This window comes from Pseudomonas sp. (assembly GCF_050739775.1).
GTDB lineage: Bacteria > Pseudomonadota > Gammaproteobacteria > Pseudomonadales > Pseudomonadaceae > Aquipseudomonas.
In genome coordinates, this window is the sequence record NZ_JBOICA010000027.1 from 1 (window position 1) to 55,302 (window position 55,302).

Genomic DNA, 55,302 nt, shown 5'->3' on the forward strand with positions numbered 1-55,302 from the left:
GCCCGGAAACTGGGGTATCAGCTTGTGGCAGCCTAAGAGACTTAAGAATCAGTGGCTTATATTTTGTTTGATGAGAGCGAGCTTGCCCCGCGACAGGGTCGCAGCGCCGAAAGCCATTGACCACGATATACAACAACGGCCCCACCGAAACGAACACCGCGGTCAGCACAAAATACGGCAGCACAGCTCCCAGCGTTCGGCCTCGGCTACGTGCATCCCGGTACATCCACACACACGCCAACACCGCCAACAGGTACAGGTCGATGACGACCTGGGCGGTGTCCGGTCTGGACATCAACTCCAGGCCAAACTGAATCAGCGTCTGCTCGGCATGGAGCATGGTGAAGGCGGTATAGCCGACAAACCCGAGCAATGCGACAAAGGCCAGGTAAGGCTTTTTCATCAGGTGTCGTCCTTTGACAATGAGGGCCTTCAGGCTAGCCACCCCGTCCCTGAACCTCAATGACCTGTGAGGTCATAGACATTCGCGCCCAGGCCATGCACAGTCACGCCATGTCCACATTCCTCAATATCCCGCCCCTCACGCTCGGCTTGCAATTGCGTAAACTGCGCCAGCAGGCGGGCCTCAGCCAGCTCGACCTGGCCTTGCATTGCGGTATTTCCCAGCGCCACCTGAGCTGCCTGGAAACCGGTCGGGCACGGCCCAGCCCGACCATGCTCGATACCTTGCTCGCGGCCATGGACACGCCCCTGGCATCACGCAACGCGCTGTTCCTCGCCGCAGGATTCGCCCCCGATATGCCGCCTTGCCGCTGGCCGATCCGGACCTGGAGGTGGTGCACCAGGCGATCATGCATATCCTCAGGGCCAACGATCCGGCCCCGGCAATTGTCCTCGACAGTAACTGGAGCGTGATCGCGGCCAACGCTGGCACCGCCGCCCTGCTGCAACTGGTGGGCTTGCCCGCTGAGGCCATCAGCGCCGAACTCAACCTGCTCACCACCCTGCTCGCTCCTGGCGGCCTGGGTGACCGACTGCTCAATGCCGAACAGATCCGCCGAGTAGCCTGGCAACGCGCTTCGCGCGAAGCACTGGACAACACGAACCTCGCCCGGTTGCTGGCGAGCCTGCCGGTACCGCACGGGCAACACATCGAGGCCGAGCAGACACTACCGCCGGTACTGATGACCCGCCTCGATTCAAACGCCGGCGAATTGTGCTTTCTGTCGACTTTCACCACCTTCGGCATGCCCCAGGACATCACCGTCGCCTCCCTGCGCATCGAGCACCTGATTCCGGCTGATGCCGCCACCTGGGCGGTGATGAAGGCCGCTTGCGCAGCCAGCTAATCGCTCTGTAGCGGCCAGTGCGCCAATGGCCAGTAACGCCCTTTGCGCGATTCGAACAAGGTGAAGTGCCGCGCTCGCAGAATAAAATCCGCCGCCACCAGCGCTTCCGGCACCGGCCCCTGATAGTGGCGGAGCAACGTCAGGTGCGGGCGGTACTCGCGCGGCGCCTCGGCAAAGCCGAGCGGCAACAGCGCCTGTTGCAGAGCGTAGACCAGTTGCCGCAAGGCCACCGGCGTCTGGCTAGGCGTCAACACCAGCGCCCTGGCATGTCGCCAGACTTCCAGGCGGTCGAGTTCCACCGTCAGCGGCACACCGGGCATTTTCACCCCCGCAGCGGCCGCCAGGATGGCTGGTAACTGTGCCGTGCTCACCGATCCAAGAAACATCAGAGTCAGATGGAAATGCGCCGACGGCACCGGTCGGCCATTGCCCATACCGAGTTCACTACGCCATTGGGCGATAGCCCGGCGCTGCGTCGACGTGCAGTCGACGGCAAAGAAAAGCCGTTTGAAGGGCTCGCCCGTTTCGCGAATGCCTTGCTCCACGCCTGCCCCCTTCGCTGTCGTCGTTTCGCCCAGTCTAACGTCCCGTACCGGAAGCCGTCAGCCTCCTGAATAGGGATATATCCGGTTTTTACTGGGACAAGCCCGCCCCCACGCAAACCTTTGCATCTGGGACTAATGTCGCACGCCGATCCAGTAACATTGCGTACAAACCTCGGTCGTGATTGTTTATGCTTGCAAGTTCATGCCATGGCGCATCGCCACATCGAGCAGTATCCGCCCATGAAAGTATTCCTTGTTCTGCTGTTTGTTTTTTCGATTGCCTACGTCCATTTTCGCGGCCGAGTCAGGCACAAAATCACCCGCCAGCTGGGTGACCACTCGAGCTTCCTGGCCCCGGCGAACGTATTCCTCTACCTGTTCTCCAAGCTCCCGGCCAAACCCTACCTGCCGGTCGAAAGCTTCCCCGAACTCAAGCCGCTGCAAGACAACTGGCAGGAAATCCGCGCCGAAGCCCAGCAGTTGCTGCATGTCGGTGAGATCAAAAGTTCGCAAAATCACGACGACGTCGGTTTCAACTCCTTCTTCAAGAGCGGCTGGAAGCGCTTCTATTTGAAGTGGTACGGCGAAAGTCACCCCTCGGCGATGAAACTCTGCCCGCGCACCACCGAACTGCTGCAAGGCATCGGCACCGTCAAAGCGGCCATGTTCGCCACCTTGCCGCCAGGCTCGAAACTGGTACGCCACCGCGACCCGTATGCCGGTTCCTACCGCTACCACCTGGGCCTGGACACGCCGAACGACGACGCCTGCTACATCTGCGTGGACGGCGAAAACTACGCCTGGCGTGATGGCGAAGGGGTGATATTCGACGAAACCTACATCCACTACGCCTCCAACCAGACCGAGCACAACCGCATCATTCTGTTCTGCGACGTCGAGCGCCCGCTCAAATACCGCTGGGCCACCGCCTTCAACCGCTGGTTCAGCCGTAGCGTCATGGCAGCAGCGGCTGCGCCGAACGATGCCAGTGACAAGACCGGCGGCATCAACCGCCTGTTCACCCGTATCTACAAAATCCGCGAACGCGGCAAGGCGCTGAAGAAACGCAACCGCACCCGTTATTACCTGGAGAAATGGGCGGTAGTGGCGGCGTTGGTGTTGGTGTTCATCTATATCTGATGTTTATCGCAGGAATGCCGGTATGCACAAACAGTTGCATGCTGGCACTAACGCTCTCAGACTCGCAGCTCACGTTGCCAGGAACCGCCATGATCCACATCCGCCCCATGACCACCGCTGACTTCGAACACTTCTGGCCAACCTTTCAGGCCATTGTCAGTGCCCGCGAAACCTATGCCTTCGACCCGGCCATGAGCCAGGAACAGGCACGTCAGCTGTGGCTGGAATCACCACTGCACACCCTGGTGGCCGAGGAAGATGGGCAACTGCTCGGTTCCTACTACCTCAAGGCCAATGCTGCCGGTCCTGGCAATCATGTGAGCAATTGCGGCTACATGGTCAGCGAGGCCGCACGTGGACGTGGCGTTGCCCGGCTGATGTGCGAACACTCGCAACGACTGGCCCGCGAGCAGGGGTTTCTGGCCATGCAGTTCAACTCGGTGGTTGCGAGTAACGAAGCGGCGGTGGCCTTGTGGCACAAGCTTGGCTTTGAAGTTGTCGGGCGTTTGCCACGGGCCTATCGGCATGCACGCCTGGGGCTGGTCGACTGTCTGGTGATGTACAAGTGGTTGGAAGTACCACAGCAACCCATGCTGATCGGGCGCAAGAACATTGAGGCGGTGGTGTCACGCAAACGCGGGCGTTGACCCGCGATGCTTTTAGCCCCAACCGCGCAACTCATTGACTGCAAAGACTTTCAATGTTCAGATGCGCGCCAGTTTCAGGTGTCCTGCGCCGTCGTGCGCAGGGTGAAACGGGAAGCCGGTGCGTCACTTAAAGTGATTAGTCCGGCGCTGCCCCCGCAACGGTAAGCGAGCGAAGCCTTCGAAACACCACTGTGCTGCGGCATGGGAAGGTGAAGGCCTTCATGACCCTCGCAAGCCCGGAGACCGGCCTGAAGCTTCGTTTGGCAACCCCGCGGTGGGCGGGCGCAGGCCGGTTTGCATGCGCCTGCGCGCGCAATTCCTCCATGCGTTGTTCCCTCCGGGATTCATTCCTTCCAGTAGATTGTGGAACGACATGTCCCGTTACTCCAAGCTTCATACCCTGGCGCTCAATGCCCTGGCCCCCTGCCTGGCATTTTCCTTGCCGGCCTTCGCCGCTGAAACCGGCACCACGGCCCTGGCCTTGCCCTCGACGGCCATCACCAGCAGCAGCGATAACCAACCGATCAGCCTGGCCACCCCACTGCCGGCCGGTTCGCGCTTGAACCTCAGCGCCATGGACACCCCGGCCAGCACCAGCAGCATCAGTGCCGAGGTCATCGAAAGGCGCAACAACCGCACAGTGCAAGATGCCGTCAGCCGTTCGCCGGGCATCACTTCTGTGGCGACCCCAGGCAATGGCAACACCGCCCTGTCGGCCCGTGGCTTTGAAGGGCACGGTTCGCTGATGACCCTGTTCGATGGCTCGCGGATGTACACCGGTGCCGGCACCCAGACCTTTCCGGTCGACCCCTGGATGGTCGAACGCATCGACATCATCCGTGGCCCGGCCTCAGTACTCTATGGTGAGGGCGCCACCGGCGCGGTGATCAACGTGATCCCGAAGAAACCCTTCGCCGGCGAGGTCCGCAACCAGCTGCGCCTGGGCTACGGCTCCTATGACCATCAGCAACTGGGCCTGGACAGTGGCGGCTCGCTGAGCGAGCGCCTGAGCTACCGGATGACCCTCAACCGTCAGCAAAGCAACGGTTGGGTGGATCGCGGCGACTCGAAGAACCTGGCCATGAGCGCCGCCCTGCGTTTCGACGCCAGCGACGACCTGAGTTTTACCCTGGCCCACGAGCGTGGTGACGCCGAGCCGATGAACTACTTCGGCACACCGCTGATTGATGGTCACTACCGCGACAGCCTGCGCAAGAAGAACTACAACGTGCGCGATGACGTGCAGCGCTACCATGACGAGTGGACCCGCCTGAACAGTGACTGGACCCTCAGTGATTCGATCAGCGCCAGCAACCAGCTCTACTACATCAAGAGCCGTCGGCACTGGCGCAACGCCGAGGACTACACCTGGAGCAGCGGTCAGGGACAACTGCAGCGCGGCAGTTACCTGGAAATCAAACACGACCAGGAACAGCTCGGCGATCGCCAGAGCTTTACCTTCGATCACACGCTGTTCGGCCTGGCCAGCAAGACTGTGGTGGGTGCCGAGTACAACCGCATTCGTTTCAGCATCGACAGCAACTCGCCGTACAACGACATCGGTGGCGACTTCATCGACCCCTGGAATCCGGCACCCGGCGACTTCCATAGCCAGGACCCAACCCGCGCGCAATCCCACAGCATTACCCGCACCTTCGCCCTGTTCGCCGAAAACCGCACCCAGCTGTCCGAGCGCTGGTCGCTGGTGACGGGTATTCGCCGCGACCAGAACCATATCGACCGCGACAACCTGGTCACCAACAGCCGCACTGACCGTAGTCTCAACGGGGGTAACTGGCGTGCAGGCCTGGTCTTTGCCGTGACCGATGAACTGTCGCTGTATGGTCAGTATTCCACCAGCGAAGATGGCGTCAGTGACCTGATCACCCTCAGCCCAAGCCAGCAGAACTTCGACCTGACCGAAGCCAGGCAGACCGAGTTCGGCCTCAAGCAACTGTTCTGGGACGGCCGTGGCGAATGGACCCTGGCGGCTTATCACATCGTCAAGAAGAAGTTGCTGGTCGACGACCCGATCACCCACCAGAAACAGCAGGCCGGGCAGCAGACCGCCGATGGCCTGGAAGCGACCCTGGAACTGGCCCTGGCCAACCAGTGGCATGTTTCGGCCAACGCCTCGGTGGTGCGCGCCAAGTACGACGACTTCGAGCAGACGGTAGGCGGCCAGTCGGTCTCGCGCGCCGGTAACCGCCCAAGCAACGTACCGCGCCGCACCGCCAACCTATGGGTGAGCAAAGGCCTGGGCCACGGCGTGGATGCCGGTATGGGCCTGCGCTATGTCGATGAGCGTTATGCCAACACCGCCAATACCCAGACCGTACCAGGCTTTACCGTGGTCGATGCCAACCTCGGTTGGCAGGTGTTGCCGGATGTGCGCCTGGGCCTGCAGCTGAACAACCTGCTGGACCGCCGCTATGCTGCGAGCGCACAGAGTGGCGAGCAATGGTTGATGGGTGAGCCGCGCTCATACTTTGCGACCGTGGATTACAGTTTCTAAGCTGTGGGAGCGGGTCAAGCCCGCTCCACACAGGTTTACTGGAACCTCAGAGGATCAGTTCCAGGGACGGTCGCCGTTCTCGTCCTTGATACGGGTCGGCAGGCCCATCACGTCCAGCGCCTTGAGGAACGGTTCAGCCGGCAGTTCCTCGACGTTGACCATGCGCTGCACATCCCACTCGCCACGGGCAACCAGCAAGGCTGCTGCCACAGGCGGTACGCCTGCGGTGTAGGAAATGCCCTGGCTGTCGGTCTCGGCGTAAGCCTCTTCATGGTCGGCCACGTTGTAGATGAAGACCTCACGTGGCTGGCCATCCTTGCTGCCCTTGACCAGGTCACCAATGCAGGTCTTGCCGGTGTAGCCTGGCGCCAGCGAGGATGGATCAGGCAGCACGGCCTTGACCACTTTCAGCGGCACAACTTCCAGGCCTTCAGCAGTCTTGACCGGCTGCTCGCTGAGCAGGCCAAGGTTCTTGAGCACGGTGAAGACATTGATGTAGTGCTCACCAAAGCTCATCCAGAAACGCACGTTCGGCACGTCGAGGTTCTTCGACAGCGAGTGCACTTCGTCGTGGCCGGTCAGGTACAGGTTCTGCGAACCTACCACCGGCAGGTCGTCGGTACGCTTGACTTCGAACATGGTGTTGCTGGTCCACTGGCTGTTCTGCCAGCTCCACACCTGCCCGGTGAACTCGCGGAAGTTGATTTCCGGGTCGAAGTTGGTGGCGAAGTACTTGCCGTGTGAACCGGCATTGACGTCGAGAATATCGATTGAATCAATGCGGTCGAAATACTGTTGTTGCGCCAGTGCCGCATAGGCATTGACCACACCTGGGTCGAAGCCTACGCCGAGAATGGCGGTAATGTTCTTCTGCTGGCATTCCTCGAGGTGTTTCCACTCGTAGTTGCCGTACCAGGGCGGGGTTTCGCAGATCTTGCCCGGTTCTTCGTGGATGGCGGTGTCCAGGTAGGCCACGCCGGTATCGATGCAGGCACGCAGCACCGACATATTGAGGAAGGCGGAACCGACGTTGATGACGATCTGCGATTCGGTTTCGCGGATCAGCGCCTTGGTCGCTTCGACATCCAGGGCGTTGAGCGCGAACGCCTTGATTTCAGCGGGCTGTTTGAGGCTGCCCTTGGCCTTGACGCTGTCGATGATGGCCTGGCATTTGGAGATGTTGCGCGACGCGATAGCAATACGACCGAGTTCGTCGTTGTGCTGCGCGCACTTGTGGGCCACCACCTTGGCGACACCTCCTGCACCAATGATAAGAACGTTCTTCTTCAATTTATCTATCTCTCCTTTACTGCCAGCTCAAGACAGGCTGGACAAGTAGTCTTCGAAACCAAACTCGCGAACCACCTCGACACTACCGTCAAGTTGTTTCACTACGATGGACGGCATTTTCAGGCCGTTGAACCAGTTTTTCTTGACCATGGTGTAACCCGCTGCGTCAACAAACGACAGCCGATCGCCAATGGCCAGCGGACGATCAAATTGATACTCGCCGAAGATGTCGCCGGCCAGGCAGGACTTGCCGCACACCATGTAGGTGTGTTCGCCTGCGCTTGGCGCCAGCTTGGCGTTGAGGCGGTAGATCAGCAGGTCGAGCATGTGCGCTTCGATGGAGCTGTCGACCACGGCCAGGTGCTTGCCGTTGTACAGGGTGTCGAGTACGGTCACTTCCAGCGAGGCGCTCTGGGTGATCGCCGCTTCGCCCGGTTCCAGGTAGACCTGTACGCCGTATTTCTCGGAGAAGGCCTTCAGGCGCGCGCAGAAAGCGTCCAGCGCGTAGTCCTCACCGGTGAAGTGGATACCGCCACCCAGGCTCACCCACTTGACCTGGTGCAGCAGGTGGCCGAAGCGCTCCTCGATGGTGCACAGCATCTGGTCGAACAGGCCGAAGTCGTCGTTCTCGCAGTTATTGTGGAACATGAAGCCGGAGATCTGCTCGATGACCTCCTCGACTTTCACCGGATCCCACTCGCCCAGGCGGCTGAACGGACGCGCCGGGTCGGCCAGGAGGTAGTCGGAGCTGCTCACTTGCGGATTGACGCGCAGGCCGCGCACAGTGCCTTCGGTCTGTTCGGCGAAGCGTTGCAGCTGGCCGATGGAGTTGAAGATGATCTTGTCGCAGTTCTCGATCATCTCGCCGATCTCGTCGTCGGCCCAGGCCACACTGTAGGCGTGAGCCTCGCCAGCGAACTTCTGACGCCCCAGCTTGAGTTCGTAGAGCGACGACGAGGTGGTGCCGTCCATGTACTGCTGCATCAGGTCGAACACCGACCAGGTGGCAAAGCACTTGAGTGCCAGCAGGGCCTTGGCCCCGGAGTTTTCACGCACGTAGGCGATCTTCTCCATGTTGCGCAGCAGCTTGGTTTTGTCGATGAGGTAGTACGGCGTTTTGATCATTTCGAGGCCCCCGGCCAGGCCGGCCAAAAAAAGGACACGCATTGTGCCTTCCCTCGGTACTTATCGAAAGGGAGAAAAGCGCTTTTCCTTCAGTCAGTGGTCAGTTTGCCTCCAGGGCGCCTGCGATGTCAGCTGAATGCGTTGATAAACCAGGTAATCAACGGCAAGGCGACAATGTCGATCAGCACCGCCCCACACAGCGGCACGATGATAAAGGCCTTGTACGAAAACACTTTATAGTGGTCACAGATAGCACCCATGTTGGCCACCGCATTGGGCGTGGCGCCCAGGCCATGGCCCATGTAGCCGGCGCAGAGCACGGCAGCATCGTAGTTGCCGCCGAACAGGCGGAACAGCATGAAGACGCACAGCAGCACCATGATCACTACTTGCACCACCAGGATAACCAGTAGTGGCAGGCCCAGTTGTTCCAGCTCCCAGAACTTGAGACTCATCATCGCCATGGTCAGGAACATCCCCAGACTGATGTCGCCCAGGGTACTGACGGCGTTGTCCGGTATCTCGATAACCCGCGCGCGGTCGTTGAGGTTGCGCAGGATGATGGCGACGAACATCGCGCCGACGTACACCGGCAGGACGATGCCCAGGTGCTCTTTCAAGGCGTTGCCAATCCAGAAACCCAGTACCATGATCACCAGCATGCAAGTAAGCAGCCGCAGCAGCACGGCGGCATCCAGGGGTACGCTCGGGGCTTCGTTGGCTTTTTCCAGGGCTTGCAGGGTGTCGACCTGGTCGGCCTTGACCACCAGTTTTTTACGGTCGATCAGGTAGCGCGCCACCGGGCTGCCAAGCAAACCGCCAGCGACCATGCCGAAGGTCGCCGAGGCCAGTGCCGCCGTGGTAGCACCGCTGGTGCCGAGGCTCTCGGCAATCGGTCCGAAGGCCGCCGCGGCACCAAAGCCGCCTTCCAGCGACACCGCACCGGCCATGATCCCCAGCAACGGGTCGATGCCCAGCGCTTTGGCCATGCCGACACCCACCAGGTTCTGCAACAAGGCCAGGCCCCAGCAGGCGCCGAGGTAGACGAACAGGATCTTGCCGCCCTGACGCAGCAAGCCGAGGCTGCCGCCCAGACCGACCGTGGTGAAGAACGCCACCATCAACGGAGTTTGCATCGCGGTGTCGAGCTTGATGTCCAGCCATTGCTGGTTACGCAGCAGCCACACCGCCAGGGCAAAGCCAAAGCCGCCGATCACTGGGGCCGGTACACAGAGTTGGCGCAGCCAGTAGCTGTGCTTTTTCAGTTGTGCCCCAATCGCCAGCAGCACAAGGGCCAGGGCGACGGTGGTCAGTGCATCGAGTTGCAGGGTCAGCATGGGTTAGCACTCTTGTTTTTATACTTGGATTAATGGGGTGAAGGGCTCAGTCGACCAGGCTGGCCAGCAGCCGTGCGCCTATGCGCGCGGTGCGCTGGTCCTGGTCGAGGCCCGGGTTGAGCTCGGCGATGTCGGCCATGCGCAGCTTGCCGCTGGCCTTGGCCTGGCGGACCAGGTGCTCGACCACCATCAGGTCGACGCCATGGGCCGACGGCGCACTCACGCCGGGGGCCTGGCTGGCGGGCAGCACGTCGAGGCAGACGGTCATGTACAAGTGATCGATGCCGCTCAAAAACTCATCGACAAAGCCCTCGATGGCCGGGACATTCCACGGTTGCATCTGCCGGTCCAGGCGATAGCGCACGTTCAGGCGCTGGGCCTGGTCGAACAGCGCTTGGGTGTTGTTCAGCTCGCTCACGCCCAGGCAGCAGTAGTCGAAGGCCAGGCCGGCCTGCTGGCAGTATTCGGCGATCTGCCGGAACGGCGTGCCGGAGCTGCTTTGCGCGGCGTGGCGCAGGTCGAAATGGGCATCGAAGTTGAGGATGCCGATACGCGGGCGCGCCTCGCGCTGACGCAGGTGTTCGGCCAGGCCAAGGAAGCTGGCGTAGGCGATTTCGTGGCCGCCTCCCAAACCCAGGGGCAGATGGCCCTGGTCGAGCAGTTGGCTGACACGCTCGGCGTAGGCCTGCTGCGCGCCTTCCAGGTCAGTGCCGACGCAGGCGATGTCGCCGCTGTCGTAAAGTGCACGCTGGCCACGCCAGGCCAGGTTGGCCAGGGCCTTGCGCAAGGCCGGTGGCCCCTGGCGGGCGCCGCTGCGGCCCTGGTTGCGGGTGACGCCTTCATCGCACGCCAGGCCCACCAGCGCGGTGCCAGGCGCTTGCTCGTTGTCGTAGGGCTGCACCCATTGGTGCCAGCGCAGTGCCGACGCTCCTTCGTCAGCGTCGATTCGGCCTTGCCACAGGGGCATGGCGATAGTTGCAGTCATGCGGGTACTCCAGGTGGATTCAGTCCAGCCGCGCGCCTACGCGCAGGGCGACCTCTCGGGTCCAGCGGGTCAGGCGTTCGCTGTTCTGCTGCGCGCGAAAGGCCGGAGCCATCAGGCTGATTGCGCCATGCAGGCGGTTGCGGCTGTCGAGCACCGGGGCGCTGACGCCCCAGATGCCGTCGTCGATTTCACCCAGGCTGACGGCATAGCCCTGGGCGCGAATGGGGATGAAGCTCTGGTGATAGTCCTCGACGCCTTCAGCGTCGACGCCATGCTCGTGCAGGATGGCTTCGCTGCGTTCTGGCGCCATATGCGCCAGCAGCACCCGCGCCGAAGCACCGACCAGCAGCGGCTGGGCCAGGCCCTTCTGGTAGCAGCAACGCAGCGGCTGCGGGCTGTCGATCAGCTCGATGCAAATGGCCTGGCCATTGCTGGGCACCATCAGCGCAACGCTTTCGCGGCTCAACTCGGCCAGGCGTTTGAGCTCAGGCAAGGCCTGTGACACCAGCAGCGCTTCGCGGTCGAATTTGTTTGCCAGCTGCAGGCAGGCAGGCCCAGGCAGGTAGCGACCATGGCCATTGTCTTCAGCCAGGCCCCAACGCAGCAGGGTCTTCAGGTGCCGGTAGGTGCTGCTCAGGGGCTGTTCCAGTTGCAGGCTCAGTTCCTTGGCCGACACGGCTTCATTGGCCTGGCCAAGGGCGACGAGGATCTGCAGCAAGCGATCGGTGGGCGTGGTGTAGTTCATGTGTGCTCCTTGCGAACATGGAGCACAGGGTTTTCTCGAAGGGTGAAACAGGATTCCCACTAAGTGGGAAATATCGCAGTGAAAAGCGATGAGAGGTGTGTAAACGGCAGGCAGGATCAGGCCGACAATGACTTGCCGCAGCGCCCATAGACCACCACTTCTCCAGCGGTGGCAATCACCAGGCTCAAGCCGGTATAGGAAAAGCCGAACGCCCTCACCTCCAGTTCCACCCCCAGCTTGTGGAACAGGGCTGGTCGGTTGTAGCGCGCACCGTGCAGCCACGAACCCGGTTCAACCAGCAGCAGATGCTGTGCGGGCCACGCCAGGGTGATGTCCTCGACCATCCAGCCATCGGCGGTGGCCACCGGCAGGCCGCCGCCATTGATGCCGGCCATGCGGATCACCCGCTCGTGCAACGGGCCGATGCCGCGGGTTTGCAGATGACGGTCGCTGCCCAGGTTGTCGGTGCGGTCGCGGGCGACTTTTGCCCCGGTCTGGCAGTCGATCACACTGCGCCCGGAACTTGAGGCGACCAGCAGCAGCTCACTGTCATGGTCAAAGCCGATTTCCAGCAGACCGGCGATGGTCGATTGCGTCTTGAGTTGCCACGGTTCAGGGGCCGGAGCGACCTGAAGCTGTTCGATCACCCGGCGCAGCGGGTCAAGATGGGATGAGGGCATGTCACGACTCAGCTGTGTGGGTCTGGCATTAGAGTCCGGAGTTTTTACATTAAGCCTTACCGAAATGATTCATGGATCCTACAACGACCAAGCGCTAGCCAGTTACCCCAAGATGGTCTGGCGCCGGAAGTTGCATCAGCGGTGTATTCGCATCCCGCAGGATGTCAGGCATGATCAACGCCGCGCGCCTTATGAATCAATGCCCTGCGGAGCCGAAATTGCCCAGCCCTCGCCACTTCAGCCAAAAATCCAGTACAACAAACATGCTGAACCTCAAGCACCCGCAGGCGCCCTCCTCACCCGCCTACCGCGTCGGCTTCCTGCTGCTGGAGAACTTCTCCATGGCCAGCTTCACCGTGGCCATGGATGTGCTGGTTACCGCCAATCTGCTGCAGCACAACCTGTTCGTCATCACACCGCTGTCATTGGGCGCAGAACGGGTGATCAGCGACCTGGGTCTGGAAATCTATGCCGCAGGCCTTGAGCGGGCCAGCCTGAATGATCTGGATATGCTGGTGGTCTGCGGAGGGCTGCGCACGCCGCTCAAGTACCCGCAACTGGACCGCCTGCTGGCCGAGGCAGCAAGCCATGGCCTGGCGCTGGGCGGGCTGTGGAACGGTGCCTATTTTCTCGGCCGTGCCGGGGTGCTGGCGGACTACAGCTGTACCATTCACCCCGAGCAACGGGCGAGTCTGGCCGAGCGCAGTGCGCAAAGTACGATCACGCCGGCAAGTTTTGTCCTCGACCGCGACCGCTTGACCGCGGCCAGCCCCAATGGCGCGCTGGAGATGATGCTGGCGCTGCTCAAATTGCAACAAGGCGAAGCGCTGGCGGCCGGGGTCGAGGAGATCCTGGCGTTCTCCGGCGCACGCTTTCGCCGGGTCGACAGCAGCTCGAAAAAGTCCATGAGCGCGCCGCTGCGCACCATTGTCGAGTTGATGGAGAACAACCTGGAAGAAACCCTGAGCCTGGATCAACTCGCCAGTTACAGCGGTCGCTCGCGACGCCAGATCGACCGTTTGTTCCAGGCGCAACTGGGTACCTCCCCGAGTCGCTATTACATGGAGCTGCGCATTACCAAAAGCCGACGCCTGCTGCAGTATTCCGACCTGCCGTTGATGGATGTGGCGATTGCCTGTGGCTTTGTCTCGGTCTCGCATTTCAGCAAATGCTACAGCGCCTACTTCGGCTACCCGCCTTCACGTGAACAACGGCTGGGCGAGTAACCACGGCGACTGCTGTTCAGGCTCAAGCCGCCTTCCACCACCAGCACCAGCACCGCCAGCCAGATGGCGATGTAAGTGGGCCATTGCGCCGGGGCGATGGTTTCCCCCAGCAGGATCGCAGCCAGCACCAGCAGGATCGGTTCGACGTAGATCAGCAGGCCGAACAACGTCAGGTTCAAGCGTGGCCCCGACAGCGCTTGCAAGGCCAAGGCAGACGCACTGATCGCCCCTAGCCCGGCGACCAGCCACGGCAAGCTTGAACCACTGCCCGCGACGCCCAGCACTATCCCGCCCTTAAGTACGAAAAACAGGCTGACCGGCAGGCTCAGGCTCATGTCGAACCACAAGCCGCCCATGTTGTTGCTGTCGCTGACCCGGCGCAGCCAGAAGTACAGCGGATACCCCAGCCCCACCACCAGCACCGGCCAGGTGATGGCCTTGGCAATGGCGATCTGATTGATGATGCCCAGCGCCGCCAGCGCACAGGCCAGCAATTGCAGGCGACTGATGTTGTCGTTGAAGGCCAGACGGCCGAGGATCACCATGGTCAGCGGCATGAGGAAATAGCCCAGCGACACATCAAGGCCATAACCGTTGATCGGAGCCCACATGAACAGCCACAACTGCACGCCGAGCAAGGCCGCCGACAACAGGCGCAAAGCCCAGAACAGGCGCTCGCGAAACAGCCGCTGAAACAGCCGGCGCACCTCGTGCCAGTGACCAGTGGCGAGCACCATCAGGGTCAGGCAAGGTACGGTCAGGAGAATCCGCCAGCCGTAAATTTCTTCGCCGCCCAGGGGTTCGAGCAGATGAGTATAGGCGTACATCAGCGCAAACAGTACCGACGCCAGTACGTTGAGCAGCACGCCCAGGGAGGCGTTGAGGGTAGCGGGCCGGTGCATTGCAGTGTCCTTCACGGAGTGTTCGGTCGGTGATAATTTATTGCGTAGCGCCTGATAAGTGCCCTCGTTTTTCACCCTCAAGATGAGAAAATTTTGCACATGAAGCCTGCGCTGGATGATTTCGACCTTGCCCTGCTCAACAACTTGCAACAGGACAACAGCCTGCCTCTGCGAGAATTGGCCGAGCAGGTGCACCTGTCCACAGCATCGGTGCAACGGCGCATCCAGCGGTTGAAGAGCGCCGGTTTTATCCAGGCTAACGCGGCGGTGGTCGATCCGGAAAAAGTCGGCCAGGTGATCACCTTGATGGTCGAGGTGCATGCCGACCGCACCCAGTCGGCAGACCTTGAGCTGATGAAACAGGCCTTCTCCGGGCCCGAGATCCAGCAGTGCTACTACGTCACCGGTGATGCCGATTTCATGCTGGTGCTGACGGTGGCGAGCATGAGCGCGTTCCAGGCCCTCGCCCAACGATTGTTCCATGACAACCCGAACGTGAAGTGGTTTCGGACTATTGTGGTGCTGGAGCGGGTGAAGTCGACCCTGCATGTGCCGATTAACAAGACTGCCCGCTGAATTGAACGCTGCCCGGCGATAAGGTCACTGATCAAATAAAACAAAAAGATATAAAAATAACAAAACAATCTAACAAAACGGAATAAACAAATTGAAACGCTCACTCGGGCTCCTTATATTTTCGGACACCACCTGTCCTTGAGCCCCTGGAGTCCGCCCATGCCGCAACAGCCCCATTCCCCCCTGCGCCGCCTGTTGACCGGCGGCCTGCTTGCCGCCTTCGCCGCGCTGCTGCTACCTGGCCAGAGCGCGGTGGCCGAGCCCGCCAAGACCCTGCGCATCGGCTATCAGAAATTCAACAGCATCAACATCCTCAAAGGCAGCGGCGCCCTGGAAAAAGCCCTGGCGCCACAAGACGTGACTGTCAGCTGGTACGAGTTCGCTGCCGGCCCGCAACTGCTCGAAGCGCTGAGCACCGGCGCCATCGACCTGGGCCATGCCGCCGATGCGCCTTCAGTATTCGCCCAGGCCGCCGGCAAGCCGGTAGTCTACCTGGCCGCCGAACAGCCCTACCCGCGCGGTATCGGCCTGGTGGTGCGCGAACAGGACAAAATCGCCAACGTCCAGGCCCTCAAGGGCCAGCGCGTGGCCACTGGTCGCGGCTGGAACGCCCAGTACCTGCTAGCCGTGGCCCTGCAGGATGCTGGCCTGAGCTACAAGGACATCACCCCGGCCTACGTCAACAACGCCGCCGACGCGGTGGCGGCGCTGCAATCGGGCAGCGTACAGGCCGTGACCCTGTGGGACCCGTTCCTGGCCGCCGCGGAACAACAACCGGGGCTGAAAAACCTGCGTGACGGCAGCGGCCTGTCCAACAACCGCACCTTCTACCTGTCGTCTGCCGCCTTTGCCGATAACAACCGCGCGTTGCTCAAGACCTTCTTCAGTGAACTGGCCAAGGTCAGCGACTGGGCCAACCACAAGCCCGATGAGGTTGCCGCCCTGCTCGCCCCGCAACTGGGCATCGGCGCCGATGTGTTGCAGGTGGCCAGTGAACGGCGCAACTACAATGCCGTGCCGATCGACGGCAAAATCACCGCCGAACAACAGAAACTGGCCGACACCTTCCAGGGCCTGGGCCTGATTCCCAAGGCGTTGCGGGTGGCCGATGCGGTGTACCCGGTCTCCGTTCTGCCCTAAGCCGATTGGCCAGTAATGCCGATACGCAGATCAGCCCTGTCGGCATTCAGCAATCAAATACCGGGTATTTCAACATTTAATTTGTGGATAGGACGATCTTGTCTATATCGTGTCAATGCATCCCCACGCAGCGCCGGCCGGCGCTGCCAGGCACGGGGACACAACAACAAGTCGAGACTGTCCATGTCGAAATCTTCTTACTACGCCCCTCACGGTGGGCACCCGGCTCAGACCGAGCTGCTGACAGACCGTGCCATGTTCACCGAAGCCTATGCCGTGATCCCCAAGGGCGTGATGCGTGACATCGTCACCAGCCACCTGCCGTTCTGGGACAAAATGCGCATGTGGGTCATCGCCCGTCCGCTGACCGGTTTCTCGGAAACTTTCTCGCAGTACATCGTGGAACTGGCGCCAGAAGGCGGCAGCGAGCGTCCTGAGCTGGACAAGAATGCCGAAGCGGTACTGTTCGTCGTCGAAGGCGAAGTTGACATCACCCTGCAAGGCAAGCCCTACACCCTGAAGGAAGGCGGCTACGCCTTCATTCCACCGGCGGCCGACTGGAGCCTGCGCAACAACAGCGGCAAGAACGTCACCTTCCACTGGATCCGCAAGCACTACCAGGTGGTTGAAGGCCTGGCCCTGCCGGAAGCTTTCGTCACCAACGAGAAGGACATCGCGCCGATCCCGATGCCAGGCACCGACGGCGCCTGGGTCACCACCCGCTTCGTCGACATGGCCGACATGCGCCACGACATGCACGTCAACATCGTGACCTTCCAGCCAGGCGGCGTCATTCCGTTCGCTGAAACCCACGTCATGGAACACGGCCTGTACGTCCTCGAAGGTAAAGCGGTGTACCGCCTGAACCAGGACTGGGTCGAGGTCGAGGCCGGTGACTTCATGTGGCTGCGCGCCTTCTGCCCGCAAGCCTGCTACTCCGGCGGACCAGGCCCGTTCCGCTACCTGCTGTACAAGGATGTGAACCGCCATATGAACCTGGTGCTCAACCCGCAGCGTTAAGCCCAGGCTTGCTGCATAGAAAAGCCCGCCGTCACTGGCGGGCTTTCTCGTTGTGCTGGCGCTGGCCTATGCTGCTCAGACCTGCCACCCGACCGCCTTGGAGCCTGCCCCATGAACCCCAGATCCTTCTGCGGCGCACTCCTGGCCTTACTGATGTGCAGCCTTGCCCACGCCGACGCCTGGCAACTGGCCAGGAACGAAGACGGCATTCAGGTGTATCTGGATAAAGTGGCGGGCTCAAAATACCAGCGCTTTCGTGGGGTGACCCTGATCAAGGCCAGCGTGCGCACCCTGAGTGACCTGCAAGAGAACCTGCGGGTGGCGTGCAAATGGCTATACGGGTGCGCGAGCATGCGCCTGCTGGACGTCGAAGGCGACAACACCTGGGTCTACCTGACCACCGACCTGCCCTGGCCGGCCAGCCCCCGCGACATGGTGATCCGGGTGCACACCGAGCGCACCGAGGACGGCGGCCTGATCCGCCGCCTCAGCGCCGTTGCCGGCAAGGTCAAACGCCAACCGGGATTGATCCGCGTCAGGCAGCTCAAGGGCCTGTGGACCCTGGTTCCCAAAGGCGAGCAACTCACCGAAGTGACCTACCAGTTGCAGGCCGAACCGGCTGGAGACATTCCCTCGTGGCTGGCCAACCAGTTCGTCATCGATGCGCCGATGGTGTCGCTGCGTACCTTGCGGGCGGTGGCTGAACGCCAAGGGGTGCGGGCGACGCCAGAGACACCCGCTGAATAACTACACCTCATGGGCCTCAAGCAAACTCGCCAACACCCCCGCCAACTCCTTGACCATCGGATCGGCGGTCGGCCGATGGACGATGACGATCTCATAGCTGTCGATCACCGGCAGGCCGTTCTGCTCACCCAGCACGGCATGCTCGCAGGTCGCTGCACGCGGCGGCAGCAGACTGATGCCCATGCCATCGGCCACCGCGGCCTGGATGCCACTGAGGCTTGAGCTGGTGAAGCTTATCCGCCAGCGCCGGCCCATGCTTTCGATGGCGTTGATCATGTCGTCGCGGTACAGGCCCCGTGGTGGAAAGGTCACCAGTGGGATCGGGTCGAGGTCGATCGAGGGCGTGCCGGCGCTGTCGATCCACTGCAACTCTTCCGGCCAGCAGGCCACCCCTTCGCGGCTATTGCGCCGCTGCTTGAGCAGTACCAGGTCGAGTTCACCGTTGTCGTAGCTCTGGCTCAGGTCACGGCACAGGCCGCTGGTGACCTCCAGCTTGACCTGCTGGTACTTGCGGTTGAAGGCCGACAAGGCGTTGGTGGTGCGCCCGCCGACAAAATCTTCCGGCACCCCCAGGCGCACGGTCACACCCACGGTGGCCCCGGCCAGGGCCTCTAGCATCTGGTCATTCAGGGCCAGCATGTGCCGGGCGTAGCCGAGCAGGGTCTGGCCTGCATCCGTGGGCAGTACATCGCGATTGCCACGCACCAGCAGGCGGTGGCCGACCATGTCTTCCAGGCGCCGCACCTTCTGGCTCACGGTCGACTGGGTGGAGTGCAGGCGCGCGGCAGCGGTAGTGAAGCTGCCGCAGTCGGCCACCACGACAATGGCCCGAAGCAGGTCCAGGTCGAACAGAGACCTATTCGGTTTTACACTGATGTCCATGTAAATATTTAACTTCTAAATAGGAAGCTTGATTTCTATCATGCCCCCATTCACAGGACAACACACGGAGACAAGCGAATGCGCCTGGAACACTTCAATGTCTTTTTCGCATTCCTATTGGCCATGATGACCTCGATCACTGCCAGCGCCGAAGGCGGCGTGCTGGAAAGCCAACTGCGCGAAGCCGCCGGCAACGGCAACGCCGAGCGCGTACGTAGCCTGCTCGACCAGGGCGCCAACCGCGAAGCCCGCGACAAGCTGGGCCGCACGCCCCTGCTGCTGGCCACCCATCGCAACCAGGTCGACGCCGCGCGGGTGCTGATCGAGGCCGGTGCCGACGTCAACGCCAAGGACAACATCGACGACAGCCCTTACCTGTATGCCGGCGCGCGTGGCTTCAACCAGATCCTGCGCCTGACCCTGACCCACGGCGCCGATCTCAAGAGCACCAACCGCTATGGCGGGACGGCACTGATCCCGGCTGCCGAGCGGGGGCATGTCGACAATGTGCGCACCTTGATTGCGGCCGGTGTCGATGTGGATCACCTCAATCGCCTGCACTGGACCGCCTTGATGGAAGCCATCGTGCTCAGCGACGGCGGGCCGCAACACGTGGAGATCGTCGACTTGCTGGTGAAGGCCGGGGCCGATGTGAACATTGCCGACAAGGACGGCGTGACGCCGTTGGCCCATGCGCGCCAGCGCGGTTACACGGCGATGGAGAAAATCCTCGTGGCCGCTGGCGCCCGGGCCGAATAAGCCTGGTCCAGGCGCATCGGAATTTTACTCGATGGCTTCGAACGGCAAGCCCACGTAGTTCTCGGCGATGTTGACCAGGCCGGCGTGAGAAGTGAAAAAATACTCACGATCGGCCTGCTGCATCTTGTCATCCCAGGCGTCCTGGTGCTCACCGAAATCGTGCAGCAGGTGGGTCATGAACCAGCTGAAACGTTCGCCTTTCCAGACCCGCCGCAAGGCCAGCTGCGAGTAAGTGTCGAGCAGGTCAGTGCGACCTTCGCGGTAAACCTTGACCAGGATCCGATACAAATAGCAAACATCCGAGGCCGCCAGGTTCAGGCCTTTGGCGCCGGTGGGCGGGACGATGTGCGCGGCGTCGCCGACCAGGAACAGCTTGCCGTACTGCATCGGCTCGACCACATAGCTGCGCAGCGGGGCGATACTCTTTTCCAGCGCAGGCCCCGTAACCAGACGTTCGCCGATGTCCGCGGGCAGACGCGCCTTGAGCTCGGCCCAGAAGCGCTCGTCGGACCAATCATCGAGGTGATCGCTCAGCGGCACCTGCAGGTAGTAGCGACTGCGGGTCAACGAGCGCTGGCTGCACAAAACGAAGCCGCGGTCGTGATGGGCATAGATCAGTTCTGGATTGACCGGCGGCGTGTCGGACAACAGGCCAAGCCAGCCAAAGGGATAGACGCGTTCATAGTGGGTCAGCAGCGCTTCGGGGATGCTCTTGCGCGCCACTCCGTGGAAGCCATCGCAACCGGCGATGTAATCGCAATCGATGCGATGGGTCTGGCCATCTTTCTCGTAGGTGACGAAAGGCTGCTCGCCTTTCATCTCGTGCGGCTGGACATTGCCGGCAGCATAGATGATGGGGGCTCCGCTGACCGCGCGTGCGTGCATCAGGTCGCGGGTGACTTCGGTCTGGCCATAGACCATCACCGTCTTGCCGCCGGTCAACGCCTTGAGGTCGAGGCGAATACGCTTGCCGCCCACCAACAGTTCGACGCCATCGTGCACCAGACCCTCGGCATCCATGCGCTCGGACACGCCGGCTTCGCGCAGCAGATCGACGGTGCCTTGTTCGAGCACCCCGGCCCGGATGCGACCGAGCACATACTCTGGGGTCTGACGTTCGACAATCACGGTGTCGATACCGGCCTTGTGCAGCAGTTGGCCCAGCAGAAGGCCCGAGGGGCCGGCGCCAATAATGGCTACCTGAGTTTTCATTATTCTTGTCTCGCTTAAGGGCTATTTTTGTTATGAGCCCCTGCATTTTTACTGACAAATACCGGATAAAAAGGTGATATTCCCCCGACAAATTGCACTTTTACAAATACAGTTCGATTATCGAACAGGCCCATAATGACAAGATCCAGCCTCCCCAGAATCCCCGTGTTCAAGCTGTATGGCGAAAGCCAGGCCTGGCCGACACCCGACCTGTTGCACTGCGAATCCATCCCCAAACGCAGCAGCCTGCACCACTGGGAAATCAAGGCGCATCGGCATGCCGACCTGTTCCAGCTGTTGTACGTGTGTCGTGGCCGGGCAGAGATCGAGCTCGAAGGCCGGCGCAGCTCGGTGCGCGAAGCGGCGATTCAGGTGATACCGCCGATGACCGTACACGGCTTTCAGTTTTCCGCAGACATCGATGGCTACGTGTTGACCCTCGGCGCGCCACTGGTGGCGCAACTGGAAGCGCAACTGGGCGCGCCACTCACCGTGTTGGCCTCGGCGGGCTGTTATCGGCTGGGCGCTGACCGACGCGCCTTGCACACGCTGATCCGTGTGTTGCATCAGGAATACGAAGGCAGCGCCCCGGCACGCGAACTGCTGCTGCATTCACTGGTCACTTCGCTGATGGTCTGGATCAGCCGCCGTAGCCAGCAAAACACGCTGTCGAGCAACCGCGACGAGCGCAACCAGCAGCTGCTCGCACGCTTTATCAAACTGGTCGAACAGCATTACCGCGAACACCTGTCGGTCGAGCTGTTCGCTCATCGCCTGGGCGTCTCCAGCGTGCACCTGAATAGCCTCTGCCGCGAACTCGCCGGGCAGACCGCGCTGCAGATCATCCACCAACGCTTGCTGCTCGAAGCCCGGCGCAACCTGATCTACACCAACATGAGCATCAGCCAGCTGTCCGATAGTTTAGGATTCAGTGACCCAACCTACTTTTCGCGTTTCTTCCGCCGCCTGTGCGGACAAACGCCCAACGCTTTTCGTCAGGCAGGTGTGGCGGGCAGCTATTGATTCGCCGCGAAGGAGCGGGCTTGTCCCGCGATGAGGCCATCACCCCCGTTTCACCGCCTGCAAGGTGTAACTCAACGGCAACCGCCAACGGTCCTTGTCCAGCGACCACTCACCTGCCCCGCTCTTGCTCATCTGCCCCGGCAAGGCCTCCCAGGGAATGCTGTCGTGCTCCACCAGTGCGGTGATCTGCAAGCCATGCCCCAGCAAGGCGCTGATGACCTCGCCCAAGCCATGGTTCCATTCATGGGTAATCGTCTGAGTGAGCGCGGTGACCGTTTCGACATAGGTCTGGTCACTGTCCCAGACCGTCGGGACTTCGCGTTCGAAATAAGGGTACTCGATCACCAGCCGATCCTGATGATCTTCGTTCACCGCCAGTAGCATCGGGTGGCCCTCGCGCAGGAACAAGCGACCTCCAGGCTTGAGCAACGCCGCTACCGTACGCGCCCAAAGTTCGATGCTCGGTAACCAGATCAAAGCGCCGATGCCGGTGTAGACCAGGTCGAAACTCCCGGGTGTCAGCACCTTGTCAGCGGCATAGACATCCGACTCAACATAGTTGATTACCTCGCCACAGCGTTCGGCCAGGGACCGGGCCTGGGCCAGCGACTGTGAGGAAAAATCCAGCCCGCTCATCTGCGCCCCCAGCCGTGCCAGCGACAGGGTGTCAGTACCGATATGGCACTGCAGATGCACTGCGCGCAAGCCACGAATGTCACCCAGGCGCGGCAGGTCGAAACGTACAACTTCGGACAGGTGCTGCGGATCGGCAATGAACCGCTCCACCTCATAGTCGGTGGACGCCGCATGCAGTGACGCCCGTTCATCCCAGCTGCGGCGGTTGAGTTCCAGCGAGTCGCTCATCATCAGCCTTCCTTTGGCAAACACTAGAGCGCTCGACTATAGCCCGCTCAAAGCGCCAGACTCAAACTGACCATCAGATTGCGCGGCTCACCCGGCAGGTTCCACACCGCGTTGTAGCCGCGCTCGTAGTACTTGCGATCGAACAGGTTGTTCAGGTTCAGACCGACCGTGGCGTGTTCGCTGACCTTGTAATGGGCCAACAGGTCGAGCGTGCTGTAGCCCGGCAGGCGAAAATTGCTGCCGGCCTGGCCGGAGCGATCACCGACATAGTTGGCCGCCGCTCCGATATCCGATCCCTGCAGCAAGCCCTGCTGAAACTCATACACCGCCATCAGGCTGCCGCTGTGTCGGGGTATACCCAACAGGTCGCTGCCCTCGGGCAGGCTGGCGTCGCCCTTGGTCACTTCGGCATCGATGTAGGCGTAGGCACCGATCAGGCGCACGGCGTCGCTCAGCTGCCCACTGAACTGCAAGTCGACACCCTGGCTACGCGCCTTGCCGGCCGCAACGCTGTCGCCGAAGGCATCGGTGGTGATGACGTTTTCCTTGTCGATCCGGAACAGCGCCAGGGTCGCCCCCAGACGACTGTCGAACAGGTCGAACTTGAGCCCGGTTTCATAGCCCAGGCCTTTCTCCGGCTTGTACACCTGGCCCTGGGTGCCGATGCTATTGGGCTTGAACGAGGTCGAGGCGTTGGCGAACACGCCGACCTCAGGGGTGAGCTGATACAGCAACCCCACGCGCGGCGTGGCCACGTCTTTTTCCTGGGTGTTGCTGACCTGGCTGGTGCGGTTCTGGGCGCTCTGCTCGATGTGCTCCAGGCGCACCCCGATCAGGCCACGCAGGCGTTCGCTAAAGGTGATCTGGTCTTGTAGATTGAGTGCATAGCTCTGCGTGCGCTCGAAGAAGTCATTGGGTTTGACCAGCGCGGGCTTCGGCTTGCCATACACCGGGTTGTAGATGTCCAGGCCATATTCCAGTGAAGTGGCGCTCTGCGGATACTTCTGGCTGTTGCGGTAGTTCTCGTACTCCAGGCCGATCAGGCTCTGGTGCTGCCAGCCGGCGAAATCAAACTGGCCATGCAGTTCAGCCTGGGTGATGCTGTCGTTCCACTCGAAATCACGCTCGCGGTAGAAACGGCTGAGGGTGGTGCCGACCAGGCGCTGGGGCTCGGAGCTGTTGCCCTTGAGCCGGCCCTGGGTGTAGTGGTTGGCCAGGCGCAGCTTCCAGCTGTCGTTCAGGTCATGCTCCAGGGCCAGGTCCAGGGTCTGGTTGTCGTTGCGGATGCGCCCATCGTTGGGCTCACCAAAGAAGGCCGAACGGCTGATCGAGCCCAGTTCGCTGTTCACCGCCGGCACCCCACGGTCAAACACCGACTCGGTGCGCGAGAACTCGCTGTCGATCGACACCAGCGTGTCTGGGCTCAGTTGCCAGCTCAGCGACGGACTGACGATACGCCGCTCGCTGCCAACGTAATCGCGAAAACTGCCGTTGTCCTCCACGGCCATATTGACCCGCGACAGCACGCGCCCGTCTTCGCTCAGTGGCGTGTTCACATCCAGGCTGCTGCGGTAACGGTCCCAACTGCCGGCGCTGGCCTTGAAATGGCTGAAGGCCTCGGCCTGGGGACGCTTGGTGACGATGTTCACCAGGCCACCCGGATCACCACGTCCGTACAGGCTGGCCGCCGGCCCCTTGAGCACTTCGATGCGTTCGATGCTCGAGGTGTCCGGGGCGCTGTAGCTGCCGCGGTTGACGGCAAAGCCGTTCTTGTACAGCTCGCCGGTGGTGAAGCCGCGCACGCTGTAATTGAGGAAGGTCAGGCCACCGAAGTTATTCTGCCGGCTCACCCCGCCGGCGAAATCCAGGGCACGGTCGATGCGGGTACTGTTGAGGTCCTCGAGCACCTGGCTCGGCACCACGGCGATGCTCTGGGGGGTGTCACGGATGTCGGTGTCGGTCTTGGTCGCCGTGCTTGAGCGGTTGGCGCGATAGCCCTGCACGGGACCTGTGGCGGATTCTTCGAAGTGACGTTCGCTGACGGTCAGGGTATCGAGCAACACCGGCTCCGCAGCCGCAGCCGGCAGCGCGAACAATGAGGCAGACAGGCCGAGGGATAACCTTCCTAGGGGATAGTTCATGCGGGCTCCCTAATTAATATGTAATAACATAACAATTAATGGCGCCATTTGAAATTGAAGAATACGGCTGATCGCGGAGCTTGCCCCGTGATCAATCGCAAAAACGCTCACACCTCAGGCATGCACCCAACGCCGATGCAACCCACGAGCCAGGGCATCAAGCATAAAACCCAGCACCCCGATCAACAGCACCATGGCCATCAACTCCGAGTATGCCAACCGGTCCCGGGTATCGAGGATGAAGTACCCCAACCCGGCGCTGACGCCGAGCATCTCGCACGGCACCAGCACGATCCACAGAATGCCAATGGCCAAGCGCACACCGGTCAGCACATGGCCGATCACGCCGGGAATGATCACCTTGCACAGGGTCTCCCAACGGCTAGCGCTGAGGCTGCGGCTCAGTTGCAGCCAGCGTGGGTCGAGCTGACGCACACCGGCAGCAGTGTTGAGCAGGATCGGCCACAACGCGGCAAAGGCCAGGAGGAAGTAGATCGGCTGGTCGCCCACGCCCATCAGCATCACCACCACCGGCATCCACGACAGCGGCGAGATCATGCGCAGGAACTGGAACGCCGGCGTGGTCGCCGATTCAAGGTGGCGATAGCTGCCCACCAGCAACCCCAGCGGCACGCCGATCAACAACGCCAGCAGCAAGCCGATCAGGATGCGCTTGAGGCTGACCCACACATGCTCATAGACCTCGCCCTGCTCCAGCAGCTCGATCAGACTGGCCAAGGTCGCCTGCGGCGAGAAACGCGCCGACAGACCATCAGCCTCGCCGAACAGGTGCACGCCCAGCCACCACAGCAACAACAACCCGAGCAAGCCGGCAGCCCCCAGGGTGCCATGCAGTACATGCTTACCCATCAGACCGCGAACTCCTCGCTACGCTCAAAGCTGTCCGGCAAGCCGAAGGCCTTGAGCCCACCGACTGCCTCGATGCTGTTACGCACAAAACGCTCGTCAACCAGATCACGGGCCGTCTGTTGCGGGTCGAGGCCGGCGAGGAAGCCCTTGTCGCCTTCTATCAGGGTGTTCTGCAAGCGACGCACCAATTCCTCGGTGTAGCTGGGGAACGGATACGGCTGGAAGTCGATGCGCTTCTCGTCCCACTGCCCATGCTGGATCGCGCCGCTGGCGATGTAGACCGCACGGTCATCGGCAGAGGGTGCCAACACCTGGCTCAGCACCTGTGGGGTATGCGGGGTGTAGCGGTTAGGGCCGGCCTTGGACAGCAAGGCGGCGGCTTCGGCGCGGTGATCACGGGTCCACAGCTGGGCCTTGACGATGGCATTGACCACCTTCTGCGACCAGTCCGGGCGGTTGTTAAGGTCGTGCTCGTGCATGAACACCACGCAGCAGGCGTGGTTGCGCCAGATGTCACCGGTAAAGCGCTGCACGCGGCCGACCTTGAGGTCTTCGGCCAGGGCATTGAACGGCTCGGCGACGATGTAGCCGGCAATGCGTTTGCTGGCCAGGGCCGGCGGCATGTCCGACGGTGGCAGCACTACCAGATTGACCTCATTGGCGGCCAACTGCGCGGTGGTCGGCTTCGACACCGGCGTCAGGCCATGGTCGCGGAACAGCTGCTGCACCACCACGTTGTGAATCGAATACCAGAACGGAATCGCCACGCTCTGCCCGCCCAGCTGCTTGACCTCGGTGATGCCCGGGGCCACGGTCAGGCCCGAACCACCGACATGGTTCCAGGCCACTACCTTGGCCGGCACCTTGCTGCCATAACGCGCCCAGACGGTCATCGGCGAGAGCAGATGAATAACGTTGACCTGGCCGGAGATGAACGCCTCGATCACTTGCGCCCAACTGCGCAGCAGTACCGGCCGTTCGGCCTTGATGCCTTCGGCTTCGAACAGGCCATTGTTATGGGCTACCAGCAACGGTGTGGCGTCGGTGATCGGCAAGTAGCCGATGCGCACCGGTGCATCCGGATTGCTGGCAGCACGCGCCTGCAAACTGCTCAGCAGCGGCAGGGCGCCACCCGCTGTCAGCAAGGCACTGAGCTTGATGAAGTCACGACGAGTGTGAGTGAAGTCGTCCAGGCACATGGGCAGTCTCCGACGGCAGCGGCAAAGGTTCAGGAGTAGGTTCAGGAGTGCGGCTGGCCCGCCGAAGGGTTTTGAGGATGTTGATACGCAGCGTGCCCAGTTCCTCGACCCGCTGCTCGCGGGGTTGCGCCAGGTCAATGTGCCATTGGCCGAGGGTGCGCGCCGGGTGGTTGCCCAGTAGCAACACGCGATCGGACAACAGCAGGGCTTCGTCGATATCGTGGGTGATCAGGATCGCCGCCGTGTTGTGCTGGGCGATCAGTTGCAACAACAGTTGCTGCATGTCGGCGCGGGTTACTTCGTCCAGAGCGCCGAAAGGTTCATCGAGCAACAGCACCTGTGGCTGACGTGCCAGGCAGCGGGCCAGCGCGGTACGCTGGGCCATGCCACCGGAGAGCTGCGCCGGGTACTGCTCGCGGGCGTGTTGCAGGCCGACCGCCTCGATGGCGTGGTCGATCCGCGCGCGGCGCTCGCTGGCCGCAATCCTGGGCTGACGGGCGAAATCCAGGCCGAAGGCGACGTTCTTTTCCAGGCTCAGCCAGGGCAACAGGCTGGGGTCCTGGAACGCCACCGCCAGGCGCGGATGCGGCCCCTGCAGCGATTCACCGAGCAAGCTGACGCTACCACTGCGTGCCTGCTGCAAGCCGGCCAGGACCCGCAACAGGCTCGACTTGCCGATACCGCTGGGGCCGAGAATGGTGATCACCTCCCCCGGTGCCAGTTGCAGGTCGAAGTCTTCCAGCACACTCTGCCAACCTTGTTCACGCGGGTAACCGAGGCTGATCCCGCGGGCTTCGAGCAACACCTGGGTCATGCTGCCGACGCCTGCCGCTGCAGCTCGGCGCGCAACTGCACCAGGCTTGGGGTAACGATCGGCACGAATGCCGACTCGCGCCAGCGCCGGGCGAAGCCTGCGCCATAAGCACTCAGGTAGGCCTTGCCGCCGCTGGCCTGCAGTTCCAGTTGCACGGCATCGGCAGCCGTCTCGGCCAAGGTGATGCGCAACTTGAACAAGGCCGCCGGCTGGGTCAGGAAGCGGCCATCGAGCAGGCCATTTTTCAACTCGGCGACGGTGTTTTCCAGGCGCTCGCCTAACACACTCAAGGCCTCGCCGAGGAACGAACGCACGCCTTGCAGGTGGCTTTCCACTTCACTCAACGAGCGCCGCGCCAGGCCGATGGCCATACCGCATTGCAGACCGAGGAACGAAGGGCGAACCGCGGGCAGGAACTGCTTGGCGTTCTCGTGCAGCAGCCAGTCACGACTGATTGCTACCTGCTCGAAATTCAAGGCTGCGGTGTTGCTCGATTGCAACCCCATCAGTTGCAGATCGTCCGAGCGGCTGAGCCCGGCAACGTTGTCAGGGATCGCCAGTACAAACGGTGAAGCGCCCTCCTCTTCAATCGCTGCTGCTACGACAAAACCGCCCTTGCGCAGGTTGGTGACCCAGTGCAGGCGCCCGTCGAGGGCCCAGCCCTGCGCATCCGCGAGACCTTTGACTTGCAGTGCTTCGATGCCAGACAGGTACTTCATGGCGTTGGACAGCCCGGTAGCACCGGCCAGCTCACCACTGAGCAGGTTCGGCAAAAGGCGCTCGCGCAGGGCGGCATTCGGACTGTGCAGCAGGTATTCGATAAAGGCGCGCTGGCCCCAGAATACGAAGGCTGCGGCCAGGGAATGGCTAGCGACATTGGCAACGGTTTCCACCGCGTCGGCGACCGTGCCGCCGCTGCCACCCTGGGTTTGGTCGATACCGACGCGCAGCACCTGCGCCACCGCCAACTGCCCCAACACTGCCTGCGGGTCACAGTGCCCCAGATCGAGGGCTTCGGCCTCGGCATCCAGCCACGTGGCCAATGCGGGATCGAGCATGTCGTTTACTCCTTTAAAAAAAGCGCCAGCCGGCACCGGCGCCAAGGGATCGTTATGCCGAAGGCTGCCAGCGGTACTTGCTCAGCTCGTCATTGAGCGGCGTCTGGGCGAACACATTAGCAAAGTTGCACAGGGTGGCGAGACTCACCCCGAGAATCACTTCCAGGGCATGACCTTCGCCATAGCCGGCTTCACGGAAGGCGTTGTAGCCAGCATCGCTGACATTGCCGCGGGTGGCGATGATTTCACGGGTGAAGGCGGCCAGGGCTTCAAGCTTTTCCTGCGGCAGTTCGCCGCGGGCACGCAGGGCATCGACCACCTCTTGCGCCAGCTTGGCTTTGTTCAGGGCCACCGCGGTGTGGCCGGCCACGCAGAAGTCGCAGCCGTGGTTGGTGGCAGCCACCAGTTGCACCACTTCGCGCTCGGCCAGGTTCAGTTCGGCCTTGCCGTTGAGGGCCGAAACGGTGACGTAGGTTTCCAGCGCAGCCGGAGCGTTGGCCAGAACGCCGAGCAGGTTGGGAACGAAGCCCGAGTTCTTCTGGGCGTTTTCCAGGAAAGGGCGAGCGGCTTCAGGGGCGCTTTGCAGCGTGTGGAGTGTAACGCGCGACATGGAGTGGACTCCTGCATACTAGGGTGTCGCACAAGTCTGTTGGTTATAAGAATTACCTTCCATATTCTATAGTCGTTATTACTTGCTCCTGAGTCTTTCCCTTAGATGATTTCCTCCAGCCCCCTTGTCGATTGGTTATTAGAAAGCCTTGAGCTAGACGCCAGCCTGTTCCATGTCGGGCGTTACTGCGGTGGCTGGCACGCCAGCACCCAGGGCCTGGCGCGGGCCAGTTTTCACCTGGTGGTCCAGGGTCATTGCTGGCTGCATATTGCCGGCCAACCCCAGGCCATTGCCCTGGAAGCAGGTGATGCGGTGTTCCTGCTGCGCGATCTTGAATACCGGCTGTCTGGCACCGCCGACTGCGAACTGGCCCGCCAGCAGCCGCGCATGACCATGTTGCCGCTCGACAGCGAGGCCAGTGACGGCGTCGGCTTGGTGTGCGGGTTCTTTCACTTCCAGCCTGGGCTGTCGTCGCTGATCATCGAAGGCCTGCCCGACTGGCTGATCCTGCGCGCCGGCGACCCAGCCCTGAGCGCTGCCACCGCGCTGTTCGAGCTGATCCTTGCCGAGTGCCAGCGTCAACCTGCGCCCTCCTCGGCCTTGCTTGAGCGCTTGAGCCATCTGCTGTTTCTCTATGTGCTGCGCCAGCAGGTAAAGGCAGACCTGCCCATGGGCGGACTGGTAGCCCTGGCCCGCCACCCGCAATTCGCCGCCCTGGTCGAGCAGTTGATTGAACACCCCGAGCAGTCCTGGCCGCTGGAAAGCATGGCCGCCTGCACCGGGCTGTCGCGCTCGGCCTTCTTCAAGCGCTTCAGCGAACTGGCCGGACAATCTCCAGGGCAAGTGCTGCTGGCCCTGCGCATGCGCCATGCCTGCCAGTTGCTCAAAGCCCATAACACGGTCGAACAGGTATGCGCTGCCGTGGGTTACCAGTCCATCGCCGCCTTCACCCGTGCCTTCAGCAAGGCCATGGGTGTGCAGCCGGGGGCTTACCGGCGCCAGCATGAGGGGCGCTGAGGCAAACTGCGTGCGGTAATCGAACACAAGCGAACTCCAGCCCTCAAGTCCATCCAGGCAGACTCCGATAGCACACCACCCACCGCCGATTGCTCGGCACAGTGTGGTGCTGATAACAATTAAAAGGAGTACTGCCTGCATGTTCGCCGACCTGAAAATCCGCACCGGGATGTTCTGGGTGCTATTGCTGTTCAGCCTGACCCTGCTGTTCTCCACCGTCAGCGCCTGGCGCGCGGCGGTGGGCAGCGACCAGCAGATCACCGAACTGGACCGCACCGCGCACCAGTCGGACCGGCTGAACAACGCCCTGCTGATGGCGATCCGCGCCAGCGCCAACGTTTCCTCCGGCTTTATCGAACAGAGCGGTGGCCACCAAGACAGCGCCAACAAACGCATGGCGCTGTCCGCACAGCTGATCGACAACAGCCGCGGTCTGATCGATGAACTGGTCGCCAACGCCCAGGACCCGGCACTCAAGGCCCTCGCCGTGGACCTGCAAAGCACCTTCGGCGCCTACGCCAATGCCGTCGCCGGGCAACGCGAGGCGACCCGGCAGAACGACCTGCAACGCTACTTCATCGTCAACACCGACGCCGGCAACGCCATGGCCCGAATGCAGGCCCTGCGCCAACAACTGGTGGCGGCCTTGAGCGAGCGCAGCCAACAGATCATGCTCGAATCCGACCGGCGCCTGAGCAATGCCCAGCTACTGAACGTGGTGCTGGGCTTGGTCACTTTGCTGCTGGCCGCGCTGTGCTGGAGCTTTATCGCGCGACGGGTACTGCGCCCACTGGCTGATGCCGGCCTGCACTTCCAGCGCATCGCCGGTGGCGACCTCAGCGTGCCGGTGGCGGTGCACAGCCGCAACGAAATCGGCCAACTGTTCAGTGAACTGCAGCGCATGCAGCACAGCCAGCGCGACACCCTGGGGCAGATCACCGGCTGTGCGACGCAACTGGCCGCGGCTGCCGAAGCCCTCGATGCGGTGACCGAACAGAGCGCAAGCAGCCTGCGCCAGCAGGACCAGGAACTGGAACAGGCCGCCACCGCCGTCACCGAAATGACCACGGCAGTGGAAGAAGTCGCGCGCAATGCAGTGACCACCTCGCAAGCAGCCACTGCCTCCAACCAACTGGCCGAGCAAAGCCGCCAACAGGTCGGCGAAAACCTCGACGGCACTCGCGCCATGGCCAGTGAAGTGCAGACCAGCAGTGAGCGTTTGCAGCAGCTGGCCGGGCAGATTCGCGACATTGGCCAGGTGCTGGATGTGATCCGCTCGGTGTCTGAGCAGACCAACCTGCTAGCACTCAATGCCGCCATCGAAGCGGCACGTGCCGGGGAAGCCGGTCGTGGCTTTGCCGTGGTCGCGGATGAAGTACGCACCCTCGCCTACCGCACCCAGCAATCGACCCAGGAGATCGAACAGATGATCGCCGGGGTGCAGCATGGCACCGAAGCGGCGGTGACCTCGATGCAGGCCAGCACCCAGCGTGCCCAGTCGACCTTGGGCATCACCCAGGCGTCGGGTCAGGTGCTTGAGGGGATCTACAGCGCTATCGGTCAGATCAATGAACGCAACCTGGTGATCGCCAGTGCTGCTGAAGAACAGGCGCAAGTGGCCCGTGAAGTGGACCGCAATCTGCTGAACATTCGTGAACTGTCGGCTCGCTCGGCGACGGGAGCGCAGCAGACGCGGGAGGCGAGCCAGACGCTGTCGGGGTTGGCTGCAGAGCTGACGGCGTTGGTGGCGCGATTCAGGGTTTGATCCGCTGTTTTTGTAGGAGCGGATTCATCCGCGAAGGGTCGCAGCGCGGCCCCAGAAGCCGGGCCTGCTGCGCAGTCCTTCGCGGATGAATCCGCTCCTACAGGGCAGCGTATGCCCTACACATCCACCAGAATATTGAACCCACCAAAGATCAGCCGCTGCCCATCAAAGGGCATCGGGTTCTTGTCAGGCTGCAGCCGCGGGTCTTCCATCATCTTCTTCATCCCGGCATCGCGCACCTCGCGTGAAGGCCAGAGGACCCAGGAAAACACCACGGTTTCATCCGGCTTGCATTTCACCGCCATCGGAAACGAGGTCACCTTGCCGTCGGGCACATCATCGCCCCAGCACTCGATAACGCGCTGGGCACCACACTCCTTGAACACCACCGCCGCTTCCTCGGCATGCTGCTTGAACGTCTCGCGGTTGGCCGTAGGCACGGCGAGCACAAAACCATCGACATAAGACATGACGTTTACTCCTGCATTGGGATTGAACCGATCAGGTCGATCTGTGCAGTAGTCGATTCGCTGCCGGGCGATTCGACAGGCCAGGACGTTGACCGACGGGCGGTCAGACCTAACAGCTTTTTCGTTTCTGCGTCGCTTTTGCGTTTATGTGCGACAGTTCGCACTTCAGGGGCTCCTCTAGTGTTTCCTTGTGGTGTTAGTTTGGAGAAATGTCTGCTTCTTGAGGCAGGCACCTCCTACTAACTATCTGCAAAGGAATGCCCCCAGCAATGGATTTCTCATTCAAACACCTGGCCGCCACCACGCTGATGCTGGCCAGCCTTACGTCGTTCACCACGCAAGCGCACGCCAACATCACCCCACAACAGAGCGCAGCCATCCTCAAGACCTTCAACGACGCTTCGGTGAAGAATTTCAGGCAGTTCCTGGCAAGTCTGGCCAAGAGCGACCTGGCTAAAGCCGACAACCTCGGCGCGACCATCACAGCCTTCCTCGGCAACAAGTCCCTGTCGGCTGAACAGCAGAACGAGATCCATCGCCTGCTCGGCCTTTATGCGCGGGTCAAATACGGCAGTGCCGCCACCGAAACCCTGCGCGAGCTGGTTGCAATCCCGACGATGCGCGTCGACGGCGTTGCCCAGCACGAGAACCCCGAATTCATCAAGATCGCTGACAAGATCAAAGCCCTGGCCCAGGCCTTCAACCTGAACTTTCGCAACATCGATAACCGTGTCTATGAAATCTCCTTCGACGGCAGCGGCAACGAAGTCGTGGGCATCCACGCGCATGCCGATGTAGTCCCCGTGACTCCGGAAAACTGGGTACTGCAAGACGGCACCAAACTCGATCCGTTCAAAGTCACCCTGATCGGCGACCGCATGTATGGCCGCGGCACCGAGGATGACAAGAACGGCATCGTCGTAACGCTCTACGCGATGAAGATCATCAAGGAAGAGCAACTGCCGCTGGCGCGCAACTTCAAGCTGCTGGTGGACACCACCGAAGAAACCACCGGCGATGCCATTCCCTACTACTTCGAACACAACCCGACCCCCAACTACAACCTGGCGCTGGATGGCGGCTATCCGGTGGTGATTGCCGAGAAGGGCTACGGTACCGTCATGGCCAGCTTCCCTCGCCGCAGTGCAGAGGGCAAAGGCGCCGAAATCACTTCGATGACCGGCGGCCTGGCGACCAACCAGATTCCGTCGACCTCGGTCGCCACGCTTGTCACCGACAAGCCCGACGAACTGGCCGCCAGCTTGCAGAAAGCCGGCGCTGATTATGCCAAGCAAAATGGTGGCAACTTTGGCGTGACCGCCAAGGTCGTCGGCAAGGACGTTCAACTGACCGTCACCGGCGTTTCCGCCCACTCCTCCGAGCCCGAATCCGGCGTCAACCCGGTGGCCCGGATGCTCGGCTTCATCCACAGCCTCGACGGCAAGGTTGCGCTCAAGCACAACCAGATTACCGACGCGGCCCGCTATGCCGCCGACAACTGGGGCCTGGACTATCTGGGTGGCAAACTGGGGGTCGGTTTCTCCGATGCTTTCATGGGACCACTGACCACTTCACTGACCTATGTCGGCACGGATGAAAAAGCCTTCAAACTGGCCGTCAACCTGCGCGTGCCGGTCGGCAAATCGCCTGACGTGCTCAAGCGCGAAATCAGTGAAAAACTGGGTGCCTGGAGCAAGAAAACCGACGTAAGCGTGGCTTTCGACACCGCCATTGCTGAGCCGATGTACCGCAACCCCGAGGGTGAGTGGGTCAAGGCGCTGCTGGCGGTGGCCAGTGAAAATCTGGGCATGGAACAAAAGTTCGGCACCTCAGCGGGCGCCACTTCGGTGCATGAATTGCCCAATGGTGTGCAGTTCGGTCTGGCCATGCCTGACGTCAAATACACCGGCCACAACGACAACGAGTTCAAGACCGTTGAACAGTTCATGCTCGACCTGCAGATCGTCACCGAGATGATGGGGCGTATCGGGCAGTTGCCGAAGCTTTGAGCTTGCTGCGGGCCCGCTGTTCTGGCGGGTCTTCAGCACGGTAGGAGCTGGCTTGGCCTGCGATGCAAGGCAAGGCCTTGCCAAAACCGGCCACACTAATCTCCTTTCAAGCCACCCTCCGCTGTCCCCCAGAAATTGAGCTTACAGAGCTGGGGGGGTTCACCAAGAGCCATAGGGAATCCCGTATTTCTCGAGGTAGGCTTGGGACTCTGGTTCCAATGGCAACGCATATTGGCCGTTGCTCCGGCCTCCATCCGGACCTTTCTTCACGACGGTGCCCTGCACTCGTGCGACATCGATAGCTGACAAGCACGGTCCCATGAGCCAGACCCTGGCAATCCCACCTGGTGCCAAGCCGACGGTCAGCACATCGCGATAACCAGTGATCCACATCGCGTCTGCTTGGCAGAATGCCTTCTCGCCCTTGACCATCGCCTGCCGAGTGGCCTCCGGGATAACGATATAGGCCTCGTAGGTCTGCGGCTCGGCCAGGGATTGCCAGCGCACATAGATCAGGCGTGGCAGGTCAGCGCCCAGTACCTGTTTGCCTTTTCCTGCCCCTGGCCGCTGCGGCCAACCCCGTGGATTGCCTTTAAGGTTTTTCGGGGTGTTGATCGCGGCTATACCGCTCATGGCGCGGCGAAAGGCACGGTCCTGTACGTCCACCGCATCAGCGGTTTCGATCCACACCTCCATGTAGTTGGGCGCAAACAAGCCTAGTCGCCACGAGTCGTAAGGCAGCCGGTGGGGACCGTTGGCACAACCGGCCAACCAGACCATCATCGCCACCAAGAGCAGTGTCCTGGGCTTACTCATTGGGGTGCTCCATGCGCCGCATCCCCGCGGCCGGGCGGTTGATGAACACGACATCCAGCGCGCTGTTGTTCCAGCCTTTGGCGGCATTCCAGTTGGCCGAGAGGTGGATGTAGCGACGGCGTAACAGGGAGGTTTCTTCGGTGGTCAGGGAGGTGTAGGGCTCACCCAGGGCAAAGGCCTGCAATTTGGTGGCAATTGGTTGCAGTTCGCTGGGCAGAGATAATTCAGGTAGGCGATCGTTAATTTCGTCAAACGCCACCCCGGCGCGTACCCCCCCATTCACGCATGATACGCAGGTACACCAGCGACAACTCGTTGCGCACCTGACGCTGGCTGACAATCGCGGCATACACGCGCTTTTCGGCCTGGGTGTCTCGCTTACGGTGTTGGGTCTGCACCGACCAGGTGACGATATCGAGCCCCTCGGGCGGTACATAGGCCAGCCAGTGGCGTGACTCGTGACTGAAGCGTTGCTGGGTGCGCGAGTAGGCCGCAGAGTGTTCATTGGGGAGGCCGTTAACTTCTAAGCTGCTGTCGGGCTTACTCAAGAGCAGCTTCTCGCGGGACAACGGCAAGTAGCCACCGCCGATGTCCGAATGGCAGCCGGGAAGGACGATGTCCTGCTCGGCCTGGGTCAGGGAGAAGTTGTGGCGGTACTCATCGTCGGCCACCAGATGAATCACTTTGCGCGCCATGCCCGGCGCGAGCCGCAGGTTGAGCCCCGGGTTGTCGGCATTGTGCGGGCTGAAGTCGCGGTCACGCAGCGAGACGATGCCCGCTACCGTATCGAACAGGCCAATGAAATTGAGGACGACATCGTTGCGATGGCGCCAGGCAAAATCCCTCGCCAGTAACGGCGAGCCTGCAGGCAGCGAGCGGGCCAGCAGGCTGCCTGACCCTTTGAGCAGATCATTGGCACAGTGCCGTGCCGCTGCCGCCCCCCGGCTGAAGCCGAACAGATCCACCTCGATCCGACGAATTTTGAGGCCGGGGTTACTGTCTTGTAGCAATCGTATTTGCTTCAGAACCAGCGCAGGCATCTGTTCGACCCGCGCTACCACGCCAGTGCCCCCCTGACCGGTGCCCTGGCTGTAGAGGGAATCCACTAGACCGCTGCTAGTACCGATACCTTCGATATACACCGGTAAATAGGCCTCTTCGGTCCCAGGCGGCAGCTGTTCCTCAGCCTGATCCGGATAAAGACTATAGAGGCGTGCAATATTGCTAACGTCATTGCCATAGCTGTTGTCCGGTGAGCTGCCATCGCCGTCAAAGCCAAAAGCGGCGCAGTGTTGGCGAATGTCCTCAGCGGTTTCCTCCGTCAGGCCGACATTGGCGGCATAGCAATCAGCGGTGGCCGCGCTGTTGGCCTGGTTGTTGCCGGTACCGTCGAAGAACAGTCCCAGGCGCAGGACAATGCCAACGTCCTCCAGCGCCTCTTCTTCCTCCTCTTCTTCCAACAGACTGTTGGTGACTGGCGCAGGGGCGGCGCCCGTCGGGCTTGCTGCGAGCGGCATCGCCGTCACACTCGCTGAGGGGGTATGGGCAGTCCTGGCAGTACCCCGCTCGGACTGGTAGGTCGCGCTATCCAGGGAGGGAATCAGCCTGGCTCGGCAGGGGCAACTGCTGATGCTGTCCAGACTACCTGCTACAAGCCGGCCGTGACTTTCAATGTAAGAAATGCCGCCGATGATTCGGTAAACACCCTGACTCTTGCCACACGTAACCCGATCGCCCTCGCGCACATGGTTGCGGCCAAACATGATGACGCGTTGGTCTGCTTCCAGCACTGTGCCACCGCAGGTGGTTCTATCGCCCAAGCGAATGAAATGTCCTGTAGCCACTGAATTCCCTCTCCAAAGTATGCGGAGGGCGCAGATTATAGGTTGGGTGGTATAGCCGGGTATGTCAGACGTTTCCGAAAAGTGTTTCCAACGCGTTAAATGCGACGGGCCCCAGGTGGCTGCCCAACTCCAACGCTTGAATCCCACCCCCAACCCCGTTACCCTCCTCCGCGTCGCTGTAAATCCAGCGACCGGGTTTGGTAGCCCAGGTGATAATCAAGGCGCACAAGCGTCCTATCCGAACAGTTGGCGCTTTTTTTGTGTCCGCTGTTTCGTGTTATGGCGGCTGTGCGTAGGGCGCATTCGTGCGCGCCGGTTTCCTTGATTCCCGGTCTACCAACCTGCGTACAGCCGTCACCATTCGTTTGGTAGCGATACGTGGCGGCTCCACCAATCAAGGAGCTCCACAATGACAAAAATAGTCCCCGATCCCCCACCCACCACCCAAACCAGCACTACCTTCGGCTCCTGCAACGGCAGCCACGATCCGCTCTTCGCCGTCCGTGCCGGTGTCTCGTCCGAAGACGCCCTGATCCACACCTCCATCCTGCTCAAAAGCGCTTACCAGACCAACGCCCACGCCTGTGACAGGGTCGATGCCGAAGTGCGCGGCTTGCTCTGGGCCACTGAGCAATCGCTGGAGATGAGCCTGGCGCTGGTGGAAGCGCTACTGGATGAAGTCGAAGCACGCTCGGCAACGGCGGCAGTGCTGCGCCGCACGCTGCAGGCGGATCAAGCCTCGGTGAAGTAGCAACCACAGGTTGATTCAGGGCCGCCGATGCGGCCCATCGCACAGGCTACTGCGACAGGAAGCTGACCAGTTCACGAGCATGGGTACTGAGGGACTCCCAACCCTTGATGCACAGCCGCAGTTCAAGCGTCGCCCAGCCCTCTTCAAGCAGAACCACACGCACCGGTAGTTCTTGCTCCATGCGCAGCGCGGTGGTCTCCGGCAGCATGGCGATCCCAGCGCGTTGAGCGACCAGTTGGGCGATGGCTTCGAAGCTGGGCGCACGTACGCGGATCTGCAAGGGCATCGCCAGTTTCATCGCCCGTTCTTCGACAAAGCGTTGCATGGCCCGCTCGGCCGGCATGCCGATGAAGGGATAACCCAAGGCATCGCGCAGGCGTGTCTGTTCACGTTCTGCCAAAGGGTGCCCGGTCGGCACCAGCATCACCAGCCGCTCGCTGCGAAACGGCAACGACAGCACACCATCGCTGATGACGCTGCCGTCATACACACCGATCTCGCATTCGCCAGTGAGCACGGCACGCATGACGTCCGCGCTGCGGTACTCGGTCAGTTGCAGATCGACTTCCGGGTAGTCGGCCAGGAACGAGCCAAGCACTGCGGGCAACAGGCTGCTGGTGGTCACGGTGGTGGCGGCCAGGCGCAGTGTGATGCGGCGTTCGCCGGCCAGTTCCTTTAGCGTGTCCTGAAGCTTTTGCGCCTCGCCGAGTACGCTGCCAGCCACTTCCAGCACCAGGCGACCGGTCGGGGTGAGTTGCATGCCGCCGGCCGTGCGGGTGAATACGGTGACGCCGCAGCGCTCCTCGAACAGACGCAGGCGGGTGCTGGCAGCCGAGACAGCAACAGGGATGCTGGCGGCCGCCTTGCTCAGGCTGCCGGAAGCGGCAATGGCGCTCAGCAGGCGCAAATCGGAGAGATCAAAGTGCACTGGATTTTCTCTTTTGGCGAAGGCTTCGTTCTGGAAAATGCGATTCTGTGTGGATTGCCTTCACTTTAGAATAACGCCTGTACCTTCTCCTTTGTCGGGCTGCTGATGAATAAATTACGTGGGTTCTGCCAGCGTTGCGTCGAAAACGGCAGTCTGTTTGCGGTGCTGTCGGCACTCGGTTTCAGCCTCAAAGCGATTTTCGTCAAGCTGTCTTATGCGGCCAGTCAGGTGGATGCAATCACCCTGCTGGCGATGCGCATGGGTTTGTCGTTGCCGCTGTTTGCCTGGCTGGTGTGGGCCAGCCGCGGCCCGGCCAATGCGCCGCTGAGCCTGGGTGACGGCGTGCGGGTGCTGCTGCTGGGGTTGTTCGGCTATTACCTGGCGAGCCTGTTCGACTTCTACGGGCTGCAGTACATCAGCGCCGGGCTTGAGCGGCTGATTCTGTTCACTTACCCGACCCTGGTCCTGGTGTTCCAGGCCATTGCCCTGCGCGAGCGCCCTACCCTGCGCACCCTGGCGGCGATGGGCTTGTGCTACTTGGGCCTGGGCATCGCCTTCGTGCATGACGTCAGCGCCACCGGGATGGGCGGGCAAGTGATGCTGGGGGCGGCATTGGTGTTCGCCAGTGCAGTGACCTATGCACTGTATTACTCGGGCACCGGCATGATGCTCAAGCGCATGAGTTCCATGCGTCTGGCCGGGCTTGCGGGCGGTGCTTCGTCGTTGATGGTGCTGACGCACTATCTTGTGGCGGCCGATACCCCCCTGCTCTGGCAACTGCCCACTTCGGTGTGGGTGTATGCGGCCTTGATGGCGGTGGTTTCCACGGTATTGCCAATCTATTGGGTGGCGCTGGCCATTCAACGCATGGGCGCAACCCATACCGCAGCGGTCGGCAATCTGGGGCCGGTACTGACCGTGCTGGCGTCGTGGGCGATATTGAGCGAGGAAGTGTCGCTGTATCAGATGATCGGGCTGGCCTTGGTGTTGTTCGGGGTTTCGCGGCTGAAGCCGGTGCGGGCGAAAGGCGCGCTGCAGGTGTCTGAACAGGCCGCCAGCGCGGCGCAAAAAACATAGGGTTGCTGATCGACCAAGGAAGTCCGGCTGACTGTGCGTCTACACTGTTTGTCCCAGTCCCGGTTTCGGAGACCCACGATGACCAGCAAAAATACGATTTGCCTGTGGTTTGACGGCACAGCGCAGGACGCTGCGACGTTCTACGCCAAGACCTTCCCGGACAGCGCGGTGGTGGCCGTCCATCACGCACCTGGCGATTACCCTTCGGGCAAGAAAGGCGATGTGCTGACGGTGGAATTCACGGTGATGGGCATTCCCTGCCTGGGGCTCAACGGCGGTCCGATGTTTCAGCACAGCGAGGCGTTTTCGTTCCAGGTTGCTACGGATGACCAAGTCGAAACGGATCGTTTGTGGAATGCTATTGTCGGCAATGGCGGACAGGAAAGTGCCTGCGGCTGGTGCAAGGACAAATGGGGGCTTTCGTGGCAGATCACGCCTCGCGTGCTGACGGCGGCGATAAGCAATCCGGATCGAGCGGCGGCCAAGCGCGCGTTCGAAGCGATGATGGAAATGCGCAAGATCGATGTTGCGGCAATTGAAGCAGCGTTGAAGGGATAACCTGCATTGCGTCAGCCAGGTAGCATGTCCAGTTCGTTTCCTTACCTGTCAGGAGAAGTCTCACATGGACGTACAGTGCACATCGATCGAAGAGGTCCGCCAGCGTATCGACCGTATCGACCACGACCTGGCCGCCCTGCTCGCCCGACGCGGCAAATTGGTCACCCAGGCCGCGTCGTTCAAGAAAACCACGGCCGATGTCCGCGCTCCGGCACGGGTCGAACAGGTAATCACCAAGGTGCGCGGCGTCGCCAACGAAACGGGTGCTTCGCCTGAGGTAGTTGAGCGGGTTTATCGGGCCATGATCGACGCATTCATCGATGAAGAACTGAAGACTCACGCGACCCTGCACAATGCGCCAGGGAGCCGCACATGACATTGACTGTCGAGAGGTTGGTCAACATCGCCATGGCCAACCCGATCAACGCCGAAATCATTTCCCGCCTGCCTTCGTTGGCTTTGAACCAATGCATGCTCACTGCCGGCTGCCTGTTCCAGGCCGTGTGGAATCATCAGGCGAACCAGCCGAGCGCATGGGGCATCAAGGATTACGACGTTTTCTATTTCGACAATGACCTGTCCTGGGAGGCCGAGAACGAGGTCATTCAGGACGCTCAACGGCTGTTTCAGGACCTTGAGGTGAATGTCGAGGTGAAGAATCAGGCCCGCGTTCACCTCTGGTACGGCGAGCGATTTGGCAGGCCTTATCCGCAGCTTCTGTCCGCCAAAGACGGTGTTGATCGTTACCTGATTGCCGGTACCTGTATCGCGCTGGATGCCAAAACCGGTGAAGTCTATGCACCTTACGGCCTGAGCGACATTGAGCATGGGTTGCTGCGGATCAATCCGAAAAACGCGCAAGCTGATCTGTTCGAACAGAAGGCGAAAAGCTACCAGGCGCGCTGGCCGTGGCTCAGGATTCTGGACCCTGTACCGCTTGATCCAGAAAATCGCTGATCATGGGCACCAGCCACTCGGTACGTGATGTCACCTGCATATGATCGGTACCGGGCAGCACAACCAGCTGTGCATGCGGCAACAGTCGGAACATTTCCACTGCATGTTCGGGCTGGATAACGTCGGCGTCGCCAACCACCACCAGCGTCCGCGCCGCGATGGTGCCAATCGCATCGCTGGGGATGTCTTTGAAGTCGCGCACGCGTTGGGCTGCCTTGTCATGCATCAGGCGCAGGTTTTCAGGATGCGGCGCGACCTTGAGATACTCGTCCTGCAGCTCCTGAGGCATGTTTTCCAAAGTGGCGTTGGCCATCGCTTGCCACAACCACGGGTAGGCGCCGGCACGGTTGACCAATGCTGACGCCAACACAAGTTTGCGCACGCGTTGCGGGTGCCGGATCGCCACCTGCAAGGCAATGGTGCCGCCATTGCTGAAACCGAACAGGTCCGCCTGGTCGATGTGCAGGTAAGCCAGCAATGCGGCGGTATCGTCGGCGGATTGCTCGAATGTGAACGGGCGGTCGACGATATCTGCGGTGTGGCCGTAACCTTGTTGTTCGAAGGCAATGACCTGGCGCTCGGCGCCGTGGACCTCAAAATAGAGTTGCAAGCCGTTGATGGGGGCGTAGCCAGTTTGGATGGGATGTTGGGCCTGATTCATGACACAGCGCTCAGTGAGTTGAGAAGTCGAACACGAACAAGCCGATCCCACCGGCCAAAAATCCGTTCAGCCCAATTCTGGCAGGCTATAGCGCTCGACAAAGTACTGGCGAAAAAACTCCACCGCCACCCGCACCTTGGCCGAGCTGGCCAATGGCGAGGTGTACACCGCCCAGATATCCGCCGGTTGATGATAGTCCCCCAGCACCTGGACCAGATGCCCGTCCGCCAGGCTGTCATGTACATCCCACCACGAACGCAGCAAGATCCCGCGGCCATCCAGGCACCACTGGTGCGCCACCTCGCCATGGTTGCTCGACAGACTGCCGGTGACCCGCACGCTCTCCTCGCCATTGGGCCCTTCCAGCTGCCAGATGCCGAAAGGATGGTCGCGCTCTTTGATCACCAGGCAATCGTGGCTGCCCAGCTCGGCCAACACTTTAGGCATGCCGCGCCAGGCCAGGTAGGCCGGCGAGGCGCACAGCACCCGGCGATTCCTGGCCAGGGGCTTGGCAATCAGGTTAGGCGCAATCGTGTTGCCAACGCGGATATCCAGGTCAACACCCTCTTCGATCAGGTCGACCAGGCGATCGTGAACATCCAGACGAATGTCCAGGCGCGGATAGCGCTCGGCCAACTCCGACAAGGCCGGCGCTACGAAGCGCCGCCCCAGGCCCAGGCTGCTGGCAATGCGCAGCTGTCCTGTCGGCTCACGGTGCTGGGCGCTGATGTCGTCGCCCATGCGTTGCACCGCGTCGAAGATCTGCTGCGCCCACTGGTAAACCCGCTCGCCCTCCTCGCTCACTGTCACCCGTCGGGTGGTGCGATGCAGCAGGCGCACTTCCAGGGTTTGTTCGAGCACGCGGATGCGTTTGCTGATAAAGGCTGCCGACATGCCCAGTTCGTCGGCCACGGCGGCAAAGCTGGCGCGTTTGGCCACCTGAAGGAAAATATTGAGGTCGTCGAGGCTTGGAAGATTATTCACGTTTCGTGTTCTAAGAATCTATGAATGGCGAGATTATCTCTGAATGAAGCCCTTATAGCATGGTCCGCACCTGTTCCCTAGACAACGAGTGCGCCCCCATGAGCAAGACTTTCAGAATCGCCGCTATCCCTGGTGACGGCATCGGCATCGAAGTTCTCCCCGAAGGTATCCGCGTGGTCGAGGCCGCTGCGCGCAAGCATGGCCTGGACATCAGCTTCGAATTCTTCGAGTGGGCCAGCTGCGATTATTACCTGGCCCACGGCAAGATGATGCCGGATGACTGGTTCGAGCAATTGAAGGGCTTCGACGCCCTGTACTTCGGTGCGGTCGGCTGGCCAGACAAGGTCCCGGACCACATCTCGCTGTGGGGCTCGCTGCTCAAGTTCCGCCGCGACTTCGACCAGTACGTCAACATTCGCCCTGTCCGCCTGTTCCCTGGCGTGCCCTGCCCGCTGGCCGGCCGCGAGCCGGGCGACATCGACTTCGTGGTGATCCGCGAGAACACCGAAGGCGAATATTCGTCCCTGGGCGGGCGCATGTTCGAAGGCACCGAAAACGAGTTCGTCCTGCAGGAATCGGTGTTCACCCGCCGCGGTGTCGACCGCATCCTCAAGTACGCCTTCGACGTGGCCCAGACCCGCGAGCGCAAACACGTTACCTCGGCGACCAAGTCCAACGGCATGGCCGTGAGCATGCCCTACTGGGACGAGCGCACCGCCGCCATGGCTGCCAATTATCCGGAAATCAGTTGGGACAAGCAGCACATTGATATCCTCTGCGCCCGCTTCGTGCTGCAGCCGGATCGCTTCGACGTGGTAGTGGCTTCGAACCTGTTCGGCGACATCCTCTCCGACCTCGGCCCGGCCTGCGCCGGCACCATTGGCATTGCGCCATCGGCCAACCTCAACCCTGAGCGCAAGTTCCCGTCGCTGTTCGAACCGGTGCACGGCTCGGCCCCGGACATCTTCGGCAAGAACATCGCCAACCCGATCGCGATGATCTGGTCCGGCGCGCTGATGCTTGAGTTCCTCGGCAACGACGGCGCCGACCCGCGCTACCGCGCCGCCCACGACGACATTCTCAAGGCCATCGAGCAGGTCATCGCCGCCGGTGAAACCACCCGCGACATGGGTGGGCAGAAGTCCACCCAGCAGGTTGGCAAGGCGATCACTGCACTGATCGAAGGTTGATAGGACGGGGCCGATTGTCTGAATTGTCAGACAAGACGGCCCTTTTCCTCTTGCGAGTGGCGCAGATTGCATGCAGAATCTGTTAACCAAAAGATTTACGTTAACCTTTAGTTAACAACCAAGGAAGGAGCGCTACCGCAACACCCCGGAATGCCTACCGGGTATAGATAAGTACGCCAACGTCCAGGAGACGATGATGTCGCACAAAAATAAAAAGATTGATGTGTTCCTGATATCCGTGAGTTTGATTGCCGTGCTGCTCACCGTGATAGGCCTTGCAGCCTTCCCCGCCGAAGCTGAAAGCGCTGCCAACCAGTTGTTCGAACTGTCCACCCGCACCTTCGGCACAAGTGTCCAGGTACTGGTGTTCGCCAGCTCCCTGGCCGTGCTGTACCTGGCCTTCAGCAAATACGGCAATATCCGTTTGGGCAGTGGTAAACCCGAGTACGCCACGGCGACCTGGGTGTTCATGTTCATCTGCGCCGGCATGGGGTCTTCGACCCTCTACTGGGGCGTCATGGAGTGGGCCTACTACTACCAGACCCCAGGCCTGAACATCGCCGCAGCCACCCCCAAAGCCCTTGAGTACAGCATCAGCTACTCGTTCTTCCACTGGGGCGTCAGCGCCTGGTCGATCTATGCCCTGGCCTCGCTGGCCATGGCCTATCACTTCCATGTGCGCAAGAAGAGCGGCCTGAACCTGGCTTCGATCGTCGAAGCAGTGACCGGCTTCAAGGCCACCGGGCCGGTTGGCCGTAGCGTCGACCTGATCTTCCTGCTGACCATGATGGGCGCTCTGACCGTTTCGCTGGCCCTCACCGCCTCGACCCTGACCCGCGGCCTGCATGACCTCACCGGTACCCCGGACACCTTCACCGTGCAGTTGATGGTGATCGGCGCCGTGGCGGTGATGTTCTCGCTCAGCTCCTATATCGGTATCGATGGCGGCTTGCAGCGCCTGAGCAAGATGGTTTGCATCGGCGCCCTGGTGTTTGCCGGCGTGGTGCTGCTGGTCGGCCCGACCCAGTTCACCATCAACAACACCGCCAACTCCATTGGCCTGATGATCCAGAACTATGTGCACATGAGCCTGTTCACCGACCCGGCTGGCGACGGTGCCTTCACCCGTAACTGGACGGTGTTCTACTGGCTCTGGTGGGTGTCCTACGCACCGGGCGTAGCGATGTTCGTCACCCGCGTTTCGCGTGGCCGGCAGATCAAGGAAGTGGTCATGGCCCTGCTGCTCGGTGGCAGCTTCGGGTGCTGGTTCTTCTTTGGCGCCCTGGAAAGTTACAGCATGCACCAGTTCATCACCGGTGCCGTGGACGTGCCGAAAATGCTCAGCGAACAAGGCGGCGAATCGGCGGTGACCCACCTGTTGCTCGCCCTGCCGTGGGGCCAGGTGTTCCTTGGCGTCTACCTGTTCATCATGGCGATCTTCTGTGCCTCGCACATGGACGCTGCAGCCTATGCGGTTGCCGCTACCAGCACCCGCAACCTGCGTGAAGGCGACGACCCGACGCCGACCCATCGCCTGTTCTGGTGTGTGGTGCTGACCCTGGTACCGCTGGCCATGCTGTTCGCCAAAGCGTCGCTGTCGACCATGAAAACTGCTGTGGTGCTAACTGCAATCCCGTTCATGGTGATCCTGCTGGTGAAGATCTACGGCTTCTTCAAATGGATGTTCGAAGACTACGCTCAGGTACCGGCCCACCTTATCGAAGAAGAAGCGGCACGCATGGCTGGGGAAGAACCCAAGTCCGTGAACGAAGCCTCGACCCCGGTTACGGCTCAATAGAACGAAACCCTCGTTAGTCCTGAGCGTCCTGCAAGGGCAGGCGCCAGGACCTTTTTTTGCCCGACCTGTTAACTAATAGATACGCGTTAACTGATAACTAAAAAACCGAGCTTGTGAGACCCGATCATGAATGACTTCAAACGCCTGCCCGCCGATTTCTGCGCCAACGCCGAAGAGGCTTTCACCATCCCTGCCAGCTTCTACACCCAGGCTGCGGTGTTCGAGCACGAGAAGGAAAACATCTTCGCACGCAGCTGGATCTGCGTCGGCCACCGCAGTGAAGTGGCAGAAAACAACGCCTACATCACCCGCGAAGTGATCGGCGAAAGCATCATCGTCGTGCGCGGTCGCGACAGCGTCCTGCGCGCCTTCTACAACGTCTGCCCGCACCGCGGCCACCAATTGCTCAGCGGCAGCGGCAAGGCCAAGAACGTCATCACCTGCCCGTACCACGCCTGGACCTTCAAGCTCGACGGCGAGCTGGCCCACGCGCGCAACTGCGACAACGTGGTGAACTTCGACAAAGAGAACTCGACCCTGGTGCAGCTGCGTGTCGAAGAGTACGCAGGCTTCATCTTCATCAATATGGACATGGAGGCCGGCTCGGTCGAAGACCAGTTGCCTGGCCTGCAAAAGCGTATGCGTGAAGCCTGTGCCGTGATCGACGACCTGCACCTGGCGGCACGCTTTGTCAGCGATACCCCGGCCAACTGGAAGTCGATCGTCGACAACTACCTCGAGTGCTACCACTGCGCCCCTGCCCACCCAGGCTTCGCCGACTCGGTGGACGTCGGCCAGTACAGCCACAACCTGCACGGCAACTGGACCCTGCAGTACGGCCTGGCCAAGCCTTCCGAGCAATCGTTCAAGTTCGACGAGAGTGTCAAAGATCCATCCTTCGCCGGTTTCTGGGCCTGGCCGTGCACCATGTTCAACGTGCCGCCAGGCGCGAACTTCATGACCGTGATCTACGAGTTCCCGGTCGACGCCGAAACCACTCTGCAGCACTACGACATCTACTTCCTCAACAAGGACATCACTGAAGAGCAGCAGAAGCTGATCGACTGGTACCGCGAAGTTTTCCGCCCGGAAGACCTGCGTCTGGTGGAAAGCGTGCAGAAGGGCCTCAAGTCCCGCGGCTACCGTGGCCAGGGCCGGATCATGGCCGACCGTGAGCGCAGCGGCATGAGCGAGCACGGCATCGCCCACTTCCACAACCTGATCGCCGTTGCCCACCTCAACGACTGATAACCACCGCCGCAGGCTGCACAGCCTGCGGCGGCTTCCGGAGTGCCTTGCGTGAAACTCAATGACAACAAGCTGTTCCGCCAGCAAGCCTACATCGCTGGGCGCTGGTGCGACGCCGATGACGGGCGCAGCCTGCAGGTGACCGACCCGGCCAATGGCGAGCTGCTGGGCAGCGTGCCGCTGATGGGCGGCGCCGAAGCGGTACGCGCCATCGAAGCCGCCGAAGCGGCCCTGAGCGACTGGCGCGCGCGTACCGCCAAAGAGCGTGCGCAGATCCTGCGCCGCTGGTTCGAACTGCTGCTCGAACACGAGCAGGACCTGGCCCGCCTGATGACCTTCGAACAAGGCAAGCCGCTGCATGAAGCCCTGGGTGAGATCCGCTATGCCGCCTCCTTCGTCGAGTGGTTCGCCGAAGAAGGCAAACGCGTCTACGGCGACGTGATCCCCAGCCCCGCCAACGACAAGCGCCTGCTGGTGATCAAGCAGGGCATCGGCGTGTGCACCGCAATTACCCCGTGGAATTTCCCGGCGGCGATGATCACCCGCAAGGTCGCCCCGGCCCTGGCGGCCGGCTGCACCATGGTGGTCAAACCGGCCAACGAAACGCCGTTCTGCGCCCTGGCGCTGGTCGAGCTTGCCGAGCGCGCGGGTGTTCCCGCTGGCGTGTTCAGCGTGGTCACCGGTGATGCCCCGGCCATTGGCGCGCAGTTCACCGGCCACCCGTCGGTGCGCAAGCTGAGCTTCACCGGTTCCACCCCGGTGGGCCGCCTGCTGATGGGTCAGTGCGCTGAAACCATCAAGAAAGTCAGCCTGGAACTGGGCGGCAACGCACCGTTCATCGTCTTCGCCGACGCCGACATCGACGCGGCAGTTGAAGGTGCGCTGATCGCCAAGTACCGCAACGCCGGACAGACCTGCGTGTGCGTCAACCGCTTCTACATCCATGACAGCGTCTACACGCAGTTCAGCGAACGCTTCGTCGAGCGCGTACGCCAGCTGGGTGTTGGACATGGCAGCACCGAGGGCACGCAGATCGGTCCGCTGATCAGCGACAAGGCCGTGGCCAAGGTCCGCAGCCTGATCGACGACGCCGTCGGCAAAGGCGCCGAACTGGTACTGGGCGGCCAGGCCCATGCCCTGGGCGGCAACTTCTTCGAGCCTACCGTGCTGGCCAATGTCGGCCCGGGCATGGAGTTGCTGGAAGAAGAAATCTTCGGCCCGGTAGCGGCGCTGGTGCGTTTCAGCAGCGACGAAGAAGTCATCGCCCTGGCCAACGCCACCCAGTACGGCCTGGCGGCCTACTTCTACAGCCGCGATATCGCCCGCGTGTTCAAGGTCGCCGAGCAGCTGGAATACGGCATGGTCGGGGTCAACACCGGGTTGATCTCCAACGAGGTCGCGCCGTTCGGTGGCATCAAACAATCGGGCCTGGGCCGTGAAGGCTCCAAGTACGGCATCGAAGATTATCTGGAAATCAAATACCTGTGCCTCGCCGTCTGAGCGGGAGCCAGGTTCCGGGACGCGGCAGGGCCTGCCGCGCGCCCCTGCAGTCGAGGTGAATCATGGCCAACAAATACGAAATGTTCAGCGTGCAGGTAACCGAAGTAGAACAGGCCACGCCGCTGATCAAGCGCTTCACCCTGGCCCGCGAAGGCGGCGCGCCAATGCCCGCCTTCACCGGTGGCAGCCATGTCATCGTGCAGATGCAGGGCGCCGACGGCAGCCAGTTCAGCAACGCCTACTCGCTGATGAGCGACCCGCGTGACACCCGCAGCTACCAGATCGGCGTGCGCCTGGAAGAGCAGTCCAAAGGTGGCTCGGCGTTCATGCACCAGCAGGTTGAAGTCGGCACCCGGCTGACCATCTCCTCGCCCAACAACCTGTTCGCCCTCGACCCCAGCGCCGGCCGCCATGTGCTGATCGCTGGCGGTATCGGCATCACCCCGTTCCTGGCGCAACTGCATGAACTCGAAGGCGGTGCTACCGACTACGAACTGCACTATGCCTTCCGCGCCCCGGAGCACGGTGCGTTCCAGGATCAGTTGGCTAGCGGGCCACATGCCGGCAACACCCATTTCTATATCGACAGCCTCGAGCGCAAGCTTGACCTGGCCGCGTTGTGCGCGGGCCTGGCTGACGATGCCCACCTGTATGTGTGCGGGCCCAAGCCGTTGATTGATGCCGTGATCGCCACTGCCGCCAAGGCCGGTATCGCCGGGCAGCGCGTACATTGGGAGCAGTTCGCCGCCGCACCGGTGACCGGTGCTGCCTTTACTGTGGTGCTGGCCCAGTCGGGCATCGAATTGCAGGTAGAAGAAGGCATGACCATTCTTCAGGCCATCGAAAAATCCAAGGCTGCCAAGGTCGAGTGCCTGTGCCGTGAAGGTGTGTGTGGCACATGCGAAACGGTGATCCTTGAAGGCGAAGCCGAACACTTTGACCAGTACCTGAGCGATGACGAAAAGGCGTCGCAGCAGAGCATGATGCTGTGTGTGTCGCGGGCGCGCTCGGCGCGGTTGGTGCTGGATCTATAAGGCTTAGCGCCGGCTCCCTCACAGCAACTCAATCCCTGTAGGAGCCGGCATTGCCGGCGATGGGCCGCGAAGCGGCCCCAAGCCTCACCGTCAACCCAAAGTTGACAGCTTAGGTATACTGGCAGGCTCTGGCTCCCGATCAGGACACCCTGCCCATGTTGGAAAACAGTTTCGCCTTCCGCCTCAAGGAACTGCTCGAGCATCACAAGCTGACCCTGCAAACAGTGGGCACGGCCCTGGGGATCTCGCGCACCGCGGTACACAAATGGACCCGCGGCGGCGAAATCGACTACGACAACCTGCGCAAGCTGGCGGACTTCCTCAAGGTCAACTGGATCTGGTTGCGCTACGGCGAAGAAGCCCTGCAGAACATCCAGCAGCCACAGGTGGTCGAGCTGCCGATGACCGACCTGCGCCGGCGCTACACCGCCGAGATCATGGAAAGCGAAACGCGCATGAAGCTGGCCCAGGAGGGCGCGCGTATCGTCACCTGGGAGTGGAACCTGATCAGCGACGAGGTCACTTACTCGCCCAACGTCGAGCAGGTTTATGGCTGGCCGGTGCATCGCAACGAAGACTTCTGGGCCCACCTGCCGGCTGAAGACATCGCGCAGATGCAGGCCATGTATGCCCAGGCGGTAGCCGACGGCAGCGGTTGCGAATGCGATTTCCGTATCACCCGTCCCGATGGCGAAGTGCGCTGGATCTCCTCCCGCGCCACGGTGGTACGCGACAGCGCCGGACGCTCGGTGAAAATGGTCGGCATCAGCATGGACAACACCGAGCGCCAGGTCGCCGAACAAGCACTGCGCAACAGCGAAGAACGTTTTCGCGCGATCTTCGAACTGGCCTGGGGCGCCCTCGCCTACATCGACCCCGACGGCAGCTGGAAGCGTGTCAATAACAGCCTGTGCGAACTGCTCGGCTACCGCGCCGAAGAACTCTACGCCATGACCTTCCAGCAAATCACCCACCCCGACGACCTGGCGGCCAACCTGCAACTGCTGCAGCGCATGCTGGCCGGCGAAACCGAGCGCTATGAGGTGGAGAAGCGAGTACGCCACAAAAGCGGCGAGTACATCTGGGTCCGCGCCCGCACCTCGCTGCAACGCCGCGACGACGGTGAGCCGGAACACCTGATCAGCGTGTTCGAAGACATCAGCGCCGAGCGCCACGAACACGAACGGCTGCAGGCACATATTGCCGGTCTTGAAGCCAGGCTGGCGCAACGCGCCTGAGTCACTCCACGTCGATTGGGAGCGTAAGGGATGCTGCCAGGTTCCTCATATTCTTCAGGCCGGTCGTTACAGGTGGCCAGGCTACGCGGCAAGGTCGGGTTGTATTTTGTCGCCGCATTGTCCGTGCTGGCCGGCATGACCGATGCCATCGGTTTTATGGCCACCGGCGATTTTGTCTCGTTCATGAGCGGCAACACCACGCGCCTGGCCGTGTCGCTGGGTGCGGGCGAGGTCGGTTTGGTACTGCGTATTGGTGCGGTGTTGCTGGCCTTCGTGCTGGGCAACGCCCTCGGCGTGGTGATCGCCCGCCTCACTGGCCGCCGACCCTGGCCGCTGCTGTCGATCATTGCTGCCCTGCTGGCCCTGGCTGGCCTGCTGCCGCTGACTTGGCAATTGCCTGCATTGGTCGCAGCCGTCACCGCCATGGGCATGATCAACGCCGTGGTCGAGGAAGTGAACGGTATGCCGATCGGCCTGACCTACGTCACCGGCGCGCTGTCGCGCTTTGGTCGCGGACTGGGTCGGGCGTTGCTGGGCGAGCGCCGCCACGGCTGGCGGGTGCAACTGATTCCCTGGACCGGGATGTTCGTCGGCGCCATTGCCGGGGTGTTGCTGGAGCAGGCCTTCGACCTGGCCGCGCTGCTGTTCAGCGCCCTGCTCGCTGCCGCGCTTGGCTTGATTTCGTTGAAAATCCCCCGGCGCTGGCAGCTCAGGTACATGCCCCGATAGCGCTTACAGGCAAGTGGCCAATGCCGCCATACGACGCAGGGCAACACTGTCGTCCTTCTTGGCGTAGTAGCTGACAGCAGTGCTGGCGCCTTGGGACCGGATATCAGCGAAGGACTCCGCTTCACGGGTGTAGACCGTGAAGCCACCCTGCTTGCCCGGCTCCAGGTAGCCACTGGCATCGACGCCGAACACCGCTTCGTCCTGCCAGCCGAACTGGATGCACTGGGCAACGCGGTCGGCAGGCTTGCTCGAGGTGAAGTTCTTGTTCGGTGCCTGAGTCCGTGCCGCTTCCATGGCCGAAGAGGCACAACCGGCCAACAGTGCTGCAGCGACCATAGCCATTACTACCCGCATGACACACCCTCATCGGAAAAAAGCCGACTGTATCATTGCCGGGCCGCCAACACCCGCGCCTCACACCGTGGCGATGATAAAGGTGCGTTTGAACGGAAACAGGGTGTGCCCGTCTTCCTCTTGCGGATAGTGGTTGTGCAGCAGCTTCAGGTACTTGCCGAGAAAGGCTTCACGCTCGACATTGTCCAGCGCGCTGAGAACCGGCCGCAGCGCCGAGACCTTGACCCAATCGAAAACCGGCGAGTTGCCTTCGATCACCTGCAGGTGCTCGGTTTCCCAGATATCCAGCTCGCGGGTGAGCGGTGCCAGCAAGCGGTAATAGCTGTCCAGCGACAGTACATTGCGCGAGGCCATGAACTTGCGCAGGGCCAGGGTGCCCAGAGGCTGGCCGCTAGGCCCGGGCTCGCTCAAGGCGCGAAGCATCAACTGATACCAAGGTGCATCCCGCCAGTTGGGCATGTGCACCGCCAGACAACCACCCGCTTGCAGTTGCGCCAGCAAGCGTGGCAGCAGGCTTTCATGGTCTTCGATAAAGTGCAGAACCGCTGCGGCAAACAGCAGGTTGGCCGGTTTTTCCGCCTGCCACTGGCTGACATCAGCGTTCAACCAGTTGGCCTCGATCGGCAAGGCTAAAGCCTCTTGCAGCATCTCGACGGAGCTGTCGACACCGAACAGTTCGGCCCGCGGCCAGCGATCGGCCAACAGCCGCGTGGCGATGCCGGTGCCACAGCCCAGGTCATAAATACACTCGGGCGCCTGCAAGGGCAGGCGCTCCAGCAGTTCAAGCACCGGCCGTTCACGCAGCCGGGCAAATTGCAGATAGCTTTTCGGGTCCCAGACAGTATTACCACCGGGCACGCTGGTGCAGGGTTTAGCGATCATCTCAGCCTTCCTTTGCGTACGATCAATCCTGGTGTCCAATGGCATTCAATACCCTGAGCACCAGGGCAAACCCGCGACGAGTTTGCGGCTCTCGTAGTAGCAACAGCAGACCATACAAGCCAGGGGGCGTGGTTTCCTTGCGGGTCTGAGCCTTGGCCAGGCGAATGGCATTGCCAAGGTTCCAGGACAAGGCCGTGGCTTGCTCGAACTGCACCGACAGCTTCTCGACCATGGCCGCATCGAGCAGGTCAACCAGATCGCAGAGCAGCGATGCCAGGTCGACCAGGTTGTCCAGGCGACCGCCATCGAGCAAAGGTTGCAGTTTGTTCAAGAAGGCCTCAAGGCCCGGGTTTTCGCCCTGCAGGGCGAGCGTATCGGTCACTTCCATGTCAGTCAGCTCCTCCCGGGGTCGGGTCACAGCATGCCTCGAGCAACGGCCCAGTACAGGCCACGGTTGAATCCATTCCTGAGCAGGCCACCGAGCTTGGTCGGCGGCGTCGGCAGCACATCGTGGCAGTAGTCGTAGGTCAATGGCATGCCGGCGTTCAGGCCCATCTGTGCAGCAGCCTGGACCTTGCCGTCATACACCGCCACGGTTGTACCCAGACGAATCTCGCCAGCAATGTTGTCGGCAATCACCGGTGCCTGGTTGTGGCAGGCGCCACCGGCCTTGCTGACAGGTAGATCGACGGTGTCACCGATCACATACACCCCCTCCAGGCCATAGACCTGCAGGGTTTCATGGTTGGTCGGCAACCAACCTTCCTGGTTTGCCGCCTGGGACGCGCCACTTTCCAGCACCACGTCCACCGCGCGAATCGGCGGCGTGGCCATGAGAATGTCGTAGGGTTGCGCATCGCCTTCTTCGGAGTAGGCAATGCGCTGGTCAGGATCGACCTTGCCGAGGGTGAAGCCGCGCTGAAACTGGATGTTCTTCTGGGCAAAGATGCTCGGCAGGATCTCGCCGGTGGGACGCTGCAAAAACAGGCAATTGCGCAGCAACTGTGCGGTAGTCGGATAGGTGTAGACGATCTCGACCTTGTCACGCACACCGCGGCGGCGCAGATAGTCATCGAGCATCAGGGTGGTTTCCACCGGCGCGATACCACACTGATGGGGCACGTTTGGGGTTTGCGGAAAGGACACGGTGATGAAGATCCGCCCCTTCTCGATACTGGCCAGACGCCGGGCCAGCTGACGCGCCGGCTCGTACTGGTAGAAGTGATCACCGCCCTGCTGCAGCCCTTCGATGCGCTCGGGGGCCGGTACGCAACCGGTGGCGATCACCAGAAAGTCGTAACCGAAGCGCTTGCCGGAACGGGTGTGCAGGGTCTGCCCGGCGAAGTCGAAGCGGGTGACTTCCTGCACCTGAAAGTCGATTTCCGGGCGCAACAACGAACGTTCGGGGCGCTTCAATTCTTCCTGGAAGAACTGGTTGAAGGCCACGTACATGAACGCCGGTTTGTAGTAATGATCAGGAGAACTGGACAACAGCGTGATGCGCACCTGATCGCGCAGAATCTCTGGATAGAGTTTGCCGACCAGTTGGTTGGCAAGCATAGTGCCGCCGACCCCGCCGCCGACGATGAGAATATGTTTTGCCATGAGTACGCTTCCTTGCGAGTAAACCCTGCCTCTTCGCGGGTTATAGTCAAAGAAGCCGCAGTGCTACGCCAATAACCCTTGGCTATATAAGTTAATTCCTTTGCATTGAATTTCGCCGAAGATGCCTCCTGATGTCCCCTGATAGCGTCATGTGCGCAAGATTCAGTACCCTGGTATCCACGACGTCGACCGCGTTGCGCTCGATCGCGGGACAAACCCGCCCACAGGGTGCAAATCAATGATCCGCTCTGAACTTTCTGCCAAACTTCCCGCCTTCAAGGATCAGGAAGATTGCATGAACCACGAATTGCTCTGGGTGCTTGGCCTGCTGTTTACCAGCGTGGTCCTGTTCATCGCCAACCGACCGCGCATGGATGTGGTCGCCCTACTGGTGATCGTGGCGTTACCGCTGACCGGTATTCTCAGCGTCCAGGAAGCCCTGGCCGGATTCAGTGACCCCAACGTGGTGCTGATTGCCGCGCTGTTCGTGGTCGGTGAAGGGCTGGTGCGCACCGGCATTGCCTA

The 55,302-nt window shown here is 61.4% G+C and carries 55 protein-coding genes, 3 pseudogenes and 1 riboswitch (1 of these 59 only partly in view); of the genes and pseudogenes, 27 read left to right on the plus strand and 31 right to left on the minus strand.

The window, feature by feature from the left end; translation table 11 throughout:
- Positions 1-103: 103 nt before the first annotated feature.
- Together ACRESH_RS15325 and ACRESH_RS15330 are read right to left on the minus strand one after the other, a co-directional pair.
- Positions 104-403, minus strand: a pseudogene (locus ACRESH_RS15325) (DUF2834 domain-containing protein); the annotation flags it as partial.
- A gap of 56 nt (positions 404-459) precedes the next feature.
- Entirely contained in the window at positions 460-612 is a 153-nt protein-coding gene (locus ACRESH_RS15330) for a hypothetical protein (RefSeq protein WP_431742875.1), read from the minus strand.
- Between ACRESH_RS15330 and ACRESH_RS15335 the strand changes: the two are divergent.
- Positions 559-1,310: pseudogene (locus ACRESH_RS15335) on the plus strand (helix-turn-helix domain-containing protein). The gene ACRESH_RS15330 and the pseudogene ACRESH_RS15335 sit on opposite strands and share 54 nt — an antisense overlap.
- Here the strand turns inward: ACRESH_RS15335 and thpR are convergent.
- Positions 1,307-1,855: an RNA 2',3'-cyclic phosphodiesterase gene (gene thpR, locus ACRESH_RS15340; protein ID WP_431742802.1), complete on the minus strand. Its 549-nt coding sequence runs from the start codon at positions 1,853-1,855 to the stop codon at positions 1,307-1,309. The pseudogene ACRESH_RS15335 and the gene thpR sit on opposite strands and share 4 nt — an antisense overlap.
- Before the next feature lie 240 nt (positions 1,856-2,095).
- Between thpR and lpxO the strand changes: the two genes are divergently transcribed.
- From lpxO to ACRESH_RS15355, 3 genes are all read left to right on the plus strand, one after another.
- Positions 2,096-2,995, plus strand: coding sequence for a lipid A hydroxylase LpxO (gene lpxO, locus ACRESH_RS15345; RefSeq protein ID WP_431742803.1), 900 nt, complete (start codon positions 2,096-2,098; stop codon positions 2,993-2,995).
- Positions 2,996-3,084: 89 nt separating this feature from the next.
- Positions 3,085-3,642 (plus strand): N-acetyltransferase family protein, encoded by a 558-nt coding sequence (locus ACRESH_RS15350; protein ID WP_431742804.1) that lies wholly within the window; start codon positions 3,085-3,087, stop codon positions 3,640-3,642.
- Positions 3,643-3,701: 59 nt separating this feature from the next.
- Positions 3,702-3,908: riboswitch (cobalamin riboswitch) on the plus strand.
- Positions 3,909-4,015: 107 nt separating this feature from the next.
- Positions 4,016-6,157, plus strand: coding sequence for a TonB-dependent receptor (locus tag ACRESH_RS15355; RefSeq protein WP_431742805.1), 2,142 nt, complete (start codon positions 4,016-4,018; stop codon positions 6,155-6,157).
- Between the two features lie 54 nt (positions 6,158-6,211).
- Here ACRESH_RS15355 and ACRESH_RS15360 read toward each other — a convergent pair whose 3' ends face one another.
- The 6 genes from ACRESH_RS15360 to ACRESH_RS15385 form a co-directional block, all read right to left on the minus strand.
- On the minus strand, positions 6,212-7,447 hold the full coding sequence (locus ACRESH_RS15360) for a saccharopine dehydrogenase family protein (protein WP_431742806.1): 1,236 nt from the start codon (positions 7,445-7,447) through the stop codon (positions 6,212-6,214).
- Positions 7,448-7,474: 27 nt separating this feature from the next.
- Positions 7,475-8,572, minus strand: coding sequence for a carboxynorspermidine decarboxylase (nspC, locus tag ACRESH_RS15365; protein WP_431742870.1), 1,098 nt, complete (start codon positions 8,570-8,572; stop codon positions 7,475-7,477).
- Positions 8,573-8,700: 128 nt separating this feature from the next.
- Positions 8,701-9,909 (minus strand): sodium/glutamate symporter, encoded by a 1,209-nt coding sequence (gene gltS / locus ACRESH_RS15370; RefSeq protein WP_431742807.1) that lies wholly within the window; start codon positions 9,907-9,909, stop codon positions 8,701-8,703.
- Positions 9,910-9,955: 46 nt separating this feature from the next.
- On the minus strand, positions 9,956-10,894 hold the full coding sequence (gene hutG, locus ACRESH_RS15375; protein WP_431742808.1) for a formimidoylglutamase: 939 nt from the start codon (positions 10,892-10,894) through the stop codon (positions 9,956-9,958).
- A gap of 19 nt (positions 10,895-10,913) precedes the next feature.
- Positions 10,914-11,639, minus strand: a complete 726-nt coding sequence (locus ACRESH_RS15380; RefSeq protein ID WP_431742809.1) for an IclR family transcriptional regulator — start codon at positions 11,637-11,639, stop codon at positions 10,914-10,916.
- A gap of 116 nt (positions 11,640-11,755) precedes the next feature.
- Positions 11,756-12,319: a hypothetical protein gene (locus tag ACRESH_RS15385; RefSeq protein WP_431742810.1), complete on the minus strand. Its 564-nt coding sequence runs from the start codon at positions 12,317-12,319 to the stop codon at positions 11,756-11,758.
- Between the two features lie 218 nt (positions 12,320-12,537).
- On the opposite strand from ACRESH_RS15385, the gene ACRESH_RS15390 reads away from it, so the two are divergent.
- Positions 12,538-13,545, plus strand: a complete 1,008-nt coding sequence (locus ACRESH_RS15390) for a GlxA family transcriptional regulator (protein ID WP_431742811.1) — start codon at positions 12,538-12,540, stop codon at positions 13,543-13,545.
- On the opposite strand, the gene rarD is transcribed toward ACRESH_RS15390, so the two are convergent.
- Entirely contained in the window at positions 13,509-14,447 is a 939-nt protein-coding gene (rarD, locus tag ACRESH_RS15395) for an EamA family transporter RarD (RefSeq protein ID WP_431742812.1), read from the minus strand. The two genes, ACRESH_RS15390 and rarD, sit on opposite strands and share 37 nt — an antisense overlap.
- A gap of 99 nt (positions 14,448-14,546) precedes the next feature.
- On the opposite strand from rarD, the gene ACRESH_RS15400 reads away from it, so the two are divergent.
- From ACRESH_RS15400 to ACRESH_RS15415, 4 genes are all read left to right on the plus strand, one after another.
- A complete protein-coding gene (locus tag ACRESH_RS15400; RefSeq protein WP_431742813.1) occupies positions 14,547-15,023 on the plus strand; it encodes an Lrp/AsnC family transcriptional regulator in 477 nt (158 codons plus the stop codon).
- Positions 15,024-15,182: 159 nt separating this feature from the next.
- Positions 15,183-16,163, plus strand: a complete 981-nt coding sequence (locus ACRESH_RS15405; RefSeq protein WP_431742814.1) for an aliphatic sulfonate ABC transporter substrate-binding protein — start codon at positions 15,183-15,185, stop codon at positions 16,161-16,163.
- A 183-nt stretch (positions 16,164-16,346) separates the two neighbouring features.
- The gene (locus tag ACRESH_RS15410) at positions 16,347-17,183 is read left to right on the plus strand and encodes a bifunctional allantoicase/(S)-ureidoglycine aminohydrolase (protein ID WP_431742815.1); all 837 of its coding nucleotides are present in this window, start codon (positions 16,347-16,349) and stop codon (positions 17,181-17,183) included.
- A gap of 111 nt (positions 17,184-17,294) precedes the next feature.
- Positions 17,295-17,930 carry an START domain-containing protein gene (locus ACRESH_RS15415; RefSeq protein WP_431742816.1) on the plus strand — a complete coding sequence of 212 codons (636 nt, stop codon included), beginning with the start codon at positions 17,295-17,297 and terminating at the stop codon, positions 17,928-17,930.
- Here ACRESH_RS15415 and ACRESH_RS15420 read toward each other — a convergent pair whose 3' ends face one another.
- Entirely contained in the window at positions 17,931-18,812 is an 882-nt protein-coding gene (locus ACRESH_RS15420; protein WP_431742817.1) for a LysR substrate-binding domain-containing protein, read from the minus strand.
- A 126-nt stretch (positions 18,813-18,938) separates the two neighbouring features.
- Here ACRESH_RS15420 and ACRESH_RS15425 point away from each other — a divergent pair, with 126 nt between their 5' ends.
- On the plus strand, positions 18,939-19,571 hold the full coding sequence (locus tag ACRESH_RS15425) for an ankyrin repeat domain-containing protein (protein WP_431742871.1): 633 nt from the start codon (positions 18,939-18,941) through the stop codon (positions 19,569-19,571).
- A 24-nt stretch (positions 19,572-19,595) separates the two neighbouring features.
- On the opposite strand, the gene pobA is transcribed toward ACRESH_RS15425, so the two are convergent.
- Positions 19,596-20,783 (minus strand): 4-hydroxybenzoate 3-monooxygenase, encoded by a 1,188-nt coding sequence (pobA, locus tag ACRESH_RS15430; protein ID WP_431742818.1) that lies wholly within the window; start codon positions 20,781-20,783, stop codon positions 19,596-19,598.
- Positions 20,784-20,918: 135 nt separating this feature from the next.
- Here pobA and ACRESH_RS15435 point away from each other — a divergent pair, with 135 nt between their 5' ends.
- Positions 20,919-21,806 carry a helix-turn-helix domain-containing protein gene (locus ACRESH_RS15435; RefSeq protein ID WP_431742819.1) on the plus strand — a complete coding sequence of 296 codons (888 nt, stop codon included), beginning with the start codon at positions 20,919-20,921 and terminating at the stop codon, positions 21,804-21,806.
- A 39-nt stretch (positions 21,807-21,845) separates the two neighbouring features.
- Here ACRESH_RS15435 and ACRESH_RS15440 read toward each other — a convergent pair whose 3' ends face one another.
- The 7 genes from ACRESH_RS15440 to ACRESH_RS15470 form a co-directional block, all read right to left on the minus strand.
- Positions 21,846-22,670 (minus strand): class I SAM-dependent methyltransferase, encoded by an 825-nt coding sequence (locus ACRESH_RS15440; protein WP_431742820.1) that lies wholly within the window; start codon positions 22,668-22,670, stop codon positions 21,846-21,848.
- A gap of 47 nt (positions 22,671-22,717) precedes the next feature.
- A complete protein-coding gene (locus tag ACRESH_RS15445) occupies positions 22,718-24,811 on the minus strand; it encodes a TonB-dependent siderophore receptor (RefSeq protein ID WP_431742821.1) in 2,094 nt (697 codons plus the stop codon).
- Positions 24,812-24,925: 114 nt separating this feature from the next.
- Positions 24,926-25,681 carry an ABC transporter permease gene (locus ACRESH_RS15450; protein ID WP_431742822.1) on the minus strand — a complete coding sequence of 252 codons (756 nt, stop codon included), beginning with the start codon at positions 25,679-25,681 and terminating at the stop codon, positions 24,926-24,928.
- Entirely contained in the window at positions 25,681-26,880 is a 1,200-nt protein-coding gene (locus ACRESH_RS15455; RefSeq protein WP_431742823.1) for an ABC transporter substrate-binding protein, read from the minus strand. Before ACRESH_RS15455 ends, ACRESH_RS15450 begins: the two co-directional genes overlap by 1 nt.
- A complete protein-coding gene (locus ACRESH_RS15460) occupies positions 26,846-27,694 on the minus strand; it encodes an ABC transporter ATP-binding protein (RefSeq protein WP_431742824.1) in 849 nt (282 codons plus the stop codon). Before ACRESH_RS15460 ends, ACRESH_RS15455 begins: the two co-directional genes overlap by 35 nt.
- A complete protein-coding gene (locus ACRESH_RS15465; protein WP_431742825.1) occupies positions 27,691-28,752 on the minus strand; it encodes an acyl-CoA dehydrogenase in 1,062 nt (353 codons plus the stop codon). Before ACRESH_RS15465 ends, ACRESH_RS15460 begins: the two co-directional genes overlap by 4 nt.
- A gap of 52 nt (positions 28,753-28,804) precedes the next feature.
- Positions 28,805-29,362: a carboxymuconolactone decarboxylase family protein gene (locus tag ACRESH_RS15470; protein WP_431742826.1), complete on the minus strand. Its 558-nt coding sequence runs from the start codon at positions 29,360-29,362 to the stop codon at positions 28,805-28,807.
- Positions 29,363-29,467: 105 nt separating this feature from the next.
- Between ACRESH_RS15470 and ACRESH_RS15475 the strand changes: the two genes are divergently transcribed.
- Both ACRESH_RS15475 and ACRESH_RS15480 read left to right on the plus strand, forming a co-directional pair.
- A complete protein-coding gene (locus tag ACRESH_RS15475; protein WP_431742827.1) occupies positions 29,468-30,379 on the plus strand; it encodes a cupin domain-containing protein in 912 nt (303 codons plus the stop codon).
- Between the two features lie 139 nt (positions 30,380-30,518).
- Positions 30,519-32,144 (plus strand): methyl-accepting chemotaxis protein, encoded by a 1,626-nt coding sequence (locus ACRESH_RS15480; protein WP_431742828.1) that lies wholly within the window; start codon positions 30,519-30,521, stop codon positions 32,142-32,144.
- 116 nt (positions 32,145-32,260) lie between these two features.
- On the opposite strand, the gene ACRESH_RS15485 is transcribed toward ACRESH_RS15480, so the two are convergent.
- Positions 32,261-32,614, minus strand: a complete 354-nt coding sequence (locus tag ACRESH_RS15485; protein ID WP_431742829.1) for a DUF1428 domain-containing protein — start codon at positions 32,612-32,614, stop codon at positions 32,261-32,263.
- 269 nt (positions 32,615-32,883) lie between these two features.
- On the opposite strand from ACRESH_RS15485, the gene ACRESH_RS15490 reads away from it, so the two are divergent.
- A complete protein-coding gene (locus tag ACRESH_RS15490) occupies positions 32,884-34,623 on the plus strand; it encodes a dipeptidase (protein WP_431742830.1) in 1,740 nt (579 codons plus the stop codon).
- Positions 34,624-34,782: 159 nt separating this feature from the next.
- Here the strand turns inward: ACRESH_RS15490 and ACRESH_RS15495 are convergent, their stop codons facing one another.
- From ACRESH_RS15495 to ACRESH_RS15510, 4 genes and pseudogenes are all read right to left on the minus strand, one after another.
- Complete coding sequence (locus ACRESH_RS15495; protein WP_431742831.1) at positions 34,783-35,439, minus strand: DUF2931 family protein; 657 nt, start codon at positions 35,437-35,439, stop codon at positions 34,783-34,785.
- Positions 35,432-35,698: a hypothetical protein gene (locus ACRESH_RS15500; protein WP_431742832.1), complete on the minus strand. Its 267-nt coding sequence runs from the start codon at positions 35,696-35,698 to the stop codon at positions 35,432-35,434. Before ACRESH_RS15500 ends, ACRESH_RS15495 begins: the two co-directional genes overlap by 8 nt.
- The gene (locus ACRESH_RS15505) at positions 35,688-36,956 is read right to left on the minus strand and encodes a T6SS phospholipase effector Tle1-like catalytic domain-containing protein (protein WP_431742872.1); all 1,269 of its coding nucleotides are present in this window, start codon (positions 36,954-36,956) and stop codon (positions 35,688-35,690) included. The genes ACRESH_RS15500 and ACRESH_RS15505 overlap by 11 nt, the downstream gene beginning before the upstream one ends.
- A gap of 174 nt (positions 36,957-37,130) precedes the next feature.
- A pseudogene (locus tag ACRESH_RS15510) lies at positions 37,131-37,202 on the minus strand (PAAR domain-containing protein); the annotation flags it as partial.
- Positions 37,203-37,692: 490 nt separating this feature from the next.
- Here ACRESH_RS15510 and ACRESH_RS15515 point away from each other — a divergent pair.
- Entirely contained in the window at positions 37,693-38,034 is a 342-nt protein-coding gene (locus ACRESH_RS15515) for a DUF6124 family protein (protein WP_431742833.1), read from the plus strand.
- Positions 38,035-38,080: 46 nt separating this feature from the next.
- Here the strand turns inward: ACRESH_RS15515 and ACRESH_RS15520 are convergent, their stop codons facing one another.
- On the minus strand, positions 38,081-38,962 hold the full coding sequence (locus ACRESH_RS15520; RefSeq protein ID WP_431742834.1) for a LysR substrate-binding domain-containing protein: 882 nt from the start codon (positions 38,960-38,962) through the stop codon (positions 38,081-38,083).
- Between the two features lie 105 nt (positions 38,963-39,067).
- On the opposite strand from ACRESH_RS15520, the gene ACRESH_RS15525 reads away from it, so the two are divergent.
- The 4 genes from ACRESH_RS15525 (at position 39,068) to ACRESH_RS15540 (ending at position 41,554) form a co-directional block, all read left to right on the plus strand.
- Positions 39,068-40,039, plus strand: a complete 972-nt coding sequence (locus tag ACRESH_RS15525; protein ID WP_431742835.1) for a DMT family transporter — start codon at positions 39,068-39,070, stop codon at positions 40,037-40,039.
- A gap of 78 nt (positions 40,040-40,117) precedes the next feature.
- On the plus strand, positions 40,118-40,597 hold the full coding sequence (locus ACRESH_RS15530; protein WP_431742836.1) for a VOC family protein: 480 nt from the start codon (positions 40,118-40,120) through the stop codon (positions 40,595-40,597).
- A 64-nt stretch (positions 40,598-40,661) separates the two neighbouring features.
- A complete protein-coding gene (locus tag ACRESH_RS15535) occupies positions 40,662-40,973 on the plus strand; it encodes a chorismate mutase (RefSeq protein WP_431742837.1) in 312 nt (103 codons plus the stop codon).
- Positions 40,970-41,554 (plus strand): nucleotidyltransferase family protein, encoded by a 585-nt coding sequence (locus ACRESH_RS15540; protein ID WP_431742838.1) that lies wholly within the window; start codon positions 40,970-40,972, stop codon positions 41,552-41,554. The genes ACRESH_RS15535 and ACRESH_RS15540 overlap by 4 nt, the downstream gene beginning before the upstream one ends.
- Here the strand turns inward: ACRESH_RS15540 and ACRESH_RS15545 are convergent.
- On the minus strand, positions 41,511-42,215 hold the full coding sequence (locus ACRESH_RS15545) for an alpha/beta fold hydrolase (RefSeq protein ID WP_431742839.1): 705 nt from the start codon (positions 42,213-42,215) through the stop codon (positions 41,511-41,513). The genes ACRESH_RS15540 and ACRESH_RS15545 overlap by 44 nt on opposite strands.
- Positions 42,216-42,281: 66 nt before the next feature.
- Positions 42,282-43,199: a LysR substrate-binding domain-containing protein gene (locus ACRESH_RS15550; RefSeq protein ID WP_431742840.1), complete on the minus strand. Its 918-nt coding sequence runs from the start codon at positions 43,197-43,199 to the stop codon at positions 42,282-42,284.
- Between the two features lie 98 nt (positions 43,200-43,297).
- Between ACRESH_RS15550 and ACRESH_RS15555 the strand changes: the two genes are divergently transcribed.
- The 7 genes from ACRESH_RS15555 to ACRESH_RS15585 all read left to right on the plus strand — a co-directional run bounded on the left by ACRESH_RS15555 (position 43,298) and on the right by ACRESH_RS15585 (position 51,936).
- Positions 43,298-44,389: a tartrate dehydrogenase gene (locus ACRESH_RS15555; protein WP_431742841.1), complete on the plus strand. Its 1,092-nt coding sequence runs from the start codon at positions 43,298-43,300 to the stop codon at positions 44,387-44,389.
- Positions 44,390-44,585: 196 nt separating this feature from the next.
- Positions 44,586-46,187: a BCCT family transporter gene (locus tag ACRESH_RS15560; protein ID WP_431742842.1), complete on the plus strand. Its 1,602-nt coding sequence runs from the start codon at positions 44,586-44,588 to the stop codon at positions 46,185-46,187.
- Positions 46,188-46,313: 126 nt separating this feature from the next.
- Entirely contained in the window at positions 46,314-47,435 is a 1,122-nt protein-coding gene (locus tag ACRESH_RS15565; RefSeq protein WP_431742843.1) for an aromatic ring-hydroxylating oxygenase subunit alpha, read from the plus strand.
- A gap of 51 nt (positions 47,436-47,486) precedes the next feature.
- On the plus strand, positions 47,487-48,935 hold the full coding sequence (locus ACRESH_RS15570) for an NAD-dependent succinate-semialdehyde dehydrogenase (protein WP_431742844.1): 1,449 nt from the start codon (positions 47,487-47,489) through the stop codon (positions 48,933-48,935).
- 62 nt (positions 48,936-48,997) lie between these two features.
- Entirely contained in the window at positions 48,998-49,969 is a 972-nt protein-coding gene (locus ACRESH_RS15575) for a PDR/VanB family oxidoreductase (RefSeq protein WP_431742845.1), read from the plus strand.
- 155 nt (positions 49,970-50,124) lie between these two features.
- A complete protein-coding gene (locus ACRESH_RS15580) occupies positions 50,125-51,207 on the plus strand; it encodes a PAS domain-containing protein (RefSeq protein WP_431742846.1) in 1,083 nt (360 codons plus the stop codon).
- A 30-nt stretch (positions 51,208-51,237) separates the two neighbouring features.
- Positions 51,238-51,936, plus strand: coding sequence for a YoaK family protein (locus ACRESH_RS15585; RefSeq protein WP_431742847.1), 699 nt, complete (start codon positions 51,238-51,240; stop codon positions 51,934-51,936).
- Positions 51,937-51,939: 3 nt separating this feature from the next.
- Here the strand turns inward: ACRESH_RS15585 and ACRESH_RS15590 are convergent, their stop codons facing one another.
- From ACRESH_RS15590 to ACRESH_RS15605, 4 genes are read right to left on the minus strand one after another with little or no spacing between them, the layout of a single operon-like run.
- Complete coding sequence (locus tag ACRESH_RS15590; protein ID WP_431742848.1) at positions 51,940-52,290, minus strand: hypothetical protein; 351 nt, start codon at positions 52,288-52,290, stop codon at positions 51,940-51,942.
- Between the two features lie 60 nt (positions 52,291-52,350).
- The gene (locus ACRESH_RS15595) at positions 52,351-53,172 is read right to left on the minus strand and encodes a methyltransferase domain-containing protein (RefSeq protein WP_431742849.1); all 822 of its coding nucleotides are present in this window, start codon (positions 53,170-53,172) and stop codon (positions 52,351-52,353) included.
- 22 nt (positions 53,173-53,194) lie between these two features.
- Positions 53,195-53,560 (minus strand): hypothetical protein, encoded by a 366-nt coding sequence (locus ACRESH_RS15600; protein ID WP_431742850.1) that lies wholly within the window; start codon positions 53,558-53,560, stop codon positions 53,195-53,197.
- 26 nt (positions 53,561-53,586) lie between these two features.
- Positions 53,587-54,777 carry an NAD(P)/FAD-dependent oxidoreductase gene (locus ACRESH_RS15605; protein ID WP_431742851.1) on the minus strand — a complete coding sequence of 397 codons (1,191 nt, stop codon included), beginning with the start codon at positions 54,775-54,777 and terminating at the stop codon, positions 53,587-53,589.
- Between the two features lie 295 nt (positions 54,778-55,072).
- Between ACRESH_RS15605 and ACRESH_RS15610 the strand changes: the two genes are divergently transcribed.
- A protein-coding gene (locus ACRESH_RS15610) for an SLC13 family permease (protein ID WP_431742852.1) crosses the window boundary here: on the plus strand, positions 55,073-55,302 show its 5' portion. The gene runs 1,600 nt beyond the window's last position; only the first 230 of its 1,830 coding nucleotides appear in the window; it begins with the start codon at positions 55,073-55,075; its stop codon lies beyond the right edge, outside the window.

Coding starts and splice junctions, on each gene's coding strand:
- ACRESH_RS15330 (WP_431742875.1), bottom strand. CDS start 612: ATGCAAGGCCAGGTCGAGCTGGCTGAGGCCCGCCTGCTGGCGCAGTTT.
- lpxO (WP_431742803.1), top strand. CDS start 2,096: ATGAAAGTATTCCTTGTTCTGCTGTTTGTTTTTTCGATTGCCTACGTC.
- ACRESH_RS15350 (WP_431742804.1), top strand. CDS start 3,085: ATGATCCACATCCGCCCCATGACCACCGCTGACTTCGAACACTTCTGG.
- ACRESH_RS15355 (WP_431742805.1), top strand. CDS start 4,016: ATGTCCCGTTACTCCAAGCTTCATACCCTGGCGCTCAATGCCCTGGCC.
- nspC (WP_431742870.1), bottom strand. CDS start 8,572: ATGATCAAAACGCCGTACTACCTCATCGACAAAACCAAGCTGCTGCGC.
- gltS (WP_431742807.1), bottom strand. CDS start 9,909: ATGCTGACCCTGCAACTCGATGCACTGACCACCGTCGCCCTGGCCCTT.
- hutG (WP_431742808.1), bottom strand. CDS start 10,894: ATGACTGCAACTATCGCCATGCCCCTGTGGCAAGGCCGAATCGACGCT.
- ACRESH_RS15380 (WP_431742809.1), bottom strand. CDS start 11,639: ATGAACTACACCACGCCCACCGATCGCTTGCTGCAGATCCTCGTCGCC.
- ACRESH_RS15385 (WP_431742810.1), bottom strand. CDS start 12,319: ATGCCCTCATCCCATCTTGACCCGCTGCGCCGGGTGATCGAACAGCTT.
- rarD (WP_431742812.1), bottom strand. CDS start 14,447: ATGCACCGGCCCGCTACCCTCAACGCCTCCCTGGGCGTGCTGCTCAAC.
- ACRESH_RS15400 (WP_431742813.1), top strand. CDS start 14,547: ATGAAGCCTGCGCTGGATGATTTCGACCTTGCCCTGCTCAACAACTTG.
- ACRESH_RS15405 (WP_431742814.1), top strand. CDS start 15,183: ATGCCGCAACAGCCCCATTCCCCCCTGCGCCGCCTGTTGACCGGCGGC.
- ACRESH_RS15410 (WP_431742815.1), top strand. CDS start 16,347: ATGTCGAAATCTTCTTACTACGCCCCTCACGGTGGGCACCCGGCTCAG.
- ACRESH_RS15415 (WP_431742816.1), top strand. CDS start 17,295: ATGAACCCCAGATCCTTCTGCGGCGCACTCCTGGCCTTACTGATGTGC.
- ACRESH_RS15420 (WP_431742817.1), bottom strand. CDS start 18,812: ATGGACATCAGTGTAAAACCGAATAGGTCTCTGTTCGACCTGGACCTG.
- ACRESH_RS15425 (WP_431742871.1), top strand. CDS start 18,939: ATGACCTCGATCACTGCCAGCGCCGAAGGCGGCGTGCTGGAAAGCCAA.
- pobA (WP_431742818.1), bottom strand. CDS start 20,783: ATGAAAACTCAGGTAGCCATTATTGGCGCCGGCCCCTCGGGCCTTCTG.
- ACRESH_RS15435 (WP_431742819.1), top strand. CDS start 20,919: ATGACAAGATCCAGCCTCCCCAGAATCCCCGTGTTCAAGCTGTATGGC.
- ACRESH_RS15440 (WP_431742820.1), bottom strand. CDS start 22,670: ATGAGCGACTCGCTGGAACTCAACCGCCGCAGCTGGGATGAACGGGCG.
- ACRESH_RS15445 (WP_431742821.1), bottom strand. CDS start 24,811: ATGAACTATCCCCTAGGAAGGTTATCCCTCGGCCTGTCTGCCTCATTG.
- ACRESH_RS15450 (WP_431742822.1), bottom strand. CDS start 25,681: ATGGGTAAGCATGTACTGCATGGCACCCTGGGGGCTGCCGGCTTGCTC.
- ACRESH_RS15455 (WP_431742823.1), bottom strand. CDS start 26,880: ATGTGCCTGGACGACTTCACTCACACTCGTCGTGACTTCATCAAGCTC.
- ACRESH_RS15460 (WP_431742824.1), bottom strand. CDS start 27,694: ATGACCCAGGTGTTGCTCGAAGCCCGCGGGATCAGCCTCGGTTACCCG.
- ACRESH_RS15465 (WP_431742825.1), bottom strand. CDS start 28,752: ATGCTCGATCCCGCATTGGCCACGTGGCTGGATGCCGAGGCCGAAGCC.
- ACRESH_RS15470 (WP_431742826.1), bottom strand. CDS start 29,362: ATGTCGCGCGTTACACTCCACACGCTGCAAAGCGCCCCTGAAGCCGCT.
- ACRESH_RS15475 (WP_431742827.1), top strand. CDS start 29,468: ATGATTTCCTCCAGCCCCCTTGTCGATTGGTTATTAGAAAGCCTTGAG.
- ACRESH_RS15480 (WP_431742828.1), top strand. CDS start 30,519: ATGTTCGCCGACCTGAAAATCCGCACCGGGATGTTCTGGGTGCTATTG.
- ACRESH_RS15485 (WP_431742829.1), bottom strand. CDS start 32,614: ATGTCTTATGTCGATGGTTTTGTGCTCGCCGTGCCTACGGCCAACCGC.
- ACRESH_RS15490 (WP_431742830.1), top strand. CDS start 32,884: ATGGATTTCTCATTCAAACACCTGGCCGCCACCACGCTGATGCTGGCC.
- ACRESH_RS15495 (WP_431742831.1), bottom strand. CDS start 35,439: ATGAGTAAGCCCAGGACACTGCTCTTGGTGGCGATGATGGTCTGGTTG.
- ACRESH_RS15505 (WP_431742872.1), bottom strand. CDS start 36,956: ATGCCGCTCGCAGCAAGCCCGACGGGCGCCGCCCCTGCGCCAGTCACC.
- ACRESH_RS15515 (WP_431742833.1), top strand. CDS start 37,693: ATGACAAAAATAGTCCCCGATCCCCCACCCACCACCCAAACCAGCACT.
- ACRESH_RS15525 (WP_431742835.1), top strand. CDS start 39,068: ATGAATAAATTACGTGGGTTCTGCCAGCGTTGCGTCGAAAACGGCAGT.
- ACRESH_RS15530 (WP_431742836.1), top strand. CDS start 40,118: ATGACCAGCAAAAATACGATTTGCCTGTGGTTTGACGGCACAGCGCAG.
- ACRESH_RS15535 (WP_431742837.1), top strand. CDS start 40,662: ATGGACGTACAGTGCACATCGATCGAAGAGGTCCGCCAGCGTATCGAC.
- ACRESH_RS15540 (WP_431742838.1), top strand. CDS start 40,970: ATGACATTGACTGTCGAGAGGTTGGTCAACATCGCCATGGCCAACCCG.
- ACRESH_RS15545 (WP_431742839.1), bottom strand. CDS start 42,215: ATGAATCAGGCCCAACATCCCATCCAAACTGGCTACGCCCCCATCAAC.
- ACRESH_RS15555 (WP_431742841.1), top strand. CDS start 43,298: ATGAGCAAGACTTTCAGAATCGCCGCTATCCCTGGTGACGGCATCGGC.
- ACRESH_RS15560 (WP_431742842.1), top strand. CDS start 44,586: ATGTCGCACAAAAATAAAAAGATTGATGTGTTCCTGATATCCGTGAGT.
- ACRESH_RS15565 (WP_431742843.1), top strand. CDS start 46,314: ATGAATGACTTCAAACGCCTGCCCGCCGATTTCTGCGCCAACGCCGAA.
- ACRESH_RS15575 (WP_431742845.1), top strand. CDS start 48,998: ATGGCCAACAAATACGAAATGTTCAGCGTGCAGGTAACCGAAGTAGAA.
- ACRESH_RS15580 (WP_431742846.1), top strand. CDS start 50,125: ATGTTGGAAAACAGTTTCGCCTTCCGCCTCAAGGAACTGCTCGAGCAT.
- ACRESH_RS15585 (WP_431742847.1), top strand. CDS start 51,238: ATGCTGCCAGGTTCCTCATATTCTTCAGGCCGGTCGTTACAGGTGGCC.
- ACRESH_RS15590 (WP_431742848.1), bottom strand. CDS start 52,290: ATGCGGGTAGTAATGGCTATGGTCGCTGCAGCACTGTTGGCCGGTTGT.
- ACRESH_RS15595 (WP_431742849.1), bottom strand. CDS start 53,172: ATGATCGCTAAACCCTGCACCAGCGTGCCCGGTGGTAATACTGTCTGG.
- ACRESH_RS15600 (WP_431742850.1), bottom strand. CDS start 53,560: ATGGAAGTGACCGATACGCTCGCCCTGCAGGGCGAAAACCCGGGCCTT.
- ACRESH_RS15605 (WP_431742851.1), bottom strand. CDS start 54,777: ATGGCAAAACATATTCTCATCGTCGGCGGCGGGGTCGGCGGCACTATG.